Source organism: Streptomyces sp. NPDC101776 (assembly GCF_044766845.1).
Classification (GTDB): domain Bacteria; phylum Actinomycetota; class Actinomycetes; order Streptomycetales; family Streptomycetaceae; genus Streptomyces.
The window spans coordinates 158,240-213,691 of record NZ_JBIWMV010000003.1; the positions used below are offsets into that span (position 1 = coordinate 158,240).

The window sequence follows — 55,452 nt, forward strand, 5'->3', positions numbered from 1 at the left end:
CCGGTTCACACCTCCGGGAACCCGCGCCCCCCCCCCCGCGCTCTCCCGCCGGGGGCGGGGTCACCTGCCCCCACCGCGGCCCGGGACCCCGGCCCGCCCGCGCCGGCGCGGGATCAGCGACGACAGCGGTCCGCGCCACCGGCATGAACTGCCCATTCGTAGGGGCGAGTTCAGCCGTGAGGACTTCAGCATACGTAACCCTCCTGCCCGTTCGGCAACGGCGCCCCTCTTGATGCGGCCGCACCACCCGGGTCATATTGGTCCGGACCTTTCCGTCATGTGGTGCCCGCGTAATGCCGGGAGGCAGAATCGTGCGACGCGTCCGTGCCACCCAAGCCCTCTCCCGTACGGCCCTGGTGTGCGCCGCGCTCCTGCTGCTCGCCTCCTGCGGCACGAGTGAGGAGGGCGACGGTCACCCCCCCCCCCGGTGCCCCGGCCGGGGTCACGGCCGCGGCGGGCAGCGCGACCAGCGTGCACGTCATGTGGGACGCGGTGACGGCGAACCCGGGCGTCGACACCTACGAGATATATCGGGGCACCACGAAAGTGAAGGAAGTACCGGGTTCCGAGCACATGGTGGATGTCACCAGGCTCCGGCCCGCCACCCTGTACTCCTTCACCGTGCGGGCCCGGGACACCGACGGCCGCCTGGGACCGCGCAGCCGGGAGGTCCGGGCCCGGACACCGGTCGCCGTCGCGGCCGACCGCTCGGCACCCACCCGTCCGGGCGCACCGCAGGGCCGGGTCATCGGCAGCCGGGCCGTCCAGCTGTCCTGGGGCGCCTCGCGGGACGACCAGGGTGTGGTGTCGTACGACATCTATCAGGGCGGGGCGAAGATCCACAGTGTGGGCGGAGCACAGACCGCGACCGTGGTCACGGGGCTGCGGCCGAGCACGCGTTACTCCTTCACCGTGCGGGCCCGGGACGCCGCCGACAATCTCTCGCCCGCGAGCACGACCGTCCTGCTCACCACAGCGCCGGGCAGTGACGACGGGCGGGGCACCGCCCCCACGGACTTCCGCGCGACCACCCACCGGGGCGGCGACGGGGCGTACTACATCGACCTGTCCTGGGTGCCGCCGCGCACGGACGGGGTGGTCACGGAGTACCAGGTCCACCTCGACGGACAACCCGCCACCTCGCTGGTCTGGGGCGGGACCGCGCCGCGCGACCGGGCGACGTACAGCTTCTACGTGAGCCGGGATGCCGGGGTCAGCCATCGGGTACGGATCAGGGCGCGGCTGCCGGACGGTACGTGGGGCGGGTTCTCGGCGGAGCGGACGGTGACGACGTAATGGCAGGTGAGCCGTCACCGTCGGCTGCGACAGCCCGAGCAGCCGCCCCGCCGCAGCGAACGAATTGAAAGGGCGGTTGGGCCGGGAACTGTTCGAGCGGCGGTCGCGCGGGGTGGTGCCGACTTCGGTGGCGAACCAGTTGGCCGCGCGGGTCGCGGCACCCCTGGACGCGCCGGCCGTCGTAGCGGATCGGGGTGGACTCGGCGCGGACCGGTCTCCAGAGCCCGTGCACGTGGCGGGGCCGACGGAACCGTTGGGCACACGTGGTCGCGGTGCTCGATCTGCGCGGGGTGGCGGCGACGGTCGTGGCCGGTGCCGGTGCCGGGATCACCGTGCTCCCCCGCTGTCTGTACCCGGCCGAGCCGGCGTCCGGCGCACCGCTGCCGCTGCTGGTGCCCGAGGACCCGCCGATCAACACCTCGCACCTCATCCGCCGCCCGGGGCCCGGGCTCACCGGACAACCCGCACGTCACGCTCGTACGGGAGCGGCTGCTACGGGCCGCGCCCACCTGGTGAGCCCGCACATGTGGCGAACCCACATGTGGCGGGCCCACCCACGCAATGAGCCCGCACGACCCGACCCGAACCCCTGACAGCGCATCATCCCTGCGCCGGACGAAGGAATCCGTCACCTGCCCGGTCCCCGTCCGCATGCGGGACGGGCCGGGGGCGCGTTGGCTTCCTTGGAGGCAGCACGGCCGTTTCCCGATCTCGGCGGCGCAAGGGATGTTCCGCCAACCGTGCCGTTGGAGGGCAGTCCCATGCGCACTTCTCAGCTACTACTCCGCTCCGGCCTGACCGTGACAGCCGCCGCTCTTCCGCTCGCTCTGACCGCCCCGGCCGCCGACGCGGCCTCGGGTATCTCCGTGAGCACGACCGGGACCACGGTCTCGGTCACGACCAGCGCGTGCTCCCAGAACCGCACCACGGGCGTCTGGGGCACCGGCTCACTCCTCACCAGCAGCCAGGGGAGCTTCGCCGAGGGCCGGAAGGCGACCCTGGCGGGGACGACCATCAGCCAGTCCACCGCCTGGACCAACGTCACCCCGGGCACCTACACCGTCATCGTCATGTGCCAGAACGGCACCACACCCGTCGGCACCCAGTCCGTGATCGTGTCCGCCACCACGACCCCCACGGTCGTCGCCACGGCCTCGCCCTCACGCGGCGTCATGGGCGGCCTCGGCGGGGCCACCAAGGACTACGGCCCCCTCACCCTGGGGGTCGGCGGGGGCCTGGTCGGGGTCGGCGTCATCGCGACGGCCTGGTTCCTGCGCAGGCGCGCGAAGCCGTACCGCCTCTGACCCTGACCGTCGCCACGGACGAGGGGCCGCCCGGTTCACGGGCGGCCCCTCCCCCATGTCCTACGACCGCCCGACGCACCGCCCACGGCAACTCGGCGCATGCCCTACGGCAACTCGGCGAACTCCTCGATCGCATGCGTGAGCCACCGCGTCCAGAAGGTCTCCAGGTCGATCCCGGCGCGCAGCACAAGGTGCTGGAGCCGGTCCTGGGCGCTGTCCCGGCCGGGTGGGAAGTCGCGCTTCTCGATCTCCTCGTACTCCGCCAACTGCCGCTGGTGCAGGCTGAGATGGCGGCGCAGGTCACTCTCGATGCCGGCCGTGCCGACGACCGCCGCCGCGCGCAGCCGCAGCAGCATCGTGTCGCGCAGCGGCCTGGGGTCCTGGGCGGACGCGGTCCAGCGGGCCAGTTCGGCGCGGCCCGCGGACAGGACCTCGTAGCGCTTCTTCTGGCCGCGGGCCGGCTGCTCGGACGCGAGTGCGCGGATCTGGCCCTCGGACTCCAGTTTTCCCAGCTCGCGATAGATCTGCTGGTGCGTCGCCGACCAGAAGTAACCGATCGACCGGTCGAAGCGCCGGGTCAGTTCGAGACCCGAGGACGGCTTCTCCAGGAGGGCGGTGAGGATCGCGTGCGGGAGTGACATGGGGTCATCCTAGGGACGGCCCTCAGAGGGCCGCCGCGACCTCGGTGCCCTGCTTGATGGCCCGCTTGGCGTCCAGTTCGGCGGCCACGTCGGCGCCGCCGATGAGGTGCACGACGCGTCCGGCGGCGGTCAACTCGTCGTACAGGTCGCGGCGCGGGTCCTGCCCGGTGCACAGGACGACCGTGTCGACCTCAAGCACGGTGCTCGTGCCGTCGACGGTGACATGCAGTCCGGCGTCGTCGATCAGGTCGTACTGGACGCCCGGGACCATGGTGACGCCCCGGTGCTTGAGTTCGGCGCGGTGGATCCAACCCGTGGTCCTGCCGAGTCCGGCGCCGACCTTGGTCGCCTTGCGCTGGAGGAGGTGGACGCTGCGCGGCGGGGCGGGCCGCTCGGGTGCGGCGAGGCCGCCGGGGGCCGCGTAGTCCATGTCGACACCCCAGGCGCGGAAGTACGTCGCCGGGTCCTCGCTCGCCTTGTCGCCGCCGTCGGTGAGGAACTCGGCGACGTCGAAGCCGATGCCGCCCGCGCCGAGGATCGCGACGCGCTCGCCGACGGGCACGCGGTCGCGCAGGACGTCGAGATAGCCGACGACGCTGGGGTGGTCGACGCCGGGGATGTCGGGGGTGCGCGGGGCGACACCGGTGGCGACGACCACTTCGTCGTAGCGGCCCAAGTCACCTGCCGTCACACGGGTGTTGAGGCGTACGTCCACCCCGTGCTCGTCGAGCCGCGTGCGGAAGTAGCGCAGCGTCTCGTCGAACTCCTGCTTGCCCGGGACCTGTCGGGCGACGTTGAGCTGTCCGCCGATCTCGGCGGCGGCGTCGTACAACGTGACCTCGTGGCCGCGTTCGGCCGCGCTCACCGCGCACGCGAGTCCCGCCGGACCCGCGCCCACCACCGCGACGCGTTTGCGCAACCGCGTCGGGGTGAGGACGAGTTCGGTCTCGTGGCAGGCGCGCGGGTTGACCAGGCAGGAGGTGATCTTCCCGCTGAAGGTGTGGTCGAGGCAGGCCTGGTTGCAGCCGATGCAGGTGTTGATGGCGTCGGCACGGCCGGCCGCGGCCTTGGCGACGAAGTCCGGGTCGGCGAGCATCGGGCGGGCCATCGACACCATGTCGGCGTAGCCGTCGGCGAGCAACTGCTCCGCCAGTTCAGGGGTGTTGATGCGGTTGGTGGTGACGAGCGGGATGGACACCGCGCCCATCAGCTTCTTCGTGACCCAGGTGTACGCCCCGCGCGGCACCGAGGTCGCGATGGTGGGGATGCGGGCCTCGTGCCAGCCGATGCCGGTGTTGATGATGGTCGCCCCGGCGGCCTCAACCGCCCTGGCGAGACTGATGACTTCGTCGAGCGTGGAGCCGCCCGGCACGAGGTCCAGCATCGACAGCCGGTAGACGATGATGAAGTCCTCGCCGACCGCCTCGCGCACCCGGCGCACGATCTCGACGGGGAAGCGCGTCCGGTTCTCGTACGAGCCGCCCCAGCGGTCGTCGCGGTGGTTGGTCTGCCGGGCGATGAACTCGTTGATGAGGTAGCCCTCGGAGCCCATGATCTCGACGCCGTCGTAGCCGGCCCGCCGGGCGAGGCGGGCCGCACGGACGTAGTCCTCGACGGTCTGCTCGACCTCGTCGTCGCTGAGCGCGCGGGGCACGAAGGGGCTGATCGGTGCCTGCACGGCGCTCGGCGCGACCAGGTCCTGGTGGTAGGCGTAGCGCCCGAAGTGCAGGATCTGCATCGCGATCCGCCCGCCCTCGCGGTGCACGGCGGCGGTGATCTCGGTGTGCTGGTCGGCCTCGGCGTCGGTGGTCAGCTTGGCACCGCCCTCGTAGGGCCGGCCGGCCTCGTTGGGCGCGATGCCCCCGGTGACGATCAGGCCGACGCCGCCCCGCGCGCGTGCAGCGTAGAACTCCGCCATGCGCTCGAAACCGCGCTCGGCCTCTTCCAGGCCCACGTGCATGGAGCCCATGAGGACGCGGTTGGGCAGCGTGGTGAAGCCCAGGTCGAGCGGCTTCAGCAGGTGCGGGTAACGGCTCATCGAGGCCTCCGTGCGCGGTGTCGTGCCTCTTTTGTAGAGGACGCCGAGGCGATTGTGCAACTAGTTGCACAATCGGGGGCGGGTGAGCCCTCTCACCGTTCGCGGCCCGCGGGCGGGTGAGCTTGCCCGCCCGCCCCGGCCCTCTTCAGGGCCGACAGGCGCCGATTCACAGGGATTTATTACCGGTTCTTTATCGCCCGCCCCGGAGAATCAAAGGCAGGCGTGCCGGTGGGATGCCGCGCGCGCGTGGCCTAGGGAGCGAGCCGTGACGCACGATCCTGAGCACGAAGCCGGCGACAGCGCGGCGATACCTCCGATGCCCGATCACGCACCCGAGATGGAGGTGCTGACGGGACCCGGTGGCGCGGAGCGCGATCACGGTCTCGACCGGTTGTGGCGGCAGCGGTCGCGGCGGTCCCGGGCGGTGATCGCCGTGGCCACCGTGGGTGTGCTGGCGCTCGGCGGGACCGTCGCATACGCGGCGACCTCCGGGGGTGCGGGCGGCGACGCCCTGCCCGCCGCCGCGGGAACCCCGTCCGGGACGCCCTCGCCCGGTGCCCGGCACGGGGGCGGGATGTGGTTCGGGTTCGGGGTCGGCGGCACCGCCGTGCACGGCGAGGCGACGGTCAAGGACAGCGCCACCGGCAAGTGGGTCGTACGGATCTGGCAGCGCGGCACGGTGACGAGGGTGGACGGGGACCAGGTCACGGTCAAGAGCGAGGACGGCACCTCGTGGACCTGGACCGTGGGTTCCGGCGCGACGGCCCAGGGCGCCGACGCCCTCAAGAAGGGCGACACGGCCTCCCTGACCGGCACCCGCTCCGACTCCGGCACCCGGACCGCCGACCGGGCCTTCACGGGCACCTTCGACCGCGGGACACCTGGCGACCGGCCCAGCGGGTTCCCGGGCGGCAGCCGCGGCCACATCTGGGACCACGGCGACCGCGGCCCGAGCCCCGCTCCCAGCCCGTCCGGCAGCGGAGCCACGACCTGAGACCGCCCGGCGCTACGACCTGACGGGCCCCGCCGTCCTGACGCCGATCACGACGTTCGCGTACAGCTCCTCGGAGTAGGCCGACCGCGTCTCCAGCCCGGCGCGCGTGAACGCCTCGACGGCGGACGGGAGTTGACGTTCGCTCGTCTCGACGAGCAGGCAGCCGCCGGGGGCGAGCCAGCCGGGCGCCCCGGTGGCGACCTCGCGGAGTATGTCGAGGCCGTCGGTGCCGCCGTCCAGGGCGACCAGCGGTTCGTGCTCGCGGGCCTCGGCGGGCAGCAGCCCGACCTCGCCGGTGGGGACGTACGGCACATTGGCCGCGAGGATGTCGACCCGGCCGCGCAACCCGTCGGGCAGCGCCCCGAACAGGTCGCCCGTGTGGACGTGGCCGCCGTAGGAGGCGACATTACGGCGGGCGCAGTCAGTGGCGGCCGGGTCGATGTCGGCGGCGTGCAGTTCGACCCGGCCGAGGGCGGCGGCGAGGGCCGCTCCGACGGCGCCGGAACCGCAGCACAGGTCCACGACGACGGACGCGCCCGGGGCCTGCGCGAGGGCCTGTTCGACGAGGAACTCGGTACGGCGGCGGGGCACGAAGACGCCGGGTTCCAGGACGATGCGAAGTCCGCCGAACTCGGCCCAGCCGACGACGAGTTCGAGGGGCAGGCCCGCGACCCGGCGGTCCACCATGGCGGCGAGTTCGTCCGGGGTGCGCGCGGCGGAGAGGATCAGTCGCGCCTCGTCCTCGGCGAAGACACAGCCCGCGGTGCGGAGCGCGCTGACGACGGAGGCGGGAGAAAGAGAGGGCATGAAAGCCGAGAGCCTTTCGGAAGCTTGCCGAAGGGTGCTCTCGTGGTCACCTGCTAGCGGTGATCCGAGCCGTCCTGAGGGGAGAGCACCCGGCCTGACACAGCGGAAATGGGTCTCACCTCCCGGGAGTTGACGGTCGGGAACGTCCCCGACCGGAGAGCAACACTACCCGAACCTCCGGGCCCACGAGGGGCCGACCCCAGCGCCGAGTTGTACTCTGCAACAACCGGGCGGACGAGGGAGATTCCAGTGCGAGCGGACCAGGCCGTGGAGACCATCCAGCGCGAGATGACGGTCTTCGCGCGCCGCGCCCGCGCCTCTGCGGGCCGTCTCCACCCCGAGCTGTCGCTGGTGTCGTACACCCTGCTCGGCCACCTGGAGGAGCGGGACGGCTGCCGGGCCACCGACCTGGCCGCGCACTACGCCCTCGACAAGTCCACGGTCAGCCGTCAGGTCGCCGCCCTGGAGCGCGCCGACCTCATCGAGCGCCGCCTCGACCCCGAGGACCACCGCGTCCAGGTCCTGCACCTCAGCGCCGCCGGCCGCCGGATCCTCGCCCAGGTCACCGAGAACCGTCAGGCCGCCTTCCGCGAACGGCTGGCGGACTGGCCGGAGGAGGACCTGGCCCGGTTCGCCGGCTATCTGGAGCGCTACAACTCATGGCCGACCGGAACCGAGGACGACGGCTGAGCCGCCGCCGGTCTCTCCGGCCTTACGACGGGGTTCTTACGACCCGGTGCTACGACACCCCCGCGGACTGCGTCTGCGTGAGGTGCTCCGGCGCCCGGGCCGCGAGGAACTCGGTGGTCCGGCGGAGGCGGAAGCCCAGGGACTCGTACAGCCGGATGGCGGAGGTGTTGCCCGCGCCGGTGTGCAGGAACGGGGTCTCCCCGCGTTCGCGGATGCCGTGGGCGACGGCCAGCACGAGGCGGCTCGCGAGGCCCTCGCCGCGGGCGGCGGGGTCGGTGCAGACGGCGCTGATCTCGGTCCAGCCCGGCGGGTGCAGCCGCTCGCCGGCCATGGCGACGAGGACTCCGTTACGGCGGATGCCCAGGTAGGTGCCGAGTTCGACGGTGCGGGGCAGGAAGGGGCCGGGTCTGGTCCGTGCCACCAGGTCGAGCATCTCGGGGACGTCGGCCAGGCCGAGGAGGATCGCCTCCGGGTCCGGTGCGGTGACCAGCCCGTCGTCCACCATCTGCACGCCGTCGATGTCGAAGGTGATCTCCCAGTCGTCCGGGACCTGTTCCCTGCACCCGAAGAGCGCGATCTCATCGCCGGCACTGGAGAAGGCGGCGACATCCGCCCAGTCGTCGGCATCGGGCTCGTCGGGCAGGGCCAGCCACGGAGACACGTCGACCGGGTAGCGCAGGACCCGGCCGCGCCGCTCGGCGAAGTGGGCGTGCGGGCCGGTGAGGGCGGCGCGGGCGGGGTTGTCGAGGACGCGTTCGTCGGACGTGCTCATGGGGTGACCTCGATCACGATCTTGCCGCGGGCGTGCCCTTCCTCGACGGTGCGCAGGGCTTCGCCTGCCTGGTCGAGCGGGAAGGTCCGCGTGACGTGCGGGTCCAGCCGGCCGCTGACCACGAGCTGCACAAGCGCGTCGAGGACGGCGGCGTTGCGGGCCCGCTCGACGCGGGCGCCGCCGAGCTTCTCGACCTCGGGGGCGGGGGCTCCGGCGGTGATGAGCTTCGTGCGGTCGGTGAGGAGGCCGGCGGCCTCGGCGAGCACCTCGCCGCCGACGAGGTCGTAGACGCCGTCGACGCCGTCCGGGGCGACGGCTCGCACGCGCGGTGCCAGATCCGGTCCGGAGGCGACGTGGACCGCGCCCAGCGACTCCACCAGGTCCTTCTTGCCCTCGCTCGCCACGCCCACGGCGCGCAGTCCGAGGGCGCGGGCGATCTGCAGGGCCGCGGAGCCCACCCCTCCGCCCGCGCCGGTGACCAGCACGGTCGCACCGGTGGGCAGGTCGAGCTGGCGGATGCCGTCGTACGCGGTCGCGGCGGCGACGGGCAGGGTGGCCGCGTCCTGGAAGGACACCTCGGCGGGCCGGTGCGCGGCGACCGTCACGGCCAGCAGGGCGTACTCGGCGTATCCGCCGGCCACCGTGCTGCCGAACACCTCGTCGCCGACCGCGAACCCGTCCACATCGGCGCCGATCTCCCGCACGACGCCGGAGACCTCTTGGCCGAAGACCGCGGGGAACACGCGTGAGCCGGTCTCACCGGGTCGCCGGTAGCCGTTGCGCTGCTTCCAGTCGACGGGGTTCACCCCGGCCGCGCGCACCGCGACGAGGATCTCACCGGGGCCGGGCCGGGGCTGGTCCACCTCGACGAGCTCCTCGGTCTCGAGGCCCCCGTATCGCGTGAAGACATACGCCTTCGGCATCTGCTCCCTCACTCTCCTTGGCATCGACTCTCCGCACTCGAGCCGCATTGAAGACCAAGGTCGGCCGCCGGGGAGCTATTCCCCGGGGCGCGGAGAGTTCATACGGCCGCAATGATCGGCGGTCACCCCCGGACCTGGGCATACCTCGTGGACGCGTACCGTTGAAACCAGAAACCACTGATCACGCTCGCCCGGCGGACCCGCGCCGCAGCGACCTGGAGGCTCCACCCCCATGCACGTCACCCGAGGCTTCACCGGACGCCCCCGCGTCCCCGACGCAGGCCTGCCGCCCGGTCAGTACGACGCGGGCGACGACTGGCCCGTCCTGTCCGCCGAGGTCACCCCCGATCTCGCGCCCACCGACTGGACGTTCCGCGTCGACGGACTCGTGGCGGAGCCGCGCACCTGGAACTGGGCGGAGGCGCACGAGCTGCCTGCGTCGGCCTACGAGGGTGACATCCACTGTGTGACGAGCTGGTCGAAGTTCGGGGTGCGGTTCGGGGGCGTCTCGCTCGACGCGTTCTTCAATGTGGTCCGGCCCCATGTGTCCGCCACACATGTGGTCGCGTATTCGCACACCGGGTACACCACGAACCTCCCGCTCGACGACGTGACCGGCGGTCGTGCCTGGATCGCCTGGGAGTACGACGGCAAGCCGCTGCCCGCCGAGCACGGCGGCCCCGCCCGGCTGCTGGTGCCGCACCTGTACTTCTGGAAGAGCGCCAAGTGGATCGCCGGCCTGCGTCTCCTCGACCACGACGAGCCCGGCTTCTGGGAGCGGAACGGCTATCACGGGCGGGGCAACCCCTGGGAGGAACAGCGGTACTCCGGTGACTGAGACCTTCGCGCCCACCACCAGATTCGCGGTGCCGGGACGCATCGCCGTGAGCAACCGCGCCGCCGCCCTGTGGCAGACCGCCACGCTCGTCGAGGTCCGCCGGGAGACCCCGCACGCCGCGACGTTCCGGTTCGCGGTGCCCGGCTGGGGTGGCCATCTGCCCGGCCAGCACCTGATGCTGCGGCTGCGGGCCGAGGACGGCTATGTGGCGCAGCGCCACTACTCGATCGCCTCGCACCCGGACGACGCCGGGTATGTGGAGCTGACCCTGGACCATGTCGAGGGCGGTGAGGTGTCCGGCTGGTTCCACACGGTGGCCCGGCCCGGTGACGAGGTCGAGGTCCGCGGCCCGCTGAGCGGTTTCTTCGCCTGGCCCGGCGACCGGCCCGCGCTGCTGCTGGGTGCGGGTTCCGGGGTCGTACCGCTGATGTCGATGCTCCGGCAGCACCGGGCGCGGAACCTGTCCGTGCCGTTGCGGCTGCTGGTGTCGGCGCGCAGCCCGGAGGAGTTGATCTACGCGCGGGAGTACGGCGCGGAGACCACGGCCGTGTTCACGCGCGGTGCGCCGGAGGGTGTGCCGGTGGGACGTATGGCCGCCGCACATGTGGCGCCGCTCCTGGCCGAGCCGCCTGCCGGTGGGTGGGAGGCCTATGTGTGCGGGTCCAACGGCTTCGCCGAGCATGCCTCGCGGCTGCTGGTCGAGGCGGGCCAGCCGGTCGACCGCATCCGCATCGAGCGCTTCGGCTGAGAAGCTCTCCCTTCACGGCTCCGGCAGAGACTCCAGGCCGCTCCGGTTGAGGGAAGTACCTCGGAGGGGGTACGACTTCTGTGTGGACGCTCGCATGCGTGCGCGGTGTCGAGGCGGCGGCGGACCGGCCCCCTAGGGGGCTTCCGGCCTTACGGTTCCTCGGCTCCGGTGACGGCGAGGAGACCGACATGCGGACCCGGGTACGGAGTCGACGCCGACGGCACAATCCGCTGCGGCGCCGGTCGGATGTCGTGGAGACGTGGACGGCACTGGTCGTCACCGTCCTGCTGTTCGTCGGCGCTCCCCTGGCCGGCGCCGCCGCGGGGCTGTGGGCGCACGACCAGGCCCGGACGATCGCCGCGACCCAACGCGCCGACCGTCATCGCGTCCACGCGCTGGTGATCGGAAACCCACCGGCCGGACTCACCTCGGTGGAAGGCACCGGCTCGCAGACCTTCCCGGTCGCGGTGCGTTGGACCGACCCCGGCAAGGGCCCGCGTACGGCCACGGCCGAGGTCCCGGTGGACACGGCACGCGGTGACACGGTGGACGTATGGCTCGACGCCAAGAGCCGCGTCGTCTCCTCGCCCGTGGGTCAAGTGGCCGTCTGGCAGCACACGTTGACGATCGGCGTATGGACGGCGGGCGGCGTGATCGGCACGGCCCTGCTCACGTCCGCGGTGACCCGACGGGTCGCACTGCGACACCGGTTGGCCGAGTGGGAACGGGACTGGGCACTCACGGAACCGGAGTGGACCCGGAGGCGGGCGTGACGGGGCGGGGGACGTGACGAGGGCGGACCGTGACAGCGGCGGGCCGTACCCGCATCGGGCGTGGCGCATCGGCCGTAGCAGCCCCGACCAGTCAGCAGTAGTCCGGCAGCTCGACATCCCGCCGCCGTGCCGACACCACCCTGCCCCTCAACACCCCTCCATCACAAGGCAGTTGAGCCACCCCGACCAGCCACTACGCCCCCTACACCCCCCGCTGCATCCGCCGAGCAACCCGCCCATGATCCCGCAGCACATCCCCCAAGGCAGGCAGCACCGGCTCACCCCGCTCCACCAGCACCCGCCCGCCCACAACGGTCGTCCACGCCCGCGCGGGCCCGCACCGCAGCCACGCCTCGACGGGATCGCTCAGCGCCCCGGCCAGCGCGACCTCGTGCAGATCCCAGACGACCAGGTCGGCACACGCCCCCGGACGCAGATGCCCGAGTTCGTCGGCGCGGCCCAGGCACCGCGCCGAACCCCGGGTCGCGATGTCGAGGGCGTCGCGCGCGGTCATCGCACCGGGGCCGCCCCGGTAGCGGCCCAGCAGCAGGGCGCCCCGCGTCTCCATCCAGAGCGAGGCGTGATCGGTCGAAGCCGACCCGTCGCAGCCGATACCGACGGGCAGGCCGAGTTCGCGCATCTCCTTGACCCTGGCCGTGCCGCCGCCGATCAGCATGTTGGAGCTGGGGCAGTGCGCCACACCGACGCCCGCCGCCGCGAGCCGGCGCAGCTCCTCGTCGTTCGGATAGATGCAGTGCGCGACCCAGGTCCGGTCGCTCATCCACCCGGTGTCCTCGAAGTACTCGACGGGCCGGCAGCCGTAGGTCTCCAGGCAGTAGGTGTCCTCGTCCCGGTCCTCGGCGAGATGCGTGTGCAGCCGTACGTCGTACCGCTCGGCGAGTTCCGCGGTCGCCGTCATCACGTCCTTGGTGACCGAGAACGGCGAGCAGGGTGCGAGCGCGACCCGGATCAGCGCGCCGGGTTCCGGGTCGTGGTGGGCCTTGATCAGCCGCTCGCTGTCGGCGAGCACCTCGTCGGTGCTCTGGGTGACGATCCTCGGCGGCAGTCCCCCGTCCTCGACGGACCGGGTCATCGAACCGCGGGTCGCGTGGAAGCGGAAGCCGATGTCGCGGGCGGCACGGATCTCGGCGTCGACCAGGTAGGGACGCGGATGCACATAGAGGTGGTCGGAGGATGTGGTGCAGCCGCCCATGAGGAGTTCCGCCATACCGACGTACGCCGACACGTACGCGGCCTCCTCGTCGAGGCTCGCCCACAGCGGGTAGAGCGTGGTCAGCCAGTCGAAGAGGGTGCCGTTGACGGCGGGGGCGTAGGAGCGGGTGAGGTTCTGGTAGACGTGGTGGTGCGTGTTGATCAGGCCCGGGGTGACGAGCCGCCCGGCGGCGGAGACGGTCGTACGCGCCTCGGGCTCGGCTCCTCCCGTGCCGACGGCGGTGACCCGACCACCCGTGACGGCGACCCAGCCGCCCGGGATCTCCCGCTCACCGTCCACGACGAGCAGTTCGGCGTCCTTGACCAGCAGATCCACGGCTGACGACATGCCGACATGGTAGGCGCGGGCCGCCGCACAGGCCTGGCGAGTCCTCCGATGTCACACGTACGGTGTGATCATCCGCACTCACACTCCACAAAGGCGGTCCTCGATGGCCCTGTTCGACCTTCCGCTCGACGAACTCCGCGAGTACCACAGCGAATCCGCCGAGCCGGAGGACTTCGACGCCTTCTGGTCCAAGACCCTCCAGGAGACCCGCGAGCACGATCTGGACGCCCGCTTCGAGCCGGTCGACACGGGACTGTCCACGGTGCGGGTGTACGACGTGACGTTCGCCGGGTTCGGCGGTCACCCGGTGAAGGGCTGGCTGCGGTTGCCTGCCGACGCGGCCCAACCCCTGCCGCTGGTCGTCGAGTTCGTCGGTTACGGCGGGGGACGCGGGCTCCCGCACGAGAACCTGCTGTGGGCCTCGACGGGCCGCGCCCACTTCATCATGGACACGCGCGGGCAGGGCAGCTCGTGGGGCGGTGGCGGCGGCACCCCGGACCCGGTGGGCGGCGCGCCCGCGTACCCCGGCTTCATGACCCGGGGCATCGACGCCCCCGAGAACTACTACTACCGCCGGGTGTTCACGGACGGCGTGCGCGCCGTCGAGGCGGCCCGTTCGCATCCGCTGGTCGATCCCGCGCGCACGGTGGCGCTCGGCGCGAGCCAGGGCGGCGGCATCGCCATCGCCGTTGGCGGGCTGGTCGGGGACCTGGCCGCCGTCGCGCCGGACGTGCCGTTCCTGTGCGACTACCCGCGCGCGGCGATTCTCACGGACCGCGACCCGTACCGGGAGATCGGCAACTACCTCAAGACCCATCGTGGGCGCGGCGAGGACGTGCTGCGCACGCTCTCGTACTTCGACGGCGTCCACTTCGCGTCCCGGGGCCGCGCCCCCGCCCTCTTCTCGACGGCCCTGGAGGACCAGACCTGCCCGCCCTCCACGGTGTTCGCCACGTTCAACGCCTGGGCGCACGAGGACAAGAAGATCGAGGTCTACGACTTCAACGACCATGAGGGCGGCGGCCCTTACCAAGAGGCGGTCAAGCTGGACTGGCTGCGGTCGTACGTCTGAGAGGCGCCCTATGGACATGACCACCGATGAGGCCGCCGAACGGTTCGTGCGCGTCTGGGCCCGCGCCTGGGCGGAGCACGATGTGGACGCGCTGCTGGAGCTGTACGCCGAGGACTGCGTCCACCGCTCGATGCCGTTCCGCGAACCGCACCGGGGGCGGGCCGAGTTGGCCGCGTATCTGCGCTGGTCGTTCGCGGCGGAGCGGGTGGGCGATGTCCGGTTCTCGGCACCGATAGTCGGTCAACACGGCGTCGCCGCGGCCGAGTTCAGGGTGCTGGCCGAGGAGGACGGTGAGCCGTCCACGCTCGCCGGCTGCGTCTTCGCGCGCTTCGACGACACAGGGCTCGCCGTGGAGACCCGCGACTACTGGCACACGGAACCGGGCCACCGGGAGCCCTCGGGCACGCTGTTCCTCAACTGAACGTACGACATCTTCCACCCAGTCCGACCAGTCGGTATGTTCAGGGTGTCCGGGTCGCAGCGTCGCGGCCCGGGCCCACGGCGGACCACGGAGGCACCATGTCCGAGCATCAGCCAGCCATCGACGGCCACTGCGACCCCCGCTTCACGGCGGTGCGCACGGCGTTCGAGGAGAACTTCCGGGACCGCGACGAACTGGGCGCCGCGGTGGCCGTCACCGTGGACGGCGAGACCGTGGTCGACCTGTGGGGCGGCTGGGCCGACGAGGCACGCACCCGCCCCTGGGAGCGGGACACGCTGGTCAACGTCTGGTCCACGACCAAGGGCCCGACCGCCTTGTGCGCCCACATCCTCGCCGACCGGGGCCTGCTCGACCTCGATGCCCAAGTGGCCACGTACTGGCCGGAGTTCGCCGCCGCCGGCAAGGAGAACGTTCTCGTACGACACCTGCTCTCCCACCGCGCCGGACTGGCCGGCCTGCGCGAGCCGCACTCTCTCGCGCAGCTCTACGACTGGGAGTTGACGACTCAGCGCCTCGCGGCCATGGAGCCCTGGTGGGAGCCGGGGACGCGGTCCGGGTACCACGCGCTCACCTACGGCTTCCTCGTCGGCGAAGTCGTGCGCCGCGTCTCGGGGTTGCTCCCTAGCGCCTTCCTGGAGCGGGAGGTCACCGGCCCGCTCGGGATCGACTTCACCATCGGGCTGCCGGAGAAGGAGGCCGGCCGGGCGGCCGAGCTGGTGCATCCGCCCGCCGCGTCGAGCAGTGAACAGGCCGCGATCTTCAGCCAGTTGGCGCCCGCCGCGATCGCCGCGCTGAGCAACCCGATCGCGGGCGCGGCCGAGGCCAACACCCCCGAATGGCGCGCCGCCGAGATCCCCGCCGCGAACGGCCACGGCACCGCACGCGCGATCGCCGCGCTCTACGGTGTGTTCGCCGGACGCGGTTCCTACGCCGGCCACCGCGTCCTCTCCCCCGAGGCGGCCGAGCGGGTGCGCGAGGGCCAGGGCAGTTGCCGCGACCTCGTACTCGGCGCGGGCTTCGCGCACGAGACGGAGGTCGCGCTCGGACTGTGGCTCAGCGGCCCGAACGGCTCGTACGGTCCCGACCCGAGGGCTTTCGGACACGACGGCTTCGGCGGCTCCTGCGGTCTGGCCGACCCGGACAGGGGTGTGTCACTGGGCTATGCGATGAACCGCATGGGGCCTCATATCGCCGACGACCCACGGAAGTTGGCCCTGATCGACGCCCTCTACGGCGCCCTCTGAGAGGTGATCGGCGCGGGTCGGTTTCGGCCTAACTGCCCTGCCGCTCTTCCCTGGTGGTTTAGACCAATGCTAGATCTGGTCGCGCAACGAGCCCGCACGGCTACGTTTCGTCACCGGTTCTGCTTTCAGTCTTGTCACCCTCAGGAGGCGCGGCATGGCCCGCACCACCCCCCACCATCCGACCGCCGACGACCAGCCCCTCTACGGCAAGGTCGCCACCCAACTGCTCGCCGAACTCCACGACGGCACCATCCCGCCCGGCGAACGCCTGCCCGCCGAGCGACAGTTGGCCGAACACTTCCAAGTCAGCCGGGAGACCATACGACAGGCGCTGGAGGTACTGCGCAGGGACGGTCTGGTCGCCACCGACCGGCGCGGCAGCCACGCCACGCTGCCCGGTCTGCCGGTCGAGACCCCGTCCTCCCTCACCTTCCCGGTCGGCGCCCGCAGCGCGGACCCGACCGGCTTCGACCGGACCTCCGTGACCTGGGAGACTCCCCCGCCCGAGCATGCCGAGGCCCTGCGGATCGCCCCGCACCGCCCGACCCTGGTGCACCGCTACGCGTCCGCGGCGGCCGACGGCAGCGGACTCCGTACGGCCCTCACGTCCTTCTCGGCGGTGGCGCTGGCCGAGGTGGAGGAACTGGCCCGCTACCGCGACCGCGCCGACGGCTCCGCCGCCGCCCAACTCCGGCGCGCCTACGACTGGATGCGCCGGGCCGGTCTGACCCTGCACCACCGGGACGCCATCACCCAGGTCGCGAACGCGCCCTCGGTCCGGGTGACCCGCCGCGTGCACGACCAGTACGCGCGCCCGCTGGAGATCACCGATCTGGTGGTGGAGGCCCAACAGGACGCCCTGATCTACGAGTTCACGCTTCCGTCGGCAGGCTGAACCCGGTGGCGCGCGGCGGGTCCCCACTCGCCGCGCGCCGACCGGACTCAAGCAGTCGTCAGCACGACAAGCCGCTGAGTCGCCCGCGTCATCGCCACATAGTGGTCGACGGCTCCTTCGATGCCCTCGCCGAACTTCTCCGGGTCGAGGAGGACGACCAGGTCGAACTCAAGTCCCTTGGACAGCTCGGGAGTCAGCGACCGGACGCGCGGCGTGGCCCGGAAGTCCGGGTCACCGATGACGCAGGCGATCCCCTCGGTGTGTGCGGCGAGCCAGGTGTCGAGGACCGACTCGAGGTCGGAGGCGGGTCCGTGGACGACGGGAACGCCGCTGGCGCGGATCGAGGTCGGCACGTTGGCGTCCGGGAGCACGGCACGGATGACCGGCTCGGCCTCCGTCATGATCTCTTCCGGGGTGCGGTAATTGACCGTCAGGGACGCCAGGTTGATCCGGTCGAGCCCGATCCGCTTCAGCCGTTCCTGCCACGACTCGGTGAATCCGTGCCGGGCCTGGGCGCGGTCCCCGACGATGGTGAAGCTCCGGGACGGGCAGCGCAGGAGCAGCATCTGCCATTCCGCGTCGGTGAGTTCCTGGGCCTCGTCCACGACGATGTGCGCGAACGGTCCGGCGAGCTGGTCGGGTTCGATGCCGGGCTGGGCGGCCTCGTCGATCAGGGCGTCACGCAGGTCCTGCCCGTGCAGCATGCCCATCGCGCCCTCGCTCTCGTCGATCTCGACGTTCTGCAGCAGGCTGTCGATGACGTCCGTCCTGCGCGCGTGTTCGGCGGCCACGGCGGCTTCCTGCCGGCGTCTGCGGCGTGCCGACTCCGGGTCGCCGAGCCGTTGCCGTGCCGCGTCCAGCAGCGGGAGGTCGGACACCGTCCAGGCCTGGGCGTCCGCGCGCTGCAAGCGCTGGACGTCCTCTCGGCTGAGGGAGGGGGCGCACCTGCGCAGATAGGCCGGTACCGTCCACAGGTCCCCGACGAGGTCGGCCGCTTCGAGCAGCGGCCACGCGCGGTTGAAGGCGGTGAGCAGTTCGCGGTTCTGCCGCAGCGACTTGCGGAGCAGGGCCGGTGTGACGGCGCCGTCCTGGGTGGGGGTGGTGTCCTCGTGCTTCTCGACCAGGATCGTGAGCAGTTCCTGCCAGACGTGCTCGCGTCCCTCGTTGTGCGGGGTGCCGGGTTCGGCCGCCTCGAACGCCACGGCCCAGTCCTCGGCGCTCAGCCAGATGTCGGACCAGTGGGTGGTGACGTTCATGCCCTGGGTGGGCGGCTCCTCGTAGAACCTGGCGGCGGGCTCGATCGCCCGCACCAGCTCCACGGACGATTTCAGGCGGGCCACCTCCGGGTCGGCCTCGGCGCCTGCCGTCGCCCCCTCCGCCACGAGGTCCCGCAGGATGCAGGTCTGCACGCCCTCCTCGCCGAGGCTGGGGAGGACGTCGGCGACGTAGTCGAGATAGGGCCGGTGCGGGCCGACGAACAGCACGCCGCCCCTGCGGTGCCCGAGGCGCGGGTCGGAGTAGAGGAGGTAGGCGGAGCGGTGCAGGGCGACGACGGTCTTGCCGGTGCCGGGGCCGCCGTCGACGACGAGCGCGCCGCGTGATCCCGCGCGGATGATGGCGTCCTGGTCGGACTGGATGGTGCCGAGGACATCGCGCATCCGGCCCGAGCGGTTGCCGCCGAGGCTGGCGATGAACGCGGACTGGTCGTCGAGCGCGGCGTGCCCGACGAAGCCGTCCGCCGTGAACACCTCGTCCCAGTAGTCGCTGATCCGGCCACGCGTCCAGCGGTACCTGCGGCGGCTCGCCAGCCCCATCGGGTTCGCGTGAGTGGCACCGAAGAACGGCTCGGCCGCCGGGGACCGCCAGTCGAGCAGCAGTCGTCGGCCCGTGCTGTCCGTGAGACCGAGCCGCCCGATGTAGACGGGCTCGGAGGTGTCGGCGTCGACCATGTGGCCCAGACACAGGTCCAGGCCGAAGCGGCGCAGGGTGCGCAGCCGTGTGGTGAGCCGGTGGATCTCCGTGTCCCGGTCCATCGCCGCCCGGCCGATGCCCCCGGGCGCCCTGCGCGCGGCGTCGAGCTGCTCGGTGAGTTCCGCGATCGACTGGTCGAGGCACTCCGCGATCGCCACGAAGTGCTGCTCGTCACCGGAGATCAGCGCCGGGTCGGCCTTGGCGGAGAGCCGGTCGGGAAGGTCGAAGGCGCTGGTGGTCAGGGGGTTCACGGCATCAATTCCGATCTGCGGTCGCTCACGGCCGTGCGGGCGGCAGGCCGTGTGGACCGGTGCGTACGGGTTCTCGTGTTCGGGGTCGGGCCGGTTCACGCGCGCGTGGGCGGCCTTTCCCCGCCTGCCGGGTCGAGGAGCATCTTCGCGGCCACTGTCGTCCCGTCGGTGCGCAGCATTCCTGCCACGATCCGGGCCCGGGTCCGCATCTCTGGGGCCAGGACGGTGGTGAGCGCGGCCGACAGGGAGTCGTAGGTCGGCGTCGGCCCGTCGTGTGCGACGCCGATGCCCAGCTCGGCCACCCGTGCCGCCCAGTATGGCTGGTCCACGATCTGCGGTACGACCACCTGGGGCGCACCGGACAGCGTGGCCGCCGTAGTGGTGCCCGCGCCGCCGTGGTGGACGACCGCGGCCACCCGGCCGAACAGCGCCTGGTGATTGACCTCGCCCACCACGAAGCAGTCGTCCCGGTCGTCGACCGCGGCCAGCTCCGCCCAGCCCCGGCCGAGCACGACTCGGCGGCCCCGCGCCCGCACCGCTTCAATGGCGAACCGGGCCACGTCCGGCGAGGTGCGCAGGGCCATGCTGCCGAAGCCCACGTACACGGGCGGCTCTCCCGCCTTGAGGAACGCCTCCAGATCCGCGGGGAGCGGGCGCTCGTCGGGCAGGATCCACGGTCCGGTCACCACGAGGTCGAGATCCGTCTGGTCCTGCCACGGGAACAGGTCCGGGTCCGCGGCCAGCCACGGCCGCTCGGTGAACGCGTGGTCGCGGACGTTGTCGACCGGTGGCAGGCCGATCGCCGCCCGGTGCCGGTTCTCCGCCTCGCGGTACAGGGCGTTCACCCGCTGGGCGTCCTCCTCCCACAGCACCTTGATGTCGGTCTCCTCCGCCGAGGACTGATGGCCGGGCCGCGACGGCGGCCGGTGCTTCGACGACGGCAGCCCGGCCGTGTGGAAGCAGGCGAACACGTAGCGGATGCCCAGTTTCTCGGCCACCGAGCGGGCACCGGTCGGCATCAGTCCGGTCGCCAGCAGCACGTCGCACCCCTCGGCCGCCGGCAGCAGCGTCTCGTACCGGGCGGCGACCAGCTCGGGCGCGAGCTGGAACGCCGTCGCCGCCGACGGCGGCCTCGCCCCGGTCACCACCGAGCGCACCGACGGTCCGAGCGGCAGCAGCGGCACACCGGCCCTGTCCAGCAGCTCCACGAACTCCTCGTCCGGCGGCGCGGCGACGCTCACCTCCGCGCCGAGTTCCAGCAGTCGGGCCGCGAGTCCCGCGACGGGTTCGACATCCCCGCGCGATCCCCACGTCGTCAACAGCACACGCATTCCACGACTCCCATTTCCGCAGGTCATGCCCTTAGGCCGGACATTCTGCGGCACACCGGGGGCCTTGCCGCAAGCCCCCCGGTGCGCTATACGTTAAGAAGGGAAGAGGAGTGGACACGCCTCCCTTTCCGCCCTCCCCCAGAGCCCTCGCGAAACTCGCGGCGAAAAAACCTGCCCGCCGATGTCGAGAACCCGCGCCCGGCTCCGTCCCCGAGGTGAACGCGTCCACAATGGGTCGCACCAGCACCGAGGAGAACGACCATGGCCAAGTACCTGCTGCTGAAGCACTACCGCGGCGCCCCCGCCGCCGTGAACGACGTCCCCATGGACCAGTGGGCGCCCGAGGAGATCACGGCCCACGTGCGGTACATGAACGACTTCGCGGCCCGGCTGGAGAAGAGCGGCGAGTTCGTCGACGGCCAGGCCCTCTCGCCCGAGGGGACGTTCGTCCGCTACGACGGCGAGGGGCGCCCGCCGGTCACCGACGGGCCGTTCGCCGAGACCAAGGACGTCATCGCCGGCTGGATGATCATCGACGTCGACAGCTACGAGCGGGCCGTAGAACTGGCCGGTGAGCTGTCGGCCGCCCCCGGAGCGGGAGGCAAGCCGATCCACGAGTGGCTGGAGCTGCGCCCGTTCCTGGGCACGCACTCGACCACCACGGACTGCACCTTCAAGTGAACGAGGTCCTGCTGAGGAGCCTCACGCCGAGTGTGCTCGGGATCCTCGTCCGCCGCGGAGCAGACTTCGCGGCAGCCGAGGACGCCGTACAGGACGCGCTCGTCGAGGCGGTCCGGGTCTGGCCGGACGAGCCACCGCGCGACCCGAAGGGGTGGCTGGTCACGGTGGCCTGGCGGCGGTTCCTCGACGCGACGCGGGCGGACACCGCCCGCCGTAGGCGCGAGGATCTCGTGGACGAGGAGCCGGCGCCCGGCCACGCGCCCGCGGCGGACGACACGCTCCGGCTCTACTTCCTGTGCGCCCACCCGTCGTTGACGCCCTCGTCGGCGGTCGCGCTCACGCTGCGTGCCGTCGGCGGGCTCACCACCCGGCAGATCGCCCAGGCCTATCTGGTGCCCGAGGCGACGATGGCGCAGCGCATCAGCCGGGCCAAGCGCACCGTGTCCCGGGTGCGGTTCGACCAGCCCGGCGACGTCGCGACCGTGCTGCGAGTCCTCTACCTGGTCTTCAACGAGGGCTACTCCGGTGATGTCGACCTCGCCGCCGAGGCCGTCCGGCTCACCCGGCAGGTCGCGGGTGTGATCGACCATCCCGAGGTGTCGGGCCTGCTCGCGCTCATGCTGCTCCACCACGCCCGACGCGCCGCCCGGACCGCGCCGGACGGCAGCCTGGTGCCACTGGCCGAGCAGGACCGGGGGCGCTGGGACACGTCGGCGATCGCCGAAGGTGTTTCCATCCTTCAACTCGCGCTGGCCCGTGACCAGTTGGGCGAGTTCCAGGCGCAGGCCGCGATCGCGGCGCTGCACGCGGACGCGCCCAGGGCCGAGGAGACGGACTGGGTACAGATCGTCGAGTGGTACGACGAACTCGTCGGCCTGACCGACAGCCCGGTGGTCCGCCTCAACCGCGCGGTGGCGGTCGGCGAGGCCGACGGCCCGCGCGCGGGTCTGGCCGCGCTCACACCGCTGGACGACTCGCTGCCACGCCACACCGCTGTGGCGGCCTACCTTCATGAGCGCGACGGCGACCTGTCGACCGCGGCCCGGCTGTACGCGGAGGCGGCGCACAAGGCTCCCAATCTCGCCGAACGCGACCATCTGACCCGTCAGGCGGCCCGGCTCAATAACCGCCGACCTGTGTGAGCTGTTTGCTTTTTCGCGGAAAGTGTGGGCAATTCCCGGGCGTCCCGAATTCCCTTTGCCCACACCATGGGCGAGTTCGTCAAGGGCGATATTGGCAACACCGGAAAGGGGGTTGCCGGGTCACGACAGACGGTGAATCGCTGCTACGGTGAGCACTCGTCCCGAGGCCGAGCGATGTGCCGTGTCGGCGCCCCGACCTCGGATTGCACAGCGAGTGTTCCGCTTCTCACCGGATTCCGTTCACTCTCACCTTTCCCTGTTCGCGGCACTCCCTGGAGTTCTTGAACCATGTCTGCTGAGAGCGTGGCAACCGCCACTTCCACGGCGCCGGAGCATTCCGGTTCCACCCCCGGAGACCGGCATCTCGGTCTCGCCCTTTTCGTCATCGCGGCGGCCCAGTTGATGGTCATCCTCGATGCCACCATCACGAATATCGCCCTGCCCGCCATCCAGACCGACCTCGGTGTCTCCGACGCGAATCTGGCGTGGATCGTCAACTCGTACGCGCTGGCCTTCGGCGGTCTGCTGCTGCTCGGCGGCAAGGCCGGGGACCTGTTCGGCCGCCGCCGGATCTTCCAGGTGGGCATCGCCGTCTTCACCCTCGCGTCCCTGCTCGGTGGACTCGCCCCGAACGAGAGCCTGTTGATCGGCGCGCGCATCCTCCAGGGCGTCGGCGCGGCCCTCGCCGCACCCAGCGCGCTGGCGCTGATCACGACCACCTTCCCGGCGGGCAAGCCCCGCAACCGGGCGATGGGCGTGTACGCCGCGATGGGCGGCCTCGGTGCCACGGTCGGTCTGCTGCTCGGTGGTCTGCTCACCGATGTCCTGGACTGGCGTTGGGTGTTCTTCGTCAACATCCCCATCGGCCTCGCCGTCCTCGCCGGCACCCGCAGCCTCGTCGAGGCGCAGCGCCACCCCGGCCGCCTCGACGTCCCCGGCGCCGTCACCGGGACCGGCGGCCTGATCTCCCTGGTCTACGGCATCACGCGCGGCGGCGAACACGGCTGGACCAACGGCCTCACGCTGGGCTGCTTCGCGGTCGCCGCCGTCCTGTTGGCGGCGTTCCTGTTCCTCCAGGCCCGGACGCCGGACCCGATGATGCCGCTGCGCCTGTTCAACGACCGTAATCGGTGGGGCAGTTACGCCACCATGCTGTTCATCGGCTCGGGCATGTTCGCGTTCTTCTACTTCCTGACCCTCTATATGCAGCTGATCCTCGGCTACAGCCCCATCAAGACCGGTTTCGCCTATCTCCCGTTCAGTTTCGGCATGGCCACCGCGGCGGGCATCAGCTCCAAGCTCGTCGCCCACATCGCGCCCCGGCTCATCGCCGCACCGGGCCTCCTGCTCGCGGCAGTCGGCATGTTCTGGTTCGCCACCCTGGAGCCTGACTCGTCCTACGCCGGGCATCTGATGCCCGCCATGTTCGTCACCGCTCTCGGTCTGGGCATGAGCTTCGTCCCAATGACGCTCGGCGCGGTGAGCGGTGTCGGCCATCAGGACACCGGCATCGCCTCGGCCCTGCTCAACACGGCCCAGCAGATCGGCGGCGCCCTGGGCCTCGCCGTCCTGTCGACGATCTCGAACTCCGCGGCCGACGACAAACTGCCGCATGCGGCCTCCGCGCTCTACCGAGGCCTGGCCACAAGGGACTTGGGCCTGGTCTCGAAGGCCGGTGACGCTCTCACCCACGGCTACACGATGGCCTTCGTCGCCGCCGGGGTCGTGTTCGTGGCCGGTGCCGCCGTGACCGCGTTCGCCGTCGACGCGGGCAGGCAGCAGCACACCGAAGGCGCCGCCCCGGTCCACATGGGCTGAGCCCCCACACATCCAGGCACCATCACGTCGAACCGGCGCGAAGACCGTGCCCGTGGTGCCCCGCAGCCCGGTGCGGCGGGGCACCACGGGCGCGTACGTCCGCCGCGCCCCTTGGAGCCTCCGTATGACGAACCAGCCCTACTCGGCGAACCCCGAGCACCCCGAACTCCCGCCGACGGTCGAGGCCTTGACCCACGCGTTCGCCCTGCTCGGCAGACGCTGGAGCGGCCTCGTCCTCGCCGCGCTGGCCAGGGGCCCGGCAGGGTTCGGTGAGGTGCGCGAACGGGTGCCCGGCATCAGTGACCGCATGCTCGCCGACCGGCTGCACGAACTGGCCGCCGCCGGCCTCCTCACCCGCACCCCGCAGCGCTCCTACGCCCTCACCCCGCACGGCGACGCCTTCCTGATCCCTCTCGCCGCGCTGGCCGTCTGGGCCGAGGAGCACCTCATGGTCACTCCCACTGGTACTGGAGGTACTTCCCGTCGAGGGTGATGACGACCCGGTCACCGGCCGGGTCGGGCACACGGCTGACGTCGAGGCGGAAGTTGATGGCGCTCATGATGCCGTCGCCGCACTGCTCGTGGATCAGTTCCTTGATGGTGGGGCCGTAGACCTGAATGACCTCGTAGAGCCGGTAGATCGTCGGGTCCACGGGCACGGCCGCGTCCAACGCGCCCCGGTTCGGCTGGAGTTGGAAGGCGAGGACGGCGTCCTCACCGAGTTCGAGGAGGGCCGCGGCGGTCGCCGCCTCGTCCTTGGTCATGGGGTGCTGGCCGAGCAGCGCCGCCGTGGTCCACGCGAGCGGTCGGCCCACGGCCTCGGCCAACTGGGCCCATGTGACACCGGTCTTGACCTTGGCCAGGCGGACCGCCTCGCCCGCTTCACCCTTGCTGAGCATGCGCAACTCCGTTCCCGGACGGCACTCTTGACCACACGCGATTCAGCGTAGGAGAACACCCGTGGCGCGGCAATCACGCCGATCTCCGCCAAGTGCGGTCATATGACGGACTCCTGGGCCTCTCCCGCCGCATACTTCCGAACATGACCCACGTCGACGTACAGCACAGATCCTCGCCGGGCGCGGACTGTCCGCCGTGTCCGTGGCGATCGACCCGGCGCCGTTCCGGGGCGTGCTGCCGCTGCCGGTGTCCGCACTGCGCTCCTCCGCACCGGTCCTCGGCAACCCCGCCAACCGCCATCGGGTCGACACGGAGAACCCCGAGCGCGGCCCGCTCCTGATCATCTCGTGCCCTGGTCGATCGCCAACGCCTCCTACTGGAAGCAGCAGCACAACAAGGGCGTCACCGGTATCACCGATATCAAGGGCCGGGGCCACGCGCTGACCATCGACAGCGGCTGGCAGGAAGTCGCGGACACCGCCCTGCCGTTCGTGCGCCGCTACGCCTGATCCCGGACCGGCACCTACGAGCAAGCGTTCGACACCGATCTCCCCGACTTCACCCGGAGCTGACCGATGACGATTTCCCGTAGACCCCTGCTCCTCGGCGCGGCTGCCGCGGCCGGCGCCCTCGCGGCCACCGCTCTCCCCGCCTCGGCGGCACCCGCCACCGGAGGCAAGCACCCCGCACCGAAGCCGACCGTGGTCCTCGTGCACGGCGCGTTCGCCGACGCGTCCAGTTGGTCGGCCGTGGCCTCCCGGCTCCAGAAGGCGGGCTACACGGTCGTGGCGCCCGCCAATCCGCTGCGCGGGCTGACCGCCGACGCCGGCTATCTCTCCGCGCTCCTCAAGACGATCGACGGCCCGAAGGTCGTCGTAGGACACTCCTACGGCGGCGCGGTGATCACCCAGGCGGCCGCGGGCGACCCGAGCGTGAAGGCGCTCGTCTACGTCGCGGCCTTCGTGCCCGACAAGGGCGAGCAACTGGGCGAACTCGCCGCGCGGTTCCCCGGTTCGCAACTGAACGACGCCTTGCAGCCGCTGCCCGACGGCGCGGGCGGTACCGATCTGGCCATCCAGACGGCGAAGTTCCACGCGGTGTTCACCGCGGACCTCCCGGCGTCCACCTCCGCACTGCTGGGGGCCTCCCAACGCCCCATCAGCTCAGCCGCGTTCACGGACGTCACCACGGCGGCGGCCTGGCACGACATCCCCTCGTGGGCGGTCGTGGCGGCGCAGGACCGGGCGATCGCACCCGACCTGGAGCGCTTCGAGGCCGAGCGGGCCGGTTCGCACACGGTCGTGGTGGACGCCTCGCACGTGGTGATGATCTCCCGCCCCGACCTGGTCACGAAGGTCATCAAGTCGGCGGCGTCCGCGACCAGTTGACACCCACCCCAGCCGCTACGGCAGCCGTCGCGCCGCGACCATGCGGACGCGGGGGCTGCCGTCGCCCCGGCGCCCGAACTCGGGCAGGGCGTACTGGTCGACGGCGAAGCCGGTCCGCTCCAACTCCCGTCGCACGAAGCCGAGTCGGAAGTCCCGGTAGTACATGACGAAGGGCGGTCGCCAGACGGCGTTGCGCACCTTCATCACGGCGTCGAAGCCGGACAGCATCCAGTACGCGGGAGAGGTGAGCCGCGGCGGCGCGACGACGGGGAAGGCGAACAGGCCGCCGGGCCGCAGCACGGAGTGGATCTGGACGAACAGCCCCGGCAGTTCGCGCGGCAGGAAGTGACCGAACGCCCCGAAGCTCACCACCAGATCGAAGGCGGGCGCGAACGGCAGGGCCCGGGCGTCGCCCCGCACCCACGAGACACGCGGACCGGCGGCCCGGGGACGCCCCTGCGCGACCGCGAGCATGCCCGCGCTGAAGTCGACGCCGGTGACGCTCCCGCGGCACACCTTCGTCAGCACGTCGGCGCCCGCGCCGGTGCCGCAGCACAGGTCGAGTCCGTCGTCGAAGGGGCCGACGCGCTCCAGCATGGCGGCGACCGCGTCGAGCAGCGGGGCCGGTGTCCGGAACGGGGTGTGGTCGAACTTGGGCGCGAGGAGGTCGTAGCCGTGCTCGACGGACGACAGTGCCTGGACGGCGAGTTCGCGCAGACTGGGGCCTTCGGGGCTGAACATCCGGGTCAGCCTAGGGCAACCCGCTGCGTGAGGATCGCGAGAACGCGCTCGCACCAGCGCAGGTTCTCCTCCTCGAAGGCGATCCCGGCCATGAGCGTGAGATACGGCCCGACGCGCTCGGCGTCCCGGAGGTACTCCTCCTCGGTCCGGCCGCCGAGCAGCCGGTCCCGTACGCGCTCGTAGCGGTCGAGCTTGCCGCGCGCCCACGACCTGCGCTCCTCGATCAGCTCCCGGGTGACGGCGGGGTCCGTGCCGTCCATGGCCTGGATCTTGATGAGGAGTTCGTCGCGGATGGCGGTGGGGCGCCGGGGCGGCTCGGCGGCGAAGGTGTCGAGCTCGCGCCGGCCGGCCTCGGTGAGCGTGAACATCCTTTTGTTGGGCCTGCGTTCCTGCTGTACGACCCGGGCCGCGATCAGCCCGTCCTGGGCGAGGCGCTCGAGTTCGCGGTAGAGCTGTTGCGGTGTCGCGGGCCAGAAGTTCGCCAGCGACACGTCGAACACCTTCGCCAGCTCGTAGCCCGAGGCCTCCCCTTCCAGGAGGGCCGCGAGGACCGCGTACTTGAGGGACATGTGGACACGCTAACAGCCGTTGATTAGTCTCATCCACACCTACTCAACAAATTGACTATGAGGTGAGCCGATGCGTGCGTTCCGAGAGGCGGTCGAGGCGCAGGACATGGACGCCGTCGAGGCGCTGCTGGCCGAGGACGTGGTCTTCACCAGCCCGGTCGTGTTCAAGCCGTATCCGGGGAAGGCGATCACCGCGGCGATCCTGCACGCCGTCGCGCGGGTCTTCGAGGACTTCCGGTACGAGCGGGAGATCGGCGACCCGGACGGCGCCGACCACGCGCTGCTGTTCGCCGCGCGGATCGGCGACCGGGAGCTGACCGGCTGCGACTTCATCCACGTCAACGAGGCTGGATTGATCGACGAGTTGACGGTCATGGTCCGTCCGCTGTCGGGCGCCCAGGCCCTCCAGGCGGCCATGGCGGCGCAGTTCGAGACGATCGCCAAGGAGGCGGAGGCGCGGCTCGCGTGAGTGCCGCGCCTCCGACGCGCCTTACCCGACGGTCAGCGTGAGCGCACCGGTGTAGGTCCGGCCGGGTGTGATGGCCGTGACCGTCCCGTCGACCGTCAGCGTGACCTTCTTGCCCCGGGGCGCCCTGACGGTCGCGTCGGCGGCTAGGGCGAGCCGGGTCAGGTACGAGGTGCCGGTGACCGTCCAGGCCGAGCCGCTGTTGAGCTGCACGATCGCGCCGTTGTTGACGGCGGCTCCCACGGTGTTGGCGACGATGCCCAGCTCGTAGAAGGTCGACGCGTCGATGCTGGAGACGCGGTGCTTGGCCGTCGACGCGGAGATGACGCCCTCGACACGGGAGCCCTCGAAGGTGAGGACCATGTTCTTGCCCTTGCGCATGCCGTTGTAGAAGTCGCCCTTCACAACTATGGAGTTGAAGGTGGCGGCTCCGTCGGTGGTGTGCACGGCGGTCGGGTCGAAGCTCGCGTCCTTGGTCGGGTCGCCGGTGGGCTCGGTGTAGACGCCGATGTTCATCATCTTGCCGTCGACCGGCACCGGGCCCGGGTCGTCCAGCTCGATCATCTGGAGGATGATCCCGTCGCGCGGGTTGAGCCGGGCGCCCTGGGAGCCGTCGACGCTGATCGTGGTCTGCTGGCCCTTGTTGAGGAAGGTGGCCCGCTCGGAGTTGATCACCGTGCCGCCGTCGAGGGTGAGTTGGCCGGTGCCGAAGAACATGTAGCCGAAGTGCCCGGAGTCCACCACGGTGCTGCGCACCGGAATCGACGCCAACTCGGCCTTGGACAGACCGAGTTCCAGCTCGGTGTTGAGCGCGGAGACGGCGGCCCTGGTGCTGTCGCCGTAGTGCACGACGGCGGCGGGGCCCGCGATGATGGTCGCGTAGCTGCCGACGTCGAGCCGCGAGCCGAGCACGCGCACGGTCGCGTCGCCGATGGCGTAGGTGCCGTAGCCGTACTCCCCCGTGTTGCCGAAGTGGCTGTTGATCGCGGTCAGTTTGAGTCCGCTGCCGCCCTCGACCGACAGGGCGCCCCAAGTCTCGGAGAACACGGTCGAGTTGAGGTAGGTGGCCTTGCTGTTGGCGCCGATGAGGTTGGTGGCGCGGACGTTGCCGTCGAGGCCGAGCATCCAGGGCACGGACTCCATGTACGGCGTTTCCACGGTGGCTTGGTAGTCGGCGGGCAGAGCTCCGTTGCGGGTGCGCAGGACGGAGTCCTTGACGATGACGTTGGCGCCGTCGTCGGCGATGACGGCGGTGCGGACGACTCCCCTGGTGTCGATCCGGGCGCCGTCCACGACCAGCGTGGTCGAGGAGCCGTCGCCGACGACCGCGGCGCCGTAGCCCGCGAAGTCGGAACGGCCGTTGCCCGTCAGGGAGATGGAGGGCCGGTCGAGCGTGTAGGTGGCGTCCTGGACGTACACGCCGTCGAAGCACTCGCCGGTCGAGGTGATCGACACGTTCCTGGCGTAGGCGTCCGTCAGCTTGCCGCCGAGGACGGCCGCGAGGACGGACTTGTCCTTGACCACGCCGTCGCCGTCGACGTACACCGCCTGCCGGAACGGGAAGGTGAGCGTCTGGTACGTCACCTCGTTGGCCGCGGCGACAGTCAGGACGACGTCACCCCGGTAGGTGCCGGCCTGGATCAGGGTGGCCGTGGCGCCGGTGGCGGTGAGCAGTTGGCCGGTCTCCACTCCGTCGACGGTCAGCGAGAGGCTGGAGCCGTCCGGGGCGACGATCTTCCCGCCGGACGCGATGGACAGTTCGCTCACGCGGGTGGTCGCGGCGACCGTGTACGTCTCGCCGGATGCGACCGAGATCCGCGTGCCCGAAGCCTTCTTGGCCGTCGGCGCGGCGGTGGCGGAGGCCGCCGGCACCAGTACGGCTCCGGCCGTGGCGGTACCGGCGATCAGGACCGAGCGTCGGGTGATCAGCGTCATTGCTTGCCTTCCCAGGGATCGATGCGCCGTTGCGCAGTGTGACCGGCCGGCCGTCGAACGCGGGATGCGGACGGGCCCGGCGGAGGCACCGAAGGTGCGCACGAGGGACTTAAGCAGCCACGAGAACCAGGGAATAGGCGGGCGGCACACACATATGGGAGTCCGATGCCTCGGATCACGCCGACCAGTTCATGGCCGTCACACAGAGTCGTCATAGGGGGCGGACGAGCCGGAACACGGCGGTGAGGCGGGCGGCTCACGGGCCGTCCACCTCACCGTTTCCCGCACGCGGTTCCGCTACGCCGGGGCGATCATCCCCGCCGACAGGTCGATGTCCGCCCCGCACAGGCCGGGCATCGCGAGCATCGCCACCAACGCCTGGGCGACCTCATGCTCCTCGACGAGCCGGCCGAGGGCTGCCCGGGACGCGAAGTCGCGTTCGGCCTCGGCGACCGTGCAGCCGGTCAGTTCGGCGGTCAGCCGGAAGTTGCGGTCCATGCGCGGACCCCGAACCGGCCCCGGGGAAAGGGAGTTGACCGCGATCCCCCGCGGTCCGACCTCCCCGGCGAGGGTCCGGGTCAGGCCGAGCAGCGCCATCTTGGAGGCGGTGTACGGGGTGCGGTTGAGCAGCGGGCGCTTCCCGCTGACCGAGGCGACGTTGACGATGTCACCGCGCCCGGCCGCGAGCATCGGCGGCAGGAAGGCCCGGCACATCAGATACACGCCCCGGACGTTGGCGGCGAACACGTCGTCCCACTCGTCCGGCTCGATGTCGACGAGCGGGCGGACCGGGCCCGCGACTCCGGCGTTGTTGACGAGCAACGACACGTCCTCGTCGGTGAGTTGGATGGCCAGGGCGCTGACGGCCGACGGGTCGGAGACATCGCAGGAGGCCGTACGGGCCTGTCCGCCGTCCTTGACCACACGGGCCGCAGCCTCGGCGAGCGCCGCCTCGTTGCGCCCGACCAGGATCACCCGGGCCCCGGCGTCCGCGAGGCCCAGCGCGAAGGCACGGCCCAGCGGTCCGCCGCCGCCGGTGATCAGTGCCGTACGCCCGTCGAGGGGCCTGCGGGGGTCCGAGGCCGTGCGGTGTTCCGAGGCCACGGGATGCTCCGAGGTCACGGGGTGTTCTGCGGTCACGGGGTGTTCCAGGGCAGCTCGTCGCCCGCGGCCTTCGCGGCACGTAGGTCACCGGAGCGTGCGTGGCCCTCGAACAGCTCGACGCGGGCCGCCCGTCCGCACAGCCGGCCGAGCAGCGCCTGGGAATCGGTGTCGGTGACCTCCTGATAGGTGACCGTCTTGAGGTACTTCCCCACCCACAGGCCGCCGGTATAGCGCGCGGCACCACGTGTGGGCAGCACATGGTTCGTGCCGATGACCTTGTCGCCGAACGACACGCAGGTGCCCTCGCCGAGGAACAGGGCGCCGTACTGGGTCATGCGCTCCAGCGCGAGGCGCGGTTCGGCGGTCAGCACCTCGACGTGCTCGAAGGCGAACGCGTCGGCGAGCGTGTACAGCTCGTCGTGGGTGTCGACGACGTGGACCTGGCCGTGGTCGCGCCAGGCGGGCTCGGCGAAGTCGCGGGTGGGCATGCCGGGCAGCAGGCGTTCCACCTCGGCGATGGTCTTCTCGGCGAGCTCGCGGGAGGTGGTGATGAGGACGGCCGGGGAGTCCGGGCCGTGCTCGGCCTGGGAGAGCAGGTCGACGGCGCACACGAACGGGTCGGCCTGCTCGTCGGCGAGGACGAGGATCTCGGTCGGCCCGGCGAAGAGGTCGATGCCGACCTCACCGAAGAGCTGCCGCTTGGCCTCGGCGACATAGGCGTTGCCGGGCCCGGCGATGAGATTGACCGGCCGCATCGTGTCCGTCCCGACCGACATGGCGGCCACCGCCTGCACTCCGCCGAGCAGCCAGATCTCGTCGGCTCCGGCGAGATGCATGGCGGCGACGGTGGCGGCCGGGATCTCGCCGTGGATGGGCGGCGTACAGGCGACGACCCGGGGCACGCCCGCGACCTTGGCGGTGACGATGGTCATGTGGGCGGAGGCGGTGAGCGGGTAGCGGCCACCGGGGATGTACGCGCCGGCCGCCTGCACGGGGATGTGCTTCTGGCCGAGCCGCACACCAGGAAGGGTCTCGACCTCGAACTCCCGCAGGGAGTCCAGCTGATGGCGGGCGAAGGTGCGCACCTGCTCCTGGACGAAGCGGATGTCGTCGATGACCTGTTGCGGCACCGACGCGACGATCTTCTCGACCTCCTCGTCCGTCAGCCGGAAGGAGTCGGGGCTCCACTTGTCGAACTTCTCGGAGTAGGCGCGTACCGCCTCGTCGCCGCGCGCACGGATGTCCGCGATGACGCCGGTCACGGTCTCCCGCACCTGGTCGAGGGAGGCGGCCACCTCTGACTTGGGCACGGCGTGCTTCAGGATCGTTGCCACAACTGCGGCCTTTCTGCGGGTGGTTGGCGACAGAGGGAGTGCCGGCGGGATGTCAGACCGGCGGTGCTTCGAAGAGCACGTCGGGGTCGTTGAACTGCTCCTTGGCGACCGACTCGCTCATCGGGTCGGCGGTGCCCCACTGGTCCTGGGTGATCGGGTCGTCGACGTCATGGCGGCCCGGGTGCCACAAGTCCTCTTCGAGGACGGCGAGTTCGGTCGTGTACTCGACGGTGTTGCCGTGCGGGTCGTGGAAGTAGGAGAAGGTGTTGTCACCGGCGAGATGCCGGCCGGGTCCCCAGGTGAGCCTGGTCCCGGCGCGCAGCGCCCGCCCGGTGCCGCGCATGTACTCCTCGACCCCGCGCATCTCGAACGAGGCGTGATGCAGGGAGACATGGGGTCCCCGGGCGATCGCGAACGAGTGGTGGAGCGGGCTGCACCGCAGGAAGTACATGAGGTCGCCCATGTGCGTCGAGTACAGGGTGTCGGTGAGCCGGAACCCGAGGTGCTGGACGTAGAAGTCCCGCAGCCCTTCCGGGTTCTGGGAGTTGACGACACAGTGCGAGAGCCGGACCGGGATCGCCTCGCGCTCCTCGATCTTCCGGTGGGTGCGGGTGGCGACATCGGCGGAGACCTCGACGACCCGCCCGTCCGGGTCGAAGAACCGGAAGCCGTAGCCGCCGCCCGGTGTGTCCAACGCGCCCGGTTCACTGAGCAGTTGGACGCCCACACGCCCGAGCCGCCCATGCAGCTCATCCACCGCCTGCGGCGATACGGCCCCGAAGGCGACGAGGTCCATCCGCTTCCGTTCGTCCTCTCGGATGCGGACGATGTACTGCTCGGGGCTGCCCTCGGCGGCGAAGAAGGCGACTCCGCTGTCGCCCGCGACCTCGGTCAGGCCCCAGGTGGTGCCGTAGAAGGCGCGCTGGCGGGTGAAGTCCGGTACGGCCAGGTCGACATGGCGCAGATGGGTGATGGGCTGGAAGGTCACTGTCCGCTCCTGACGGTGTTGCGCTGGTGGCCCAGGCCGGTGATCTCGGACTCGACGACGTCGCCGGGCTTCAGGAAGACGCCCCAGTGCGCGCCGTTGCCGGCCGGGGAGCCGGTGAGCAGCAGATCGCCGGGGCGCAGGGTGGTGGTCGTGGAGACGTACGCGATGAGCCGTGGGATGTCGAAGATCATGTCTTTCGTCGACTCGTCCTGGCGGACAACTCCGTTGTGGCGCAAGGTGATCCGCAGGTCGCCGGGGTCGCCGACGAAGGCCGCCGGAACCAGGAAGGGTCCGGTGGGCAGGAAGGTGTCGGCGTTCTTTGCGGTGAACCAGTCGGTGCCGATGGCCTTGAGGTCGGGCCGGTAGAGGCGGTCGCGGGTGGTGAGGTCGTTGGAGATCGTGTATCCGGCGACGTGGCCCATCGCGTCCTCGGCCGGAATGTTCTTGCCCGACTTCCCGATGACCAGGGCGAGTTCGAGTTCCCAGTCGTGCTGTTCGCCGAGCGCGGGGAGCACGATGTCGTCGTAGGGGCCGCTGATCGCGCGCGGGGAGCCGAGGAAGACGTACGGCACCCCGTTGCGGGCGCGTTCGTCCATCATCGACTCAGCGTCGGCGCGAGCCTCTTCGGGGGTGGCGCCGTGCACGCTCTCCTTCTCGGCGGCGACCAGATCGACCACGTGCTTGCGGTAGTTGGCGCCGCTCTGCAGGATCTGGCCGGGCTCGATCGGGGTCAGGACGCGCAGTGCGGCCAGGTCGTGCCAGGTGCCGTCGGAGGATCCGGCGAGGTCGGCCAGCCGGGGCAGCCAGTCCTCCCAGTCCTCGACGAGCGCGCGGACGGACGGCACGAGGTCGGAGAGGTCGCGCACGCGGTCGCCGGTGACCAGGCCGGGAAAGCCCGTCTCACCGGAGGCGAACGTGCCGAGCGCGAAAGGTCCGGCATGGGTGGGCAGTGGATCGGGCACGGCGCTCTCCTCGTACGGGTGGGGGCTCGCCCTCGACGCTAGGCAGCCCGGGGACCCGGCGGAAATGGCGATCCGCGATGCCTGCCATCACCGGCCCGCCCGGCCCACCGTGTCGTGGTGCGGCTCCCCGCGCGGCGGGCCCGTCGGCCGCTCAGCTGCGGCTCCATCGCCGTACGGGATGCATGGCGTCCCCCTTGGCGATGCCTCGATCCGTTGACCCTGTGTCGGCCGCCCACGCAGGCTCGGAGCACCCACTTTCCCGAGGAGAAGAACGTGATAGTCGAGCATGCCGAGCTGACCGTCGAGGCGGGGCGTGAGCGGGAGTTCGCGGAGGTGTTCGGCAAGGCCCGTGAGGTGCTGGCCGAGGCCGCCGGGTTCCGCTGGGCCGAGCTGCTGCGCGGTGCGGAGCGGCCGGCGACCTTCCTGCTGCTGGTCGGCTGGGAGTCCGTCGAGGCGCACACGGTCGGTTTCCGGGAGTCCGAGGCCTTCGGGCGCTGGCGGGCCCTGGTCGGACCGTTCTTCGCCGAGCCGCCGGCCGTCGAGCACTTCCACGAGCTCGGCGCCCGCTTCTCGGGCTGACCCCCACTTCTGTCTACGTTCGCAAGGATCGCCCATGCCCGTACAAAAGGTGCTCGTCGTCGGCGGCGGCATCACCGGAAGCGTGCTGTGTCTCGCGCTCGCCCAGCGGGGCGTCGAGGTGGAGCTCGTCGAGATCTCTCCGCAGTGGTTCGGTGTGGGCCATGGCATCACCGTTCAGGGCAACGCGCTGAAGGCGCTGCGCTCGGTGGGTGTGCTGGATCGGGTACTGGCCCGGGCGGTGCCCTTCGACGTCATGCGGCTGCGCCGCGCCGACGGCGGGCTGATCACCGAGTTGGACACCCCGCACACCGGCGGGCCCGAACTGCCGTCCACGGCGGGCGCGTTGCGCTCGGATCTGCAGGACGCGCTGTGCGACGCGGTGCGTGCGCACGGGGTGCGGGTGCGCCTCGGGCTGAGCGTGGACCGGCTCGACCGCTCACCCGATCACGTGGACGTGGCCTTCACGGACGGTTCGACCGGCCGCTACGACCTCGTCGTGGGAGCCGACGGCATCAACTCGGCGATGCGCGCCCTGATCGGCATCGACGCGAAGCCCCGTCCGGTCGGCATGTCGATCTTCCGGGTCGTCGCCGACCGCCCGGCCGAGATGGACTGCGCCGAGGTGTACTACGGCGGCCCCCGTTTCAAGGCCGGCTACAGCCCGATCTCCCCCGACCAGTGCTACGCCTACCTCCTCGACGAGAACCTCGACACCTCGCTCATCGGCCCGCGGGCCCCGCTCGCCCTGCTGCGGGAGCGCGGCGCCGGGTACGGCGGCACCTGGGGCAGGATCCTCGCCTCGCTGCCCGACGACACGCCGGTCGACTACCGCTGGATCGAGGCGATCCTCGTCGACGAACCCTGGCACCGGGGCCGCGCGATGGTCATCGGCGACGCGGCCCACGCCTGTCCGCCGCTGATCGCACAGGGCGCCGCGATGTGCATGGAGGACGCGGTGCTGCTCGCGGAGGTGGTGACGGCGGACGAACCGACCGAGAAGGCCCTGGACCGCTTCATGAACCGGCGGCTGCCCCGGGTCCGGATGGTTCTGGAGAACTCCCTCCAGCTCGCCGACTGGGAGATCCACCCCGGCACACCGGGCGCCGACCCGGCCCGCATCATGTCCGAGACGCTCGACCACCTGACGGCCGCCGCATGACCGGCTCGCCCGTGGTCGACTTCCACGGCCACCTCGCCGTCCCCACCGCCGACGCCCTGGTCGCGGGCACCCCGGGTCTCGCCGCCGAACTCGCGGCCGAGCAGCGCGCCCACTCCCCCGCGTCCCTGGCCGTCAACCGCGCCCAACTCCAGCGGCTGGCACCCCGGTTGACGGACGTCACCACCCGCCTCACGGACCTGGACGCCATGGGTGTCGACATCCAGGTGGTCGGCCCGATGCCGATGCACCACTACTGGGCGGACCCCGACCTCGCGATCCACCTCGCCCGCACGGTCAACGCGTCCGTCGCCGCGCACTGTGCCGCCGCACCCGACCGGCTGTACGGCCTGGGCACCGCCCCGCTCCAACACCCGGACCTTGCAGTCGCGTTGCTCGACCAGGCGGTCAACGACCATGGCCTGTACGGCATCAGCGTCTCCACGACGGTCGACGGCCGCGAACTGGCCGACCCCGCACACGACGTGGTGTGGCAGCGGGCCGAGGAACTGGGCGTGGTGGTGTTCATCCACCCCTGGGGCTGCTCCCTCGGTGAGCGGCTGGCCACCGACTACCTGGGAAACACGGTCGGGCAGCCCGTCGAGACGACCGTCGCCCTCTCGCATCTCATCTTCACCGGTGTCCTCGACCGCTTCCCGCGCCTGAAGCTGGTGGCGGCGCACGGCGGCGGCTATCTGCCGACGTACATCGGCCGTTCGGACCATGCCTGGCAGGTACGCCAGGACGCGCGCGGCTGCGCCGAGTTGCCCAGCAGCTATCTGCGGCGGATGTGGTTCGACGCGCTGGTGTACACCCCGGGCGCGCTGCGCCATCTCGTCGAGGAGGTGGGCGCGGACCGGGTCGTCCTCGGCACGGACCACCCCTTCGACATGGGTGTCGACGACCCGGTGGGCCGCCTCGACGCGGCCGGGCTGACCCCGGCCGACCGGGCCGCCGTCGCCGGGGGCAACGCCCTCGACCTGCTGCTGAAAGGACGTACGCGATGACCGCCGGTGCCCTCGGGCCGATCGAGGAGGAACTCGCCAAGGCCCGTTCCGCCTACCGCAACTGGGGCCGCTGGGGTGAGGACGACGTGCTCGGCACGCTGAACTTCATCGACGACGCGATCCGCGCCCACGCGGTGGGCCTGGTGCGGCGCGGGCGGGCCTTCTCGCTCGCCCAGGAGTTCAACGAGTCCGGCCCGCAGCGCGGTTTCCGCGGCCGGATCAACCCGGTGCACTACATGAAGGACACCGGCTCCGACGCGGCGGCCGGCACCCAGGGTTTCCCGCACGGCTTCGGCGGCGCCGACGACCACGTCGTGATGCCCTTGCAGGCCTCCACGCAGTGGGACGGTCTGGGCCACATCTACGACAACAAGCAGGCGTGGAACGGCCGTCCGTGCACCATCGTCAACGGCGACGGCGACTCGGTCACCGGCATCGAGCACATGAAGGAGGCCTTCACGAGCCGCGGGGTCCTCCTCGACGTAGGACGTGCGGTCGGTGACGAGCACGGTGAACTCCCGGACGGTTTCCCGATCTTGGAGGAGCATCTGCGGGCCACGATCGAGGCGCAGGGTGCGACGAGCTCGGTCCGGCGCGGCGACCTCGTACTGATCCGCACCGGGCAACTCGGCCGCGTACGACGGCTCGGCGCCTGGGGCGGTTACGCGGCCGGTGACGCGCCCGGCCTCTCCTTCACCACCCTCGGCTGGCTGCACCGTACGGAGATCGCGGCGATCGCCTCCGACACCTGGGGACTTGAGGTACGGCCCTACGAGTTCCCGCAGCCCGCGATGTCCCCGCTGCACCAGATAGCGATCCCCAACATGGGCCTCCCGCTGGGCGAGATGTGGGACCTGGAGGCCCTGGCCGAGGACTGCGCGGCCGACGGTGTCTACGAGTTCCTGCTGGTCGCCGCGCCGCTGCCGGTCACCGGCGCGGTGGGCGCCCCCGTCAACCCGATCGCGATCAAGTGAGGCAGCCTTTGAACCTCAACCGATTCTCCGGCACCCTCCATCTCCCCGATGACGAGGACTTCGAGGAGGCCTGCTTCGGGCGGGTCTTCAACGCCCGCCTCCCGCACGACCGTTCACCGGCGGCTGTCCTGATGGCCGAGTCGGAGCAGGACGTGGTGGAGGGGGTGCGACTCGCGCTGGAACGCGGCTGGCAGGTCGCCGTCCGTTCCGGCGGGCACAGTTGGGCCGCCTGGTCGGTGCGCCAGGACGCGCTGCTGATCGACCTCGGGAGCTTCCGCGAGATGGCGTACGACCCGGGGACCGCGATTGTGACGGCGACGCCCAGCGTCAAGGGCGGCGACGAACTCAACCCGTATCTCGGGGAGTTCGGCCGTTTCTTCAACGGCGGGCACTGTCCCTCCGTCGGCATCGGCGGGTTCCTGCTCCAGGGCGGGCAGGGCTGGAACGCGCGGGGCTGGGGCTGGGCGGCGGAGAACATCGTGGCGATCGACGTCGTCACCGCCGAGGGCGAGTTGGTGCGCGCCGACGAGACCCATCACAGCGACCTGTTCTGGGCGGCGCGCGGCGCGGGACCCGGTTTCTTCGGCATCGTCACCCGCTTCCACCTCCGCACCCGCCCGCTGCCGAAGTACCTCGGTCACACCGTGCACGCGTATCCGCTCGACCTGTTCGACGAGGTCATGACCTGGTTGCACGGCATGCACCACACGGTGTCGGACCTGGTGGAGATCGTCGCGCTCACCCAGACACCGCCCGACCTGGACGAGCCGGTGCTGCTGGTCACGGGCGTGTCGATGACCGACACCGCAGAGGAGGCCGCCGAGGCGCTGGCGCCGTTGCACGCCAACCCGTACGCGGACCGGGCCCTGTTCCGCGTGGAGGCCCAACAGACCACGCTGGCGGAGCAGTTGGCGGGTCAGCGCACCGCCAATCCCGAGGGCCACCGCTACCTGGTCGACAACGCCTGGCTGACCGGCTCGGCCGAGGACGTCGTACCGGCGATCCGCAAGGCGTTCACCGAGCAGCCCACCCGGCAGACCTTCACCATCTGGTTCTCCATGGCCCCGCTGCGCCAACTCTCCGACATGGCCTTCTCGTTGCAGTCGGAGATCTACTGCGCCACGTACGTCATCCATGACGACCCTGCGCGGGACACGGAGCTGCGCACCTGGCTGGACAGCGCGATGGCGGACATGCAGCCGGTCACGGCCGGCCAGTACCTCGGCGACTCCGACTTCACCGTGCGGCAGTTGAGGTTCATGGGCGACGAGCAGTGGCGGCGGCTGCGGGAGATCCGGGCCGCACGTGACCCCAAGGGGCTCTTCGCCGGCCATCTGAGCGCGGGGACCGTCACCAACACCAACCACTGGGAGCAGTGAGCGATGCGTTTCGCGACATACGAGTACGAGGGCGTGGAGCGCGCCGGGGTCGTCCGGGACGGGACCGTCCACCCACTGCCCGAGGGCGTCACCGTACTGACCCTGCTGGAGCAGGAAGTGCTGCACGCGGCCGGCACCGAAGCACTGCGCCGGGCAAGCGACTTGACGGTGGATCAGGTACGGCTGCTGCCACCGCTGAAGCCGCCGTCCATCCGGGACTTCGTCGGTTTCGAGGCGCACATCGAGGGGGTCTCGAAGTCCCTGGACGGTCTTGAGCACGTGCCCGAGGAGTGGTACCGGGCGCCCAACTTCTACTTCACCAACCCGCACGCGGCGTACGGCGCGCACGACAACGTGCCGGTCCCGGCGGGCTGTTCGGTGCTCGACTTCGAGTTGGAGGTCGGGGTGGTCATCGGCCGCGCCGGGCGTGATCTCACGCCGGAGCGGGCGCGCGAGCACATCGTCGGCTACCTGATCTTCAACGACTGGTCGGCGCGGGATCTTCAGAAGCCGGAGAAGAACCTCGGCCTCGGCTTCTCCAAGGGCAAGGACTTCGCGAACACGCTGGGTCCCTGTCTGGTCACCGCCGACGAGGTCGAGGACCGGCGCGACCCGGACGGATTCCTGGACCTGGAGATGACCGTCACCCTCAACGGGGAGCTGATCGGCCGCGACACCCTCGCCAACGTCTCCTGGACCTTCGAGGAGATGATCGCCTACGCCTCCCGGGACGCCTGGGTGCGCCCCGGGGACATCCTCGGCTCGGGCACCTGCGGCTGGGGCGCTCTGGCCGAGTTCTGGGGCCGGGTCGGCGAGCGCACCCCGCCGCCGCTCCGGCCGGGCGACGAGGTGACCCTCGCGGTGGAGCGCCTCGGCACCCTCTCCAACCGCGTGGTGCCCGGCCGTACGGACGTATACCTTCCGCGTGCCCGCAAGCGCGGCCGGACCCCGCGGCCGTAGATCCGACCGCGGACCCTTCCGACCTGCAGACATCCAGGGATCCGATGGCAGCTATCGGATCCCTGTGACTTCCCTCCCGGCCTCTTCCTCGCGGGGAAGGCGGTCGTTACGCTCCGGTTTCACCGAGCTTCAACGACGCGGCCGGAAGGACACACGCATGGGTCTGGGAGCAATCGACCTGAATCTTCTGGTGGCTCTGGAAGCCCTCCTGGAGGAGAAGAACGTCACCCACGCGGGGGTGCGGCTGTCCACCAGCCAGTCCGCGATGAGCGGCTCCCTGGCCCGGCTGCGGCGGCACTTCAACGACGAGCTGCTGGTGCGGGTGGGCCGCGAGTACGAGCTGACCCCGCTTGCGGAGCGGCTGCTTCCGGTCGTCCGGTCCTCCCTGCACAAGGCGGAGGAGGCGCTGTCGCTGACCAGGCACTTCGATCCGTCGCGCAGTCGGCAGCGGTTCTCTGTGGTGATGTCCGACTACGTCATGACGGTGTTCATGGAACCGCTGCTGCGGGCCCTCGCGCAGGAGGCACCCGGTATCCGGATCGACTTCCACCCGATCGTCATGGGGCAGTTGGAGACGGAGACGCATCTGCGCTGCCACGACCTGATGATCGTGCCGCTCGGCTACCAGTTGCCGGGGGTCAGCGAGACGGTGATGCACGACCGGTTCGTGTGTCTCGTCGACCCGGACAACCCGCGCCTGGTGGACGGGCGGCTCTCGCTGCGCGACCTCGCCGAGATGCCGCACGCGGCCTGCGTCATCGGCAAACTCACCCCCGCCGACCGGCAGTTGGAGACCCTCGGCATCACCCCCCGGGTGCAGGTCAGCACGCCCGGCTTCAATGTGCTGCCGTTCCTGGTGGGCGGCACCGACCTGGTCGCCGTGGTCCCCGAGCGGCTCGCCCGGCGCTACGAGGGCTTCGCGCGCTGCGCCGTCGTACCGACGCCCTTCCCGGACGTACCGCTGGTGGAGGCCATGTACTGGCACCACAACCGGCACGCGGATCCGGCGCACCGCTGGCTGCGGGAGACGGTCCGCAAGGTGGGCGCGTCGCTGGACGACCCGGTGGTGCGCGCGATCGCCGACGAGATCGACGGCGCGGATGCCACCCATGCCGATCGTGCGTTTCCGGAGCTGACCCCGGCTTCCTAGCGTGGACGGGAGACAGCCCGCACCCCCTGGAGGAACCGTGAGCCGCACGCGTCTGGCCGGTCGTACCGTCGTCGTCACCGGGGCCGCGCAGGGCCAGGGGGCCGCCGAGGTGGCGGCCGCGGCCCGGGAGGGGGCGACGGTGGTCGCGACCGACGTCCTGGACGAGGCGGGCGAGAAGCTCGCCGCGTCGCTGGGCGCCGAGGGGCTGGACGTGCGCTATCGGCACCTGGACGTGTCGTCGGAGGGCGACTGGGCCGACCTCGCGGCCGGGCTCGACGTCGTGCACGGTCTCGTGAACAACGCGGGGATTGCCATGCGTGCCCGGCTCGGTGACGTCCAACTCGCCGACTGGAACAGGGCGTTCGCGGTCAACACCACGGGCGCGCTGCTCGGCATCCAGGCGCTCGCCCCGCTGATGCCGGCCGGTTCGTCGATCGTGAACGTCGGCTCGGTCGCGGGTCTCACCGCGCATCACGCGGTCGCGTACACCACGAGCAAGTGGGCGCTGCGCGGCCTGTCGAAGGTGACCGCGCTGGAGCTGGCGCCGCGCGGCATCCGTACGAACGTGATCCATCCCGGCTACATCGAGACCCCGTTGATGGCGACAGCGAACCCGGTGTTCGTGCAGGCCCATCTGTCGTTGACCCCGCAGGGCCGGGCGGGCACGGTCGACGAGGTGGCGCCGCTGGTCGTCTATCTGCTGTCGGACGAGGCGTCGTACGTCAACGGCGCGGAGATCACGGTCGACGGCGGGTACGCGGCGCACGGCGGGGTGAAGGCGATCACGAACGCGCTCGACGCCTCGTGACGACGGCAGGGCCGCCTCAGGACACCAGGACGGTCCGTACGCCGGGAACCTCGGGCGCGTTCCAGGCGCTCTCGACATCGGCGAGGGGCACCGGAGCGGCGGTGACCGCGATGCCGCCGCTCTCGATCTCGGCGACCAGGGACGGGAGTTGCTCCAGGTAGGCCCTGGTCGACACAGCGCCCTGGCCGTTGCCCTGGAGCCGGAAGTTCGCCGAACGCAGTGCCGCTGAAGGGAGTTCGATGGTCGGGCCGGCCATGGAGCCGATCTGGATCCAGTCCAGGGCGCGGCTGCGGTCGGTGCGGGCCCGCAGCAGCGCCATGATCGCGTCACTGGCCGGCTTGCCCCACAAGTAGTCGATGACCAGGTCGACTTCGGCGGCTTCCTTGGCCAGATCGGCCGCGGTGGCGTCGGCGTCGTCGGTGAGTGCGACGGTCGCGTCCGCGCCGATTCCGGGCAGGGCCGCGAGCCGGGCCCGGTCACGCCCGGCGCCGACGACCCGTCCGGCGCCGAGCCGCTTGGCGACCTGGACGGCCATCTGTCCGGCGTTGCCGGTGGCGCCGAGGATCAGCACCGACTGCCCGGCCTCGATCGGGACGCGGCGGCGCAGGGCCACCCAGGACGACATGGCGGGGTTCATCGCGGCGGCGATCTTCACGGCGTCCGCGCCGTCGGGGAGCGGGATGCTGCGGCGGCAGTCGATGACGGTCCGGGTGGCCATCGAGCCGGCCAGTCCGTCGTCGGCGACGAAGTACACCAGGCGACCGTCCTCGCGCCGGCCGACGCCGTCGACACCGGGGACCATCGGCAGCTTCCCGGTGCTGGTGTAGTGACTGCCCGACGCGCCGGTGCGCACGCGGGGGTGCAGCCCCACGGCGAGGACGTCGATCAGCTCCTGGTCCTCGTCGGTGGGGGCGGGCAGGTCGAACGGCTCGTAGCGGGGCGGGGCGTCGAACGAGTGGACCACGGCGGCATGGACGTCCATGAGAGTTCTCCTCGGTTTTGGTGCGCGGCACTGAAGTACGCGACGCAGAAAGTACGTGGCACAGAAAGTACGTCGCACCAATTAAATTAGTAGGTGCCGCGTACCTTTGCAAGTAGAATCCGGGACATGACCTCATCGCACGACGTGCAGCCCTCGCCGACCTCGCCGCCCGAGGACCTCGGCCTGGTCGACGCCCTCGCCCAGTTGTCGTTCCTGATGCAGAGCGCGCTGGCCGAGATCGCCGGGGAGTACGACCTGTCGCTCACCCAGACGCGGCTGCTCGGGATCCTGCGGGACCGGGAACCGACGATGAACCAGCTCGGTCGGCACCTCGGCCTCGACAAGTCCTCGATCACCGGCCTCGTCGACCGCGCGCAGCGCCGGGGCCTGGTCACGCGCACGGTCAGTGCCGTCGACCGCCGCTCGTTCCAGGTGTCGATCACCCATGCGGGCCGCGAGCTGGCGACTCAGGTCGCCGCGCGGTTCGCGGAGCGGATCGAGAGCTGCGCCGCGCCGCTGTCCGAGGCCGACCGCACACGGCTGTCACGCCTGGCGACCCGGATCGTGACCGCCGACGCCGAGGCCCACGGGGTCGATCTGGGCACCCTCACGAACCGGGGCTAGTCAGGGACCTCAACCGCCGTTCCAGGAAGCGTCGTTCCGCGTCGTTCTCCACCAACTCCAGCGCCCGCCCGTACGCTTCGGCCGCCTCCGCCGTACGGCCGTCACGGCGCAGCAGATCGGCGCGGGTCGCGGGCAGCAGGTGATAGTCGGCCAGTTCGCCCGACCGTTCCAGCCCTGCCACCAACTCCAGCCCCGCGTCCGGGTGTTCGGTCATGCCCACGGCGACCGCCCGGTTCAGGCGCACCACCGCGGAGGGCACGAAGCGCTCCAACTCGCCGTACAGGGCGGCGATATCGGCCCAGTCGGTCTCCTCGGCGGTGGGTGCGGTGGTGTGGCAGGCGGCGATGGCGGCCTGGATCTGGTACGGCCCTGGGCGGCGCCGGCGGAGCGTGGTCTCCAGGAGCGCGGCGCCTTCGTCGATCTCGGCCCGGTCCCATGCCGTACGGTCCTGGTCCTCCAGTGTCACCAGCTCGCCCGCCGCGTCCACGCGTGTGTCGCGGCGGGCGTCGTGCAGCAGCAACAGGGCCAGCAGGCCCAGCACTTCGGGCTCGTCCGGCATCAGACGGGCCAGGACGCGGGCCAGCCGGATCGCCTCCGCGCACAGGTTCGTGCGGACCAGGTCGGCGCCGGACGTGGCCGCGTAGCCCTCGTTGAAGAGGAGGTACACCACCCCGAGGACACCCGTCGTCCGCTCGGGCAGCAGATGCGCGGGCGGTACCCGGTACGGGACACCGGCGTTGCGGATCTTCTTCTTGGCGCGCACCAGCCGTTGCGCCATGGTCGCCTCGGGGACGAGGAAGGCGCGGGCGATCTCGGGGGTGGTCAGGCCCGCGAGCGTGCGCAGGGTGAGCGCGACCCGGGCCTCGATGGGCAGCGCGGGGTGGCAGCACGTGAAGAGCAGCCGCAGCCGGTCGTCCTCGACACCGCTGTCGTCACCGTCGTACTCCGGGTCGTACGGCCCTTCGTCCCGCCCCAGCACCGCGACCTCCCGCAGTTTCGCCGCTCCGACCGCCTCCCGGCGCAGGACGTCGAGGGCGCGGTTGCGGGCGGTCGTGGTCAACCAGGCGCCGGGGCGGCGCGGGACTCCGTCGCGCCGCCACCGGTCGAGTGCCTGGGCGAAGGCGTCCTGCGCGCACTCCTCGGCGAGGTCCCAGTCGCCGGTCACCCGGATCAGGGTGGCGACGACCTGGCCCCACTCCTCGCGGAAGGCGGCGGCGACCGCCTCCTCGACGTCCGGCACGCTCACTCCCAGACCGGCCGCACCTCGACCGAGCCGCCGGCCAGCGCGGCGGGGTGCCGGGAGGCGAGCGAGATCGCCTCGTCCAGATCCGCGACCTCGATGATGTCGATGCCGGCCACGTACTCCTTGGACTCGACGAACGGCCCGTCGCTGAGCAGGACTTCATCGCCCTGGACCCGGACGGTGGTGGCGTCCGTGGAGGGCCGTAGGCGTGCTCCGCCGCGCATCAGGTCGCGGCCACGGACCTCGTCGATGTAGGAGGTGAAGCGGGGGTCGTCGGCGATCTCGGCGGGGCCGAGTTCCTCGCCGTCGACGGGGGTGCAGATGAGCAGGGCGTACTTCATGGCTACTCCCCGGGCTTCTCGGTGGCGGGTGAGATGTGCTCGTGGATGATCTGCCAGCGCAGGCCGGCGTTGCGGTAGCCGGTGGTCACGCGCAGTACGTCGTCCAGCGGTCGGCCGTCGGCGCGGGTGCCGAGCAGCCGGACGAGGGCGTGCCCGAAGGCGATGGACTCGTCGACGTGCACGTGAAACTCCAGCACCTCGCGGGTCAAGGGCCCGGTCACGTCCCCGAGGACGTCCTCCACGGCCTCGCGGAAGGCGGTGGTCCCCGGCCGTTCGGCGTCGAGCGCGCGGATCTCCGTCTCGCCGTCCTCCTCGCCGTCCATCGGCCAGAAGGGGCGCACCTCCATGGCGCCGACGGTGGCCACGGGGTGCTTGGCGGCGGCCTCGACCGCCTCCTCCAGGGTGTCGCACTGCAGGATGTCGAATCCGGCGACGTACTCCTTGGTCTCCGCGAACGGCCCGTCGGTGCGCAGTACCTCCCCGCCGCGCACCCGCACGGTGACGGCCTCGGCGGGCAGCGCGAGCCGGTGCCCGTGCAGTCGTACGTCGCGGTCGCCGAGCTCCTCCACCCAGGGCTCTACGGGTGCCATCCCGGAGGCGTCGGCGGTGTCGTCGCCACACACGAGCAGCATGTATTTCATGGATCCTCCTGGTCCTCATGAGCTTCCTACACCCCACCGACGAACGCACCCGAGCCCGATCGACACCCTCTTCGGAAAACTTCTTGAGGAAGCTCCCCCGGGAAGCTCCTGCGGGAAACGCGAGGAGGCCGGGGCCACCGGGCCCCGGCCTCCTCCACGACGTACCTGCTACGCGGTCGCCGCCTGCACCGACGGATCCCCCGCGCCCACGACGGCACGCTCGGTGTTCTTGCGCACCAGCAGCAGGGTGACCACCGCGCCCAGCAGCGAGGCGCAGCCGCAGATCACCACGCCGAGGGCCATGCCGTGGCCGAGGGCGGTCTGCGCGGCGGCCTTGGCCGAGGCGCTGCCCGCGTTGACGACGGCGAGGGGTCCGGCCGCCTTCTCCATGCCCGCGTCGGCCCCGCTGAGCTTGCCGACGAGGGCGGAGGACGCGGCGCTCATCGCGATGGTGCTGATGACGGCCGGCCCGAGCCCCTGGCCGAACTCGCGGACCAGGCTGGTCGCGCCGCTGGCCATGCCGGTCATGTTGATCGGTACGGCGTTCACGGCGGCGGAGGTCAGCGAGGACACCACGCAGATGAAGCCGACGCCGAGGAGCAGCACCGGGCCGATGAAGGCCGCGAGGGAGGTGGTGGTGATGGGCAGCGCGGCGATCCAGAACTGTCCGGCGGCCATGGGCAGCAGGCCGCCCATCAGGAGCCAGCGGGCGTCGATCCTCGTGAGCATCCGGCTGAGCACCGGTGCCAGCAGCAGCGGGATCAACTGGAGGATCACGAAGGGCATTCCGGCCCGCAGGGGGCTCAGATGCATCACGGCGCCGAGGCGGATCGAGACGCAGTAGGCGGTGCCGATGAAGCCGAACATGCCGGCCAGCGCGACGACGGCCGCCGCCGCGAACGAGGGGATCTTCAGCAGGCCGAGGTTGAACATCGGGGAGGCCGCGCGGGTCTCCGCGACGACGAACCCGACGAGCGCGACGGCCGCCAGGGTCAGTGAGCCCACGATCGCCGCGCTGCCCCAGCCGCGGTCGCCGCCCTCGATGATGCCCCAGAGCAGGGCGGTCAGACCGACGGCGATGGTGATCTGCCCCGGCCAGTCCAGCGCGCGGCCCTCGGGCGCCTTCGAGTCGACGACGAGCTTCCAGGAGGTGACCGCGACGATCAGACCGAGGACGACCGGCGGCACGAACGCCCAGCGGAAGTCGGCGACCGTGGCGAGGATCCCGGAGGACAGCGGGCCGAGGGCTGAGGCGAGGGAGATCGACAGTGCCCAGGTGGAGACGGCTTTCGCCCGGTCCTTGCCGTCGGGTGTGGCCGCCGCGATGACCGCGAGGGAGCTGGGGAAGAGCGCGGCGGCGCCGATGCCGGCCAGGGCCTGCCCGGTCCACATCATGGTGATGTTCTGCGAGGTGGCGTTGAGCAGTTCACCGAGCGCCAGCACGAGCCCGCCGAGCACCAACAGCCGCTTGCGGCCGAAGAGATCGCCCACCACGCCGAAATTCAGTTCCAGAATCGCGGTGGGGAGAATGAAGGCCGAGGTGACCCAGGCTACTTGGGAACCCGACGCACCGAATGCGGCCTGAATTTCTCCGTTGATGGGCGAGGGAACGGTAATGCACAACTGTGCCGCCGCGACCGCGAGACAGCACGCTATGAGCGTTCCGGGGTCCAGTCTTTTCAAGGAGGTCGAATCCGTCATCGTGCGTGCCCTCACTCTGTGTTTTTCTCTATGAGTTCGATGAGATTTCCCTCGGGGTCACTGACCCAGGCCATCCGCACTCCGGGTTCGGGGGACGGCCCGGGTGCCATGACCTCGCCCGCTCCATGGGCGACCAACGCGCCGTGGACGGGATCGAGTTCGGGGGTGGTGACCGCGAAGTGCCCGTATCCCTCGGTGAGTACGGCGGTCATCGGGTCCGGCGCGCGCAGGCCGGGGGCGGAACCGGGCCTGGCGAGCAACTCGATGCGCCAGCCCCGCGGATGCTCCAGTACGACACCTCTCAGACCGGGCCCTTCGAGGTGGAACTCGAAGACGGTCTTGAGGCCGAACGCGCCCTGGTACCAAGCGGTTTGGGCGGTCAGATCGCGTACGTTGACGCCCACGTGGTCGAGTCGGGTGCTCACGGCGGCTCAGCCCGCCATCGCGCTGTCGCCGCCGTCGACCATGAGGTTGGCGCCGTTGACGAAGGCCGCCTCGTCGGAGCAGAGGAAGGCGGCGGCCCGTGCGATGTCCTCGGGCTGCCCCACCCGCCCGACCGGGATACGGGCCTCCAACTGGGCCTTGGGGCCGTCCGGATCGTCGAGGAAGGGTGCGGTGGCGGAGGTGCGGGTCATGCCCGGCGCGATGGTGTTGACCCGGATGCGGTGGGGGGCGCCGGCCGCGCACAGGTGCAGGCTCATCGCCAACACCCCGCCCTTGGCGGCCCCGTGGGGCACCATCGGCATGAACGGCGCACCGCGTACGGCGGCCACGGAGGCGACGTTGAGAACGGCCCCGCCACCCCGCGCGATCAGGTGCGGCCAGGCGGCCTGGGTACAGAAGTAGGGGATGTCCAGCTCGTTCCTGATGGTGAAGTACCAGTCCTCGGCGGGCATCGTCTCGAACGGGCCGTTCCGCAGCGCGGAGGCGTTGTTGTACAGGATGTCGATCCCGCCGAAGGACGCGATCCCGGCCTCGATCCACTCCCGGGCGCCGTCCTGGGTGGACAGATCCACGGGGGCGAGGGACCGCATGATTCCGCCGGCCTTTTCGACGAGTTCCACGGTCTCGGCCGCACTGTCCCGATCAATGTCGCAACCGAAGACCTCGGCACCTTCCGCCGCGAATATCAGCGCCGCGGCCCGCCCTATTCCTGCCCCCGTCCCACTGATGAAAGCGATTTTCCCGGCCAGTCGACCCATGATTGCCAAGTCCCTTGTCCCGTGCCGCCGTGGTGCGGTGGTGGCAGCGTAGGTACGGCCATTGAGGAGAACAAGAAATGGGTCGACGAAGGGCCATCGGGGGTTCGTATGGCTGGTATGAGGCGGGAAGCCGGGAACTCCGCGCGGCTTCACGGCAGGATGCCCCCATGAGCACCGACGACCCCGCACGGCTGATGCGCGCCAACCAGGCGAACTGGGACGCCCGCACCCCCGTCCACCTCGCCAGCCGGTTCTACGGCCTCGACGGCGACCCGGACCCGGCCCGCTGGTTCGCCCCCTTCGAGTGGGACGACCTCGGCGACCTGGCCGGCCGGGACGTGCTGCACCTCCAGTGCCACCTCGGCACGGAGACCCTCGCGTTCGCACAGCGCGGGGCGCGGGCCACCGGCCTGGACTTCTCCGAGGCGTCCGTGACGGCGGCGACCGGCATCGCGGCGAAGGCGGGCCTGGACGTCGACTACGTACAGGCGAACGTGTACGACGCCGTGGAGGCCCTGGGGCAACGGCGGTTCGACATCGTGTACACCGGCAAGGGCGCCCTGTGCTACCTACCCGATCTACCGCGCTGGGCGGACGTGATCGCCCAACTCCTGCGCCCGGGCGGCCTGTTGTACATCGTCGAGTTCCACCCCCTGCTCAACTCCCTGGGCCCGAAGCCGAGTCCGGGCGAGGGACCAGAACTGCTGCTGCGCCACGACTACCTGGGCGGCGGCGGTCCGGTGCACCGGGACGCGACGTTCACGTACACCGACGGTCCGGCCGTGGCGGACGCGACCGACAGCTACGAGTGGATGCACGGAATAGACGAGGTCATCAACGCGTTGACGACGGCGGGACTGAACATCCGGCGCCTTCGCGAGAGCGACGAACTGCCGTGGCCGCGCTGGCCGCAGATGGTCCGGACCCCGACCGGCTGGTGGCGACTGCCAGAGCCGCGGATCCCCCTCCTGTACGGCCTGCTGGCCAGCCGCTGAGGCGCACCTCACATCCAGAACCGCACCGGGTGTGCTACGGTGCGGTCAGCACTTGTGTACGCCCCGTTCTGGGCGCCGGTGCCGGATCCACTTCTCTTCCGCCGCACAGCCCGTCGATTTCCGACCGGCACAGCGGCTTCTCCACACCACCTCGTGACCAGCGTTTTTCCGCCGCACCCGAGGTGATGTTCCCGCCGCCCCGAGGAGCGCCCATGCGCCCTCCCTCCGCGGCTTCTCCCCCTTCCTTCCGCATGACACATGCACCCGTCCTTGAAAGGACCTCCCATCATGACCACCACACTCGAACCCCCCGTACAGGAACAGCCCCGCACCCAGACCGCCACCGGTGTCCTCGACATCGACGGCAACGGGAAGGGGTACCTGCGGGCGCTGGACTGCCAGCCCACGCCCACCGACCTCCAGGTCTCCCCCGCGCTGATCCGCCGTCACGGCCTGCGCAAGGGCGACCTCGTGGAAGGCCTCCGCGGCGGCCAACGCGCCCTGACCGAGGTCGCGTTCGTCAACGGGCACACGCCCGCCGAACTGCGCGGCCGACGCCACTTCCGCGACCTCACTCCGCTGCACCCCCGTGAGCGGCTCCACCTCGAACACCCGGCGGCCGGCCTCACCGGACGCGTCGCCGACCTCATCGCCCCCGTCGGCAAGGGCCAGCGCGGGCTGATCGTGGCCCCGCCCAAGACCGGCAAGACCGTACTGCTCCAGCAGATCGCGGCGGCCGTCGCAGGCAACCACCCCGAGGCCCGCCTCATGGTGGTCCTGCTCGACGAACGCCCCGAGGAGGTCACCGACATGCGGCGCTCCGTGCGCGGCGAGGTGTACGCCTCCACCTTCGACAAGGCCCCCAAGCAGCACATCGCGCTGGCCGAGCTCGTGATCGAGCGGGCCAAGCGGCTCGTCGAGGCGGGCGAGGACGTAGTGATCCTGCTCGACTCACTCACCCGCCTCTGCCGGGCGCACAACAACGCGGCGGCCTCCGGTGGCCGCACCCTCAGCGGCGGTGTCGACGCGACCGCGCTGATCGGCCCGAAGAAGTTCTTCGGCGCCGCACGTCTCGCCGAGGAGGGCGGCTCGCTCACCATCCTCGCAACGGCTCTGGTCGAGACCGGCTCCCGTGCCGACGACTTCTACTTCGAGGAACTCAAGAGCACCGGCAACATGGAGCTCCGCCTCAGCCGCGAACTGGCCTCCCGCCGAGTCTTCCCGGCCGTCGAGATCACCCCGTCCGGCACCCGCCGCGAGGAACTCCTGCTCACACCGGCCGAGTTGACGGCCGTACGAGGCCTGCGCAGGGCCCTCCAGACAAGGGACGGCCAGGGCGCCACGGAGACTCTCCTGGAGCGCATGCGAGAGACCCCGGACAACGCGACGTTCGTACGCCGCATCCAGCCGACGCTGCCTTCCAACTGACCCGAGCTTGCCCTTTCAGGGGCGCGGGACTGTATCGATATGCGGCTCCGCCGCGTGGCCGCGCTCAGCCCCCACCGGCCCGCAGCCAAACCACTAGCGCATCCGGGTGCACACTCACCCCGCCCGGCCCCGCCATCGCCGTAGACAACGACTCCGTTCCTACGTTGGCCGGTATGACAATCGGATTCTCACCCCGGATCGCCATGTCGACCTGCGCCCTCTGCCTCACGGGCATCCTCGCGTTCACCCCCACCGCGGCGACAGCCAACACCGGGCCGGATCCCACCACCCAGGTCCACCCCAACGCCGGCGCCCCCCAACTCCCGGACATCTCCGCCCTCTCCTGGCTGGTCGCAGACACCCGCACCGGTGACGTCCTGGCCTCCCACAACGCCCACCGCAGACTCCCACCCGCCAGCACCCTGAAAACCCTCTTCGCCCTGACCGTCCTCCCCACGCTCCCCGGAGGGCTCCGGCATCGCGTCACAGAGGAGGACCTGGCCGGTATCGGCGAGGGCAGCAGCCTGGTCGGGGTCGAGGCGGGCCACACCTACCGCGTCGCCGACCTGTGGCGTGGGGTCTTCCTCAACTCCGGGAACGACGCCGTGCACGTACTGGCCTCCCTCAACGGTGGCTGGGACGCCACGGCCGCCCGGATGCAGGCCAAGGCACGCGAACTGGGCGCCCTCGACACGCATGTCATCTCGCCGGACGGCTACGACACCGACGGCCAGGTGTCCTCCGCCTTCGACCTCGCGGTGTTCGGCCGGGCCGGGCTGCGCAACGCGGACTTCGCGCGGTACTGCTCGACCGCCGAGGCGCAGTTCCCGGGTGACGGATCGTCGTACGGGATCCAGAACACCAACCGGCTGCTGACCGGCAACGACGGCGTCGAGCCGTATCCGGGGCTGATCGGTGTGAAGAACGGCTACACCACGCACGCCGGGAACACGCTCGTCGCGGCGGCGCGGCGGGGCGGGCGGTCGCTCGTCGTCACGGTGATGAACCCTCAGGCGGGCGGTGGCTTCACCGTGTACGAGGAGGCGCGCGAGTTGTTGGACTGGGGTTTCGCGGCTGCCGGGCGGGTCGATCCGGTGGGGTCGCTGGACGCGTTGCGGGCGAGGCCGAGGCCCGGTCCCGCGGCCGTGCCGGTGGCCGCCGCTGCCGTGGCGGACGAGGGGCCGGGCTGGGCCGAGACCGCGGCGATCGTGGCCGCCGCGGTGCTGGGCGCGGGTGCGGTGGTGCTGGCGTTGCGGTTCAGGGGCGCGCGGTCGCCCAGGGCCTGACCCGTCGGCAGCCACAGCAGCAGGCCGAGGGTGATCCAGGTGTACGTGTTGCTGCCGAGGAAGCCGTCGATGCCCGAGGAGTCGTCGAACCACAGCCACACCACGCTGGTGCACATCACCGCGTACAGGGCGCCGGCGATCCGCGCGTGCCCGGCGCGGACCAGCACGGAGAAGGACGGCAGCAGCCACACGAGATGGTGCACCCAGGTGATCGGGCTGATCAGACACGCGGTCAGCCCGGTCAGCGCGAACGCGGCGGTCCAGTCCCCCGCGACGACCGCGCGGCGCGCCCGCACCGCCCATACGCACAGCACGAGGACGACGGCCGTCGCCCACAGCGGTCGGCCCGTGTCGCCGAGCCGGGCCAGGACGCCTTGCAGGGACTGGTTGGACACGTAGTCGAGACGGCCCACGCGGGTGGTGTCCCACATCGCCTGGGTCCAGTAGAACTTCGAGGCGCCCGGGACCACCAGAGCCGCGAGCCCGGTCGCTGCGAGCGCCACGGCCGTCGCCAACGCGGCGGCTTTCCAGCGTCTGGCCAGCAGCAACAGGCCGATGAACAGGGCCGGTGTGAGCTTGACGGCAGCCGCGAGGCCGATGCCGACGCCTGCCCAGCGGCCCCGGCCGGTGGAGAGCAGCCAGCCGTCGCCGAGGACGAGGGCCAGCAGCAGGAGGTTCACCTGCCCGAAGCTGAAGGTGTCGCGCAAGGGCTCGAACAGCGCCAGCCCGCAGGCCACCAGCGCCCACCCGAACCAGCCGTACCGCCGCCACCCGGGCCCGGCCAGGATGCGCAGCACCACGGCGAGAGCCGTCAGGTTGAGGACGAGCGCGGCGGCGATCGCGGCGCCGAGCCCGAGGTACCCCATCGGAGCCATGCTGACGGCGGCGAAGGGTGGATAGGTGAAGCCGTATGTCGTCCCGGGCACGTGGTAGTCGTAGATCCGGCCGTCGTGGTGGAGCCAGGTGTGGACGGTGCCGTAGTAGACGCGCAGGTCGAACCAGTCGCGCAGCAGCGGGACGGTCGCGGTGAAGACGGTGACGACGGCCGCGAGGGCCAGCACCAGGAGGAGGCGGCCGCGGTCGGTGGTGGGCGCTCTCATGCCGTACGCCCCAGGGCCGGGGCCTCGGCCGCCTGGCGGGCCTGCCAGAGGACGACGATCGCGAGGACGCCGCCGGAGACGGCCAGCACGAGTTGTCCGACGTCGGCGGGGCCGCCGCTGGGCAGGACCGCGAGCGCGAGGACGCCCGTCACGGCGGCCACGCGGTGGCGTACGGAGGTGCTGGGCGCGGCGGCGGCGATGAGGAACAGCCCCCACAGCGCGTACCAGGGGCGGATCGCCGGGCCGAAGGCGGCCACGACCGCGAGGCTCAGGCCGAGCGCGTAGACCGGGCTCGGGCCCAGGCGGAACCATATGGCGAGGATGGCCGCGCCGGTGACCGCGAGTCCGAGGGCGTGCCAGGCCGGGACGGCGAAGGGCGCGAGGTCGCTGCCGAGGTGTTCCAGCAGGGCGCCGGTGGCGCGGCCGAGGAGGCTGGTGAGAGCCCAGTTGTGCGCCGAGACGGGTGTGTCGAGGGCGCCTATCCAGCCGTAGCCCGTGCCCGCGACGGCCGTGGCGGCGACCGTGGTGACCGCGGACGCGACGACGGTCGTGGTGACGGCCTTGGCCGGGCGGTGGCCCGCGCGGATCTGGAGCAGGACGACCGCGGCGAGCCCGAGCGCGGCCGGTGCCTTGACGAGTGCGGCGAGTGTGACGAGTACGGCCCCGACGACCGGCCAGCGGCCGAGGGCGGCGACCAGGCCGACGCCGAGCAGCCCGAGCATGATCGCGTCGTTGTGGGCGCCCGCGACGAGGTGCAGCAGGACGAGCGGGTTGAGGGCGCCGAGCCAGAGCGCGGCGGCCGGGTCGGCGCCGCTGTGCCGGGCGAGCCGGGGCAGCGCGGCGGCCATCAGGCCCACCCCGAGGAGCGCGATGACCCGCATCCCGAAGAGCCCGGCGGGGAGTTCACCGCGGGTCAGTCCGGAGAGCCCCGACGCCACGGCGAGGAACACCGGGCCGTACGGCGCCCCGGTGTGCTGCCACAGCGGGGCGACCTCGTCGGCGAGGGGGCCGCCGAGCGTGGCGGGGCCGTGCGCGTAGACGTCCATGTGGGCGTCGACCATGGCGCCCTGCGCGAGGTAGCTGTACACGTCGCGGCTGAACAGCGGCGGCGCGAGCAGCAGCGGGGACGCCCACACGGCGAGGACCAGGAACAGCGAACGCGGGGTCGGCGGTTCGTCGGCGCGGATCAGCTTGCCCAGCAGCAGCCAGGCCGCTATCAGCAGGACGACACCGAAGTAGACCCCGACCAGCCCGAGCGCCGCCTGTGCGGAGGCCGG

Annotated in this window: 54 protein-coding genes and 2 pseudogenes (1 of these 56 running past the window's edge); 31 read left to right on the forward strand and 25 right to left on the reverse strand. The window is 71.2% G+C overall.

Annotated features, from left to right (window positions below; genetic code table 11):
* The first annotated feature begins 311 nt into the window (after window positions 1–311).
* The 3 genes and pseudogenes from ACIRRY_RS12160 to ACIRRY_RS12170 all read left to right on the forward strand — a co-directional run bounded on the left by ACIRRY_RS12160 (window position 312) and on the right by ACIRRY_RS12170 (window position 2,600).
* Window positions 312–1,296: pseudogene (locus tag ACIRRY_RS12160) on the forward strand (fibronectin type III domain-containing protein).
* Between the two features lie 263 nt (window positions 1,297–1,559).
* On the forward strand, window positions 1,560–1,889 hold the full coding sequence (locus ACIRRY_RS12165; RefSeq protein ID WP_403971172.1) for a hypothetical protein: 330 nt from the start codon (window positions 1,560–1,562) through the stop codon (window positions 1,887–1,889).
* 168 nt (window positions 1,890–2,057) lie between these two features.
* Window positions 2,058–2,600, forward strand: coding sequence for a hypothetical protein (locus ACIRRY_RS12170; RefSeq protein ID WP_403971174.1), 543 nt, complete (start codon window positions 2,058–2,060; stop codon window positions 2,598–2,600).
* Between the two features lie 104 nt (window positions 2,601–2,704).
* Here the strand turns inward: ACIRRY_RS12170 and ACIRRY_RS12175 are convergent, their stop codons facing one another.
* Window positions 2,705–3,241, reverse strand: coding sequence for a PadR family transcriptional regulator (locus ACIRRY_RS12175; RefSeq protein WP_403971176.1), 537 nt, complete (start codon window positions 3,239–3,241; stop codon window positions 2,705–2,707).
* A 22-nt stretch (window positions 3,242–3,263) separates the two neighbouring features.
* The gene (locus ACIRRY_RS12180) at window positions 3,264–5,279 is read right to left on the reverse strand and encodes an FAD-dependent oxidoreductase (protein WP_403971178.1); all 2,016 of its coding nucleotides are present in this window, start codon (window positions 5,277–5,279) and stop codon (window positions 3,264–3,266) included.
* Between the two features lie 265 nt (window positions 5,280–5,544).
* Here ACIRRY_RS12180 and ACIRRY_RS12185 point away from each other — a divergent pair, with 265 nt between their 5' ends.
* Entirely contained in the window at window positions 5,545–6,273 is a 729-nt protein-coding gene (locus ACIRRY_RS12185; RefSeq protein WP_403971180.1) for a hypothetical protein, read from the forward strand.
* Between the two features lie 12 nt (window positions 6,274–6,285).
* Here ACIRRY_RS12185 and ACIRRY_RS12190 read toward each other — a convergent pair whose 3' ends face one another.
* A complete protein-coding gene (locus tag ACIRRY_RS12190) occupies window positions 6,286–7,080 on the reverse strand; it encodes a putative protein N(5)-glutamine methyltransferase (protein WP_403971182.1) in 795 nt (264 codons plus the stop codon).
* Between the two features lie 288 nt (window positions 7,081–7,368).
* Between ACIRRY_RS12190 and ACIRRY_RS12195 the strand changes: the two genes are divergently transcribed.
* A complete protein-coding gene (locus ACIRRY_RS12195) occupies window positions 7,369–7,770 on the forward strand; it encodes a MarR family winged helix-turn-helix transcriptional regulator (RefSeq protein WP_403972245.1) in 402 nt (133 codons plus the stop codon).
* 49 nt (window positions 7,771–7,819) lie between these two features.
* Here ACIRRY_RS12195 and ACIRRY_RS12200 read toward each other — a convergent pair whose 3' ends face one another.
* Together ACIRRY_RS12200 and ACIRRY_RS12205 are read right to left on the reverse strand one after the other, a co-directional pair.
* Window positions 7,820–8,542 (reverse strand): GNAT family N-acetyltransferase, encoded by a 723-nt coding sequence (locus tag ACIRRY_RS12200; protein WP_403971184.1) that lies wholly within the window; start codon window positions 8,540–8,542, stop codon window positions 7,820–7,822.
* Complete coding sequence (locus ACIRRY_RS12205; RefSeq protein ID WP_403971186.1) at window positions 8,539–9,465, reverse strand: NADP-dependent oxidoreductase; 927 nt, start codon at window positions 9,463–9,465, stop codon at window positions 8,539–8,541. Before ACIRRY_RS12205 ends, ACIRRY_RS12200 begins: the two co-directional genes overlap by 4 nt.
* A 232-nt stretch (window positions 9,466–9,697) precedes the next feature.
* On the opposite strand from ACIRRY_RS12205, the gene ACIRRY_RS12210 reads away from it, so the two are divergent.
* The 3 genes from ACIRRY_RS12210 (at window position 9,698) to ACIRRY_RS12220 (ending at window position 11,824) form a co-directional block, all read left to right on the forward strand.
* Entirely contained in the window at window positions 9,698–10,303 is a 606-nt protein-coding gene (locus ACIRRY_RS12210) for a sulfite oxidase-like oxidoreductase (protein ID WP_403971188.1), read from the forward strand.
* Window positions 10,296–11,051 carry a ferredoxin reductase gene (locus tag ACIRRY_RS12215; protein WP_403971190.1) on the forward strand — a complete coding sequence of 252 codons (756 nt, stop codon included), beginning with the start codon at window positions 10,296–10,298 and terminating at the stop codon, window positions 11,049–11,051. Before ACIRRY_RS12210 ends, ACIRRY_RS12215 begins: the two co-directional genes overlap by 8 nt.
* Before the next feature lie 98 nt (window positions 11,052–11,149).
* On the forward strand, window positions 11,150–11,824 hold the full coding sequence (locus tag ACIRRY_RS12220) for a hypothetical protein (RefSeq protein WP_403971192.1): 675 nt from the start codon (window positions 11,150–11,152) through the stop codon (window positions 11,822–11,824).
* Window positions 11,825–12,026: 202 nt separating this feature from the next.
* Here the strand turns inward: ACIRRY_RS12220 and ACIRRY_RS12225 are convergent, their stop codons facing one another.
* A complete protein-coding gene (locus tag ACIRRY_RS12225) occupies window positions 12,027–13,385 on the reverse strand; it encodes an 8-oxoguanine deaminase (RefSeq protein ID WP_403971194.1) in 1,359 nt (452 codons plus the stop codon).
* A 103-nt stretch (window positions 13,386–13,488) separates the two neighbouring features.
* Between ACIRRY_RS12225 and ACIRRY_RS12230 the strand changes: the two genes are divergently transcribed.
* The 4 genes from ACIRRY_RS12230 (at window position 13,489) to ACIRRY_RS12245 (ending at window position 17,038) form a co-directional block, all read left to right on the forward strand.
* Window positions 13,489–14,457 carry an acetylxylan esterase gene (locus ACIRRY_RS12230; RefSeq protein WP_403971196.1) on the forward strand — a complete coding sequence of 323 codons (969 nt, stop codon included), beginning with the start codon at window positions 13,489–13,491 and terminating at the stop codon, window positions 14,455–14,457.
* A gap of 16 nt (window positions 14,458–14,473) precedes the next feature.
* A complete protein-coding gene (locus tag ACIRRY_RS12235; protein ID WP_403971198.1) occupies window positions 14,474–14,878 on the forward strand; it encodes a nuclear transport factor 2 family protein in 405 nt (134 codons plus the stop codon).
* A gap of 98 nt (window positions 14,879–14,976) precedes the next feature.
* Complete coding sequence (locus ACIRRY_RS12240; protein ID WP_403971200.1) at window positions 14,977–16,143, forward strand: serine hydrolase domain-containing protein; 1,167 nt, start codon at window positions 14,977–14,979, stop codon at window positions 16,141–16,143.
* A 154-nt stretch (window positions 16,144–16,297) separates the two neighbouring features.
* Entirely contained in the window at window positions 16,298–17,038 is a 741-nt protein-coding gene (locus tag ACIRRY_RS12245; RefSeq protein WP_403971202.1) for a GntR family transcriptional regulator, read from the forward strand.
* A gap of 47 nt (window positions 17,039–17,085) precedes the next feature.
* Here the strand turns inward: ACIRRY_RS12245 and helR are convergent, their stop codons facing one another.
* Window positions 17,086–19,260 carry an RNA polymerase recycling motor ATPase HelR gene (gene helR, locus ACIRRY_RS12250; RefSeq protein ID WP_403972247.1) on the reverse strand — a complete coding sequence of 725 codons (2,175 nt, stop codon included), beginning with the start codon at window positions 19,258–19,260 and terminating at the stop codon, window positions 17,086–17,088.
* 95 nt (window positions 19,261–19,355) lie between these two features.
* Window positions 19,356–20,591, reverse strand: coding sequence for a glycosyltransferase (locus tag ACIRRY_RS12255; RefSeq protein ID WP_403971204.1), 1,236 nt, complete (start codon window positions 20,589–20,591; stop codon window positions 19,356–19,358).
* Between the two features lie 261 nt (window positions 20,592–20,852).
* Here ACIRRY_RS12255 and ACIRRY_RS12260 point away from each other — a divergent pair, with 261 nt between their 5' ends.
* The 4 genes from ACIRRY_RS12260 to ACIRRY_RS12275 all read left to right on the forward strand — a co-directional run bounded on the left by ACIRRY_RS12260 (window position 20,853) and on the right by ACIRRY_RS12275 (window position 24,725).
* On the forward strand, window positions 20,853–21,272 hold the full coding sequence (locus ACIRRY_RS12260) for a YciI family protein (RefSeq protein WP_403971206.1): 420 nt from the start codon (window positions 20,853–20,855) through the stop codon (window positions 21,270–21,272).
* Window positions 21,269–22,414 carry an RNA polymerase sigma factor gene (locus tag ACIRRY_RS12265; protein ID WP_403971208.1) on the forward strand — a complete coding sequence of 382 codons (1,146 nt, stop codon included), beginning with the start codon at window positions 21,269–21,271 and terminating at the stop codon, window positions 22,412–22,414. Before ACIRRY_RS12260 ends, ACIRRY_RS12265 begins: the two co-directional genes overlap by 4 nt.
* Window positions 22,415–22,717: 303 nt before the next feature.
* A complete protein-coding gene (locus ACIRRY_RS12270; RefSeq protein ID WP_403971210.1) occupies window positions 22,718–24,232 on the forward strand; it encodes an MFS transporter in 1,515 nt (504 codons plus the stop codon).
* A gap of 124 nt (window positions 24,233–24,356) precedes the next feature.
* Window positions 24,357–24,725 (forward strand): winged helix-turn-helix transcriptional regulator, encoded by a 369-nt coding sequence (locus tag ACIRRY_RS12275; RefSeq protein WP_403971212.1) that lies wholly within the window; start codon window positions 24,357–24,359, stop codon window positions 24,723–24,725.
* Here the strand turns inward: ACIRRY_RS12275 and cynS are convergent.
* Entirely contained in the window at window positions 24,685–25,131 is a 447-nt protein-coding gene (cynS, locus tag ACIRRY_RS12280; RefSeq protein WP_403971214.1) for a cyanase, read from the reverse strand. The two genes, ACIRRY_RS12275 and cynS, sit on opposite strands and share 41 nt — an antisense overlap.
* Window positions 25,132–25,479: 348 nt before the next feature.
* Between cynS and ACIRRY_RS12285 the strand changes: the two genes are divergently transcribed.
* Both ACIRRY_RS12285 and ACIRRY_RS12290 read left to right on the forward strand, forming a co-directional pair.
* A complete protein-coding gene (locus ACIRRY_RS12285; protein ID WP_403971216.1) occupies window positions 25,480–25,641 on the forward strand; it encodes a hypothetical protein in 162 nt (53 codons plus the stop codon).
* Window positions 25,642–25,707: 66 nt separating this feature from the next.
* Entirely contained in the window at window positions 25,708–26,520 is an 813-nt protein-coding gene (locus ACIRRY_RS12290) for an alpha/beta fold hydrolase (protein ID WP_403971218.1), read from the forward strand.
* Between the two features lie 15 nt (window positions 26,521–26,535).
* Here ACIRRY_RS12290 and ACIRRY_RS12295 read toward each other — a convergent pair whose 3' ends face one another.
* Both ACIRRY_RS12295 and ACIRRY_RS12300 read right to left on the reverse strand, forming a co-directional pair.
* Window positions 26,536–27,261: a methyltransferase domain-containing protein gene (locus ACIRRY_RS12295; RefSeq protein WP_403971220.1), complete on the reverse strand. Its 726-nt coding sequence runs from the start codon at window positions 27,259–27,261 to the stop codon at window positions 26,536–26,538.
* A 5-nt stretch (window positions 27,262–27,266) separates the two neighbouring features.
* Window positions 27,267–27,830 carry a PadR family transcriptional regulator gene (locus tag ACIRRY_RS12300; protein WP_403971222.1) on the reverse strand — a complete coding sequence of 188 codons (564 nt, stop codon included), beginning with the start codon at window positions 27,828–27,830 and terminating at the stop codon, window positions 27,267–27,269.
* A 70-nt stretch (window positions 27,831–27,900) separates the two neighbouring features.
* Between ACIRRY_RS12300 and ACIRRY_RS12305 the strand changes: the two genes are divergently transcribed.
* Window positions 27,901–28,299, forward strand: coding sequence for a nuclear transport factor 2 family protein (locus tag ACIRRY_RS12305; protein WP_403971224.1), 399 nt, complete (start codon window positions 27,901–27,903; stop codon window positions 28,297–28,299).
* Window positions 28,300–28,320: 21 nt separating this feature from the next.
* Here ACIRRY_RS12305 and ACIRRY_RS12310 read toward each other — a convergent pair whose 3' ends face one another.
* The 5 genes from ACIRRY_RS12310 to ACIRRY_RS12330 all read right to left on the reverse strand — a co-directional run bounded on the left by ACIRRY_RS12310 (window position 28,321) and on the right by ACIRRY_RS12330 (window position 34,619).
* Window positions 28,321–30,231, reverse strand: coding sequence for a hypothetical protein (locus ACIRRY_RS12310; protein WP_403971226.1), 1,911 nt, complete (start codon window positions 30,229–30,231; stop codon window positions 28,321–28,323).
* 297 nt (window positions 30,232–30,528) lie between these two features.
* Entirely contained in the window at window positions 30,529–31,371 is an 843-nt protein-coding gene (locus ACIRRY_RS12315) for an SDR family NAD(P)-dependent oxidoreductase (RefSeq protein ID WP_403971228.1), read from the reverse strand.
* Complete coding sequence (gene hisD / locus ACIRRY_RS12320; RefSeq protein WP_403971230.1) at window positions 31,368–32,669, reverse strand: histidinol dehydrogenase; 1,302 nt, start codon at window positions 32,667–32,669, stop codon at window positions 31,368–31,370. Before hisD ends, ACIRRY_RS12315 begins: the two co-directional genes overlap by 4 nt.
* Window positions 32,670–32,721: 52 nt before the next feature.
* A complete protein-coding gene (locus ACIRRY_RS12325; protein WP_403971232.1) occupies window positions 32,722–33,657 on the reverse strand; it encodes a VOC family protein in 936 nt (311 codons plus the stop codon).
* Entirely contained in the window at window positions 33,654–34,619 is a 966-nt protein-coding gene (locus tag ACIRRY_RS12330) for a fumarylacetoacetate hydrolase family protein (protein WP_403971234.1), read from the reverse strand. Before ACIRRY_RS12330 ends, ACIRRY_RS12325 begins: the two co-directional genes overlap by 4 nt.
* Before the next feature lie 273 nt (window positions 34,620–34,892).
* Here ACIRRY_RS12330 and ACIRRY_RS12335 point away from each other — a divergent pair, with 273 nt between their 5' ends.
* From ACIRRY_RS12335 to ACIRRY_RS12370, 8 genes are all read left to right on the forward strand, one after another.
* Window positions 34,893–35,198 (forward strand): antibiotic biosynthesis monooxygenase family protein, encoded by a 306-nt coding sequence (locus ACIRRY_RS12335; protein ID WP_403971236.1) that lies wholly within the window; start codon window positions 34,893–34,895, stop codon window positions 35,196–35,198.
* Between the two features lie 34 nt (window positions 35,199–35,232).
* Window positions 35,233–36,357, forward strand: coding sequence for an FAD-dependent monooxygenase (locus ACIRRY_RS12340; RefSeq protein WP_403971238.1), 1,125 nt, complete (start codon window positions 35,233–35,235; stop codon window positions 36,355–36,357).
* On the forward strand, window positions 36,354–37,361 hold the full coding sequence (locus ACIRRY_RS12345; RefSeq protein ID WP_403971240.1) for an amidohydrolase family protein: 1,008 nt from the start codon (window positions 36,354–36,356) through the stop codon (window positions 37,359–37,361). Before ACIRRY_RS12340 ends, ACIRRY_RS12345 begins: the two co-directional genes overlap by 4 nt.
* Window positions 37,358–38,335, forward strand: a complete 978-nt coding sequence (locus tag ACIRRY_RS12350) for a cyclase family protein (protein WP_403971242.1) — start codon at window positions 37,358–37,360, stop codon at window positions 38,333–38,335. The genes ACIRRY_RS12345 and ACIRRY_RS12350 overlap by 4 nt, the downstream gene beginning before the upstream one ends.
* An 8-nt stretch (window positions 38,336–38,343) precedes the next feature.
* On the forward strand, window positions 38,344–39,714 hold the full coding sequence (locus tag ACIRRY_RS12355; RefSeq protein ID WP_403971244.1) for an FAD-binding oxidoreductase: 1,371 nt from the start codon (window positions 38,344–38,346) through the stop codon (window positions 39,712–39,714).
* A gap of 3 nt (window positions 39,715–39,717) precedes the next feature.
* Entirely contained in the window at window positions 39,718–40,674 is a 957-nt protein-coding gene (locus ACIRRY_RS12360) for a fumarylacetoacetate hydrolase family protein (RefSeq protein ID WP_403971246.1), read from the forward strand.
* Between the two features lie 157 nt (window positions 40,675–40,831).
* Entirely contained in the window at window positions 40,832–41,824 is a 993-nt protein-coding gene (locus tag ACIRRY_RS12365) for a LysR family transcriptional regulator (RefSeq protein WP_403971248.1), read from the forward strand.
* 37 nt (window positions 41,825–41,861) lie between these two features.
* A complete protein-coding gene (locus ACIRRY_RS12370) occupies window positions 41,862–42,632 on the forward strand; it encodes an SDR family NAD(P)-dependent oxidoreductase (protein WP_403971250.1) in 771 nt (256 codons plus the stop codon).
* Between the two features lie 16 nt (window positions 42,633–42,648).
* Here the strand turns inward: ACIRRY_RS12370 and ACIRRY_RS12375 are convergent, their stop codons facing one another.
* Window positions 42,649–43,614: a zinc-binding dehydrogenase gene (locus ACIRRY_RS12375; protein ID WP_403971252.1), complete on the reverse strand. Its 966-nt coding sequence runs from the start codon at window positions 43,612–43,614 to the stop codon at window positions 42,649–42,651.
* A 126-nt stretch (window positions 43,615–43,740) separates the two neighbouring features.
* On the opposite strand from ACIRRY_RS12375, the gene ACIRRY_RS12380 reads away from it, so the two are divergent.
* Window positions 43,741–44,238 carry a MarR family winged helix-turn-helix transcriptional regulator gene (locus ACIRRY_RS12380; RefSeq protein WP_403971254.1) on the forward strand — a complete coding sequence of 166 codons (498 nt, stop codon included), beginning with the start codon at window positions 43,741–43,743 and terminating at the stop codon, window positions 44,236–44,238.
* On the opposite strand, the gene ACIRRY_RS12385 is transcribed toward ACIRRY_RS12380, so the two are convergent.
* The 6 genes from ACIRRY_RS12385 to ACIRRY_RS12410 form a co-directional block, all read right to left on the reverse strand.
* The gene (locus ACIRRY_RS12385; RefSeq protein ID WP_403971256.1) at window positions 44,222–45,484 is read right to left on the reverse strand and encodes an RNA polymerase sigma factor; all 1,263 of its coding nucleotides are present in this window, start codon (window positions 45,482–45,484) and stop codon (window positions 44,222–44,224) included. The two genes, ACIRRY_RS12380 and ACIRRY_RS12385, sit on opposite strands and share 17 nt — an antisense overlap.
* Window positions 45,481–45,822 (reverse strand): YciI family protein, encoded by a 342-nt coding sequence (locus ACIRRY_RS12390; RefSeq protein WP_403971258.1) that lies wholly within the window; start codon window positions 45,820–45,822, stop codon window positions 45,481–45,483. Before ACIRRY_RS12390 ends, ACIRRY_RS12385 begins: the two co-directional genes overlap by 4 nt.
* A 2-nt stretch (window positions 45,823–45,824) precedes the next feature.
* Window positions 45,825–46,463 (reverse strand): YciI family protein, encoded by a 639-nt coding sequence (locus tag ACIRRY_RS12395; RefSeq protein ID WP_403971260.1) that lies wholly within the window; start codon window positions 46,461–46,463, stop codon window positions 45,825–45,827.
* Window positions 46,464–46,631: 168 nt separating this feature from the next.
* Window positions 46,632–48,164 carry an MFS transporter gene (locus ACIRRY_RS12400; protein ID WP_403971262.1) on the reverse strand — a complete coding sequence of 511 codons (1,533 nt, stop codon included), beginning with the start codon at window positions 48,162–48,164 and terminating at the stop codon, window positions 46,632–46,634.
* A gap of 11 nt (window positions 48,165–48,175) precedes the next feature.
* Window positions 48,176–48,589, reverse strand: a complete 414-nt coding sequence (locus tag ACIRRY_RS12405; RefSeq protein WP_403971264.1) for a VOC family protein — start codon at window positions 48,587–48,589, stop codon at window positions 48,176–48,178.
* A gap of 6 nt (window positions 48,590–48,595) precedes the next feature.
* Window positions 48,596–49,366, reverse strand: coding sequence for an SDR family NAD(P)-dependent oxidoreductase (locus tag ACIRRY_RS12410; RefSeq protein ID WP_403971266.1), 771 nt, complete (start codon window positions 49,364–49,366; stop codon window positions 48,596–48,598).
* Window positions 49,367–49,533: 167 nt separating this feature from the next.
* On the opposite strand from ACIRRY_RS12410, the gene ACIRRY_RS12415 reads away from it, so the two are divergent.
* From ACIRRY_RS12415 to ACIRRY_RS12425, 3 genes and pseudogenes are all read left to right on the forward strand, one after another.
* A complete protein-coding gene (locus ACIRRY_RS12415) occupies window positions 49,534–50,361 on the forward strand; it encodes a class I SAM-dependent methyltransferase (RefSeq protein WP_403971268.1) in 828 nt (275 codons plus the stop codon).
* 288 nt (window positions 50,362–50,649) lie between these two features.
* The gene (gene rho / locus ACIRRY_RS12420; protein WP_403971270.1) at window positions 50,650–51,789 is read left to right on the forward strand and encodes a transcription termination factor Rho; all 1,140 of its coding nucleotides are present in this window, start codon (window positions 50,650–50,652) and stop codon (window positions 51,787–51,789) included.
* A gap of 203 nt (window positions 51,790–51,992) precedes the next feature.
* A pseudogene (locus ACIRRY_RS12425) lies at window positions 51,993–52,739 on the forward strand (D-alanyl-D-alanine carboxypeptidase family protein); the annotation flags it as partial.
* A gap of 59 nt (window positions 52,740–52,798) precedes the next feature.
* Here the strand turns inward: ACIRRY_RS12425 and ACIRRY_RS12430 are convergent.
* Both ACIRRY_RS12430 and mptB read right to left on the reverse strand, forming a co-directional pair.
* Window positions 52,799–54,175: a glycosyltransferase 87 family protein gene (locus ACIRRY_RS12430; RefSeq protein WP_403971272.1), complete on the reverse strand. Its 1,377-nt coding sequence runs from the start codon at window positions 54,173–54,175 to the stop codon at window positions 52,799–52,801.
* On the reverse strand, window positions 54,172–55,452 hold the 3' portion of the coding sequence (gene mptB, locus ACIRRY_RS12435) for a polyprenol phosphomannose-dependent alpha 1,6 mannosyltransferase MptB (protein WP_403971274.1). Its footprint extends 114 nt past the window's final position; the window shows 1,281 of its 1,395 coding nt (coding positions 115–1,395); its start codon lies beyond the right edge, outside the window; it ends in the stop codon at window positions 54,172–54,174. The genes ACIRRY_RS12430 and mptB overlap by 4 nt, the downstream gene beginning before the upstream one ends.

Excerpts from the sequence above, each read along its gene's own strand:
- ACIRRY_RS12170 (WP_403971174.1), top strand. The coding sequence starts at position 2,058 with ATGCGCACTTCTCAGCTACTACTCCGCTCCGGCCTGACCGTGACAGCC.
- ACIRRY_RS12175 (WP_403971176.1), bottom strand. The coding sequence starts at position 3,241 with ATGTCACTCCCGCACGCGATCCTCACCGCCCTCCTGGAGAAGCCGTCC.
- ACIRRY_RS12180 (WP_403971178.1), bottom strand. The coding sequence starts at position 5,279 with ATGAGCCGTTACCCGCACCTGCTGAAGCCGCTCGACCTGGGCTTCACC.
- ACIRRY_RS12190 (WP_403971182.1), bottom strand. The coding sequence starts at position 7,080 with ATGCCCTCTCTTTCTCCCGCCTCCGTCGTCAGCGCGCTCCGCACCGCG.
- ACIRRY_RS12195 (WP_403972245.1), top strand. The coding sequence starts at position 7,369 with ATGACGGTCTTCGCGCGCCGCGCCCGCGCCTCTGCGGGCCGTCTCCAC.
- ACIRRY_RS12200 (WP_403971184.1), bottom strand. The coding sequence starts at position 8,542 with ATGAGCACGTCCGACGAACGCGTCCTCGACAACCCCGCCCGCGCCGCC.
- ACIRRY_RS12205 (WP_403971186.1), bottom strand. The coding sequence starts at position 9,465 with ATGCCGAAGGCGTATGTCTTCACGCGATACGGGGGCCTCGAGACCGAG.
- ACIRRY_RS12210 (WP_403971188.1), top strand. The coding sequence starts at position 9,698 with ATGCACGTCACCCGAGGCTTCACCGGACGCCCCCGCGTCCCCGACGCA.
- ACIRRY_RS12225 (WP_403971194.1), bottom strand. The coding sequence starts at position 13,385 with ATGTCGTCAGCCGTGGATCTGCTGGTCAAGGACGCCGAACTGCTCGTC.
- ACIRRY_RS12230 (WP_403971196.1), top strand. The coding sequence starts at position 13,489 with ATGGCCCTGTTCGACCTTCCGCTCGACGAACTCCGCGAGTACCACAGC.
- ACIRRY_RS12235 (WP_403971198.1), top strand. The coding sequence starts at position 14,474 with ATGACCACCGATGAGGCCGCCGAACGGTTCGTGCGCGTCTGGGCCCGC.
- ACIRRY_RS12240 (WP_403971200.1), top strand. The coding sequence starts at position 14,977 with ATGTCCGAGCATCAGCCAGCCATCGACGGCCACTGCGACCCCCGCTTC.
- ACIRRY_RS12245 (WP_403971202.1), top strand. The coding sequence starts at position 16,298 with ATGGCCCGCACCACCCCCCACCATCCGACCGCCGACGACCAGCCCCTC.
- ACIRRY_RS12255 (WP_403971204.1), bottom strand. The coding sequence starts at position 20,591 with ATGCGTGTGCTGTTGACGACGTGGGGATCGCGCGGGGATGTCGAACCC.
- ACIRRY_RS12260 (WP_403971206.1), top strand. The coding sequence starts at position 20,853 with ATGGCCAAGTACCTGCTGCTGAAGCACTACCGCGGCGCCCCCGCCGCC.
- ACIRRY_RS12275 (WP_403971212.1), top strand. The coding sequence starts at position 24,357 with ATGACGAACCAGCCCTACTCGGCGAACCCCGAGCACCCCGAACTCCCG.
- cynS (WP_403971214.1), bottom strand. The coding sequence starts at position 25,131 with ATGCTCAGCAAGGGTGAAGCGGGCGAGGCGGTCCGCCTGGCCAAGGTC.
- ACIRRY_RS12290 (WP_403971218.1), top strand. The coding sequence starts at position 25,708 with ATGACGATTTCCCGTAGACCCCTGCTCCTCGGCGCGGCTGCCGCGGCC.
- ACIRRY_RS12295 (WP_403971220.1), bottom strand. The coding sequence starts at position 27,261 with ATGTTCAGCCCCGAAGGCCCCAGTCTGCGCGAACTCGCCGTCCAGGCA.
- ACIRRY_RS12300 (WP_403971222.1), bottom strand. The coding sequence starts at position 27,830 with ATGTCCCTCAAGTACGCGGTCCTCGCGGCCCTCCTGGAAGGGGAGGCC.
- ACIRRY_RS12305 (WP_403971224.1), top strand. The coding sequence starts at position 27,901 with ATGCGTGCGTTCCGAGAGGCGGTCGAGGCGCAGGACATGGACGCCGTC.
- ACIRRY_RS12310 (WP_403971226.1), bottom strand. The coding sequence starts at position 30,231 with ATGACGCTGATCACCCGACGCTCGGTCCTGATCGCCGGTACCGCCACG.
- ACIRRY_RS12340 (WP_403971238.1), top strand. The coding sequence starts at position 35,233 with ATGCCCGTACAAAAGGTGCTCGTCGTCGGCGGCGGCATCACCGGAAGC.
- ACIRRY_RS12345 (WP_403971240.1), top strand. The coding sequence starts at position 36,354 with ATGACCGGCTCGCCCGTGGTCGACTTCCACGGCCACCTCGCCGTCCCC.
- ACIRRY_RS12350 (WP_403971242.1), top strand. The coding sequence starts at position 37,358 with ATGACCGCCGGTGCCCTCGGGCCGATCGAGGAGGAACTCGCCAAGGCC.
- ACIRRY_RS12360 (WP_403971246.1), top strand. The coding sequence starts at position 39,718 with ATGCGTTTCGCGACATACGAGTACGAGGGCGTGGAGCGCGCCGGGGTC.
- ACIRRY_RS12365 (WP_403971248.1), top strand. The coding sequence starts at position 40,832 with ATGGGTCTGGGAGCAATCGACCTGAATCTTCTGGTGGCTCTGGAAGCC.
- ACIRRY_RS12375 (WP_403971252.1), bottom strand. The coding sequence starts at position 43,614 with ATGGACGTCCATGCCGCCGTGGTCCACTCGTTCGACGCCCCGCCCCGC.
- ACIRRY_RS12380 (WP_403971254.1), top strand. The coding sequence starts at position 43,741 with ATGACCTCATCGCACGACGTGCAGCCCTCGCCGACCTCGCCGCCCGAG.
- ACIRRY_RS12390 (WP_403971258.1), bottom strand. The coding sequence starts at position 45,822 with ATGAAGTACGCCCTGCTCATCTGCACCCCCGTCGACGGCGAGGAACTC.
- ACIRRY_RS12395 (WP_403971260.1), bottom strand. The coding sequence starts at position 46,463 with ATGAAATACATGCTGCTCGTGTGTGGCGACGACACCGCCGACGCCTCC.
- ACIRRY_RS12400 (WP_403971262.1), bottom strand. The coding sequence starts at position 48,164 with ATGACGGATTCGACCTCCTTGAAAAGACTGGACCCCGGAACGCTCATA.
- ACIRRY_RS12410 (WP_403971266.1), bottom strand. The coding sequence starts at position 49,366 with ATGGGTCGACTGGCCGGGAAAATCGCTTTCATCAGTGGGACGGGGGCA.
- ACIRRY_RS12415 (WP_403971268.1), top strand. The coding sequence starts at position 49,534 with ATGAGCACCGACGACCCCGCACGGCTGATGCGCGCCAACCAGGCGAAC.
- rho (WP_403971270.1), top strand. The coding sequence starts at position 50,650 with ATGACCACCACACTCGAACCCCCCGTACAGGAACAGCCCCGCACCCAG.
- ACIRRY_RS12430 (WP_403971272.1), bottom strand. The coding sequence starts at position 54,175 with ATGAGAGCGCCCACCACCGACCGCGGCCGCCTCCTCCTGGTGCTGGCC.